38 protein-coding genes, 1 tRNA gene and 1 pseudogene (1 of these 40 running past the window's edge) are annotated in these 57,671 nt (G+C 72.5%); 19 read left to right on the top strand and 21 right to left on the bottom strand.

Features of this window, described 5'->3' with window-relative positions; genetic code table 11:
- The first annotated feature begins 558 nt into the window (after nt 1–558).
- Nucleotides 559–3,417 (top strand): glycoside hydrolase family 48 protein, encoded by a 2,859-nt coding sequence (locus F0L17_RS08505; RefSeq protein ID WP_155070589.1) that lies wholly within the window; start codon nt 559–561, stop codon nt 3,415–3,417.
- Between the two features lie 571 nt (nt 3,418–3,988).
- Nucleotides 3,989–4,609, top strand: a complete 621-nt coding sequence (locus F0L17_RS08500; RefSeq protein ID WP_155070588.1) for a M23 family metallopeptidase — start codon at nt 3,989–3,991, stop codon at nt 4,607–4,609.
- Between the two features lie 100 nt (nt 4,610–4,709).
- Here the strand turns inward: F0L17_RS08500 and F0L17_RS08495 are convergent.
- The 4 genes from F0L17_RS08495 to F0L17_RS08480 form a co-directional block, all read right to left on the bottom strand.
- Nucleotides 4,710–4,782, bottom strand: a tRNA-His gene (locus F0L17_RS08495).
- A 92-nt stretch (nt 4,783–4,874) separates the two neighbouring features.
- Nucleotides 4,875–5,480 (bottom strand): oligoribonuclease, encoded by a 606-nt coding sequence (gene orn, locus F0L17_RS08490; protein WP_155070587.1) that lies wholly within the window; start codon nt 5,478–5,480, stop codon nt 4,875–4,877.
- Nucleotides 5,481–5,489: 9 nt separating this feature from the next.
- Nucleotides 5,490–6,788 (bottom strand): helix-turn-helix domain-containing protein, encoded by a 1,299-nt coding sequence (locus tag F0L17_RS08485; protein WP_155070586.1) that lies wholly within the window; start codon nt 6,786–6,788, stop codon nt 5,490–5,492.
- Nucleotides 6,789–7,173: 385 nt separating this feature from the next.
- Nucleotides 7,174–7,458 carry a hypothetical protein gene (locus F0L17_RS08480; RefSeq protein ID WP_155073347.1) on the bottom strand — a complete coding sequence of 95 codons (285 nt, stop codon included), beginning with the start codon at nt 7,456–7,458 and terminating at the stop codon, nt 7,174–7,176.
- Nucleotides 7,459–8,034: 576 nt separating this feature from the next.
- On the opposite strand from F0L17_RS08480, the gene F0L17_RS08475 reads away from it, so the two are divergent.
- Nucleotides 8,035–8,556, top strand: coding sequence for a universal stress protein (locus tag F0L17_RS08475; protein ID WP_155070585.1), 522 nt, complete (start codon nt 8,035–8,037; stop codon nt 8,554–8,556).
- Nucleotides 8,557–8,874: 318 nt separating this feature from the next.
- On the opposite strand, the gene glmS is transcribed toward F0L17_RS08475, so the two are convergent.
- Entirely contained in the window at nt 8,875–10,701 is a 1,827-nt protein-coding gene (gene glmS / locus F0L17_RS08470) for a glutamine--fructose-6-phosphate transaminase (isomerizing) (RefSeq protein WP_155070584.1), read from the bottom strand.
- A 122-nt stretch (nt 10,702–10,823) separates the two neighbouring features.
- Complete coding sequence (locus F0L17_RS08465; RefSeq protein ID WP_162465966.1) at nt 10,824–11,099, bottom strand: hypothetical protein; 276 nt, start codon at nt 11,097–11,099, stop codon at nt 10,824–10,826.
- Nucleotides 11,100–11,296: 197 nt separating this feature from the next.
- Between F0L17_RS08465 and F0L17_RS08460 the strand changes: the two genes are divergently transcribed.
- Complete coding sequence (locus tag F0L17_RS08460) at nt 11,297–12,883, top strand: family 20 glycosylhydrolase (protein ID WP_162465965.1); 1,587 nt, start codon at nt 11,297–11,299, stop codon at nt 12,881–12,883.
- Nucleotides 12,884–12,992: 109 nt separating this feature from the next.
- Here the strand turns inward: F0L17_RS08460 and F0L17_RS08455 are convergent, their stop codons facing one another.
- A complete protein-coding gene (locus F0L17_RS08455; protein WP_155070582.1) occupies nt 12,993–13,904 on the bottom strand; it encodes a DUF4429 domain-containing protein in 912 nt (303 codons plus the stop codon).
- Between the two features lie 345 nt (nt 13,905–14,249).
- Nucleotides 14,250–14,678 carry an IS200/IS605 family transposase gene (tnpA, locus tag F0L17_RS08450; protein WP_155070581.1) on the bottom strand — a complete coding sequence of 143 codons (429 nt, stop codon included), beginning with the start codon at nt 14,676–14,678 and terminating at the stop codon, nt 14,250–14,252.
- 22 nt (nt 14,679–14,700) lie between these two features.
- Here tnpA and F0L17_RS08445 point away from each other — a divergent pair, with 22 nt between their 5' ends.
- Complete coding sequence (locus F0L17_RS08445; RefSeq protein ID WP_155070580.1) at nt 14,701–15,918, top strand: RNA-guided endonuclease InsQ/TnpB family protein; 1,218 nt, start codon at nt 14,701–14,703, stop codon at nt 15,916–15,918.
- 436 nt (nt 15,919–16,354) lie between these two features.
- Here the strand turns inward: F0L17_RS08445 and F0L17_RS28285 are convergent.
- A pseudogene (locus F0L17_RS28285) lies at nt 16,355–16,942 on the bottom strand (N-acetylmuramoyl-L-alanine amidase); the annotation flags it as partial.
- Nucleotides 16,943–17,196: 254 nt separating this feature from the next.
- Between F0L17_RS28285 and F0L17_RS08435 the strand changes: the two are divergent.
- Entirely contained in the window at nt 17,197–19,938 is a 2,742-nt protein-coding gene (locus F0L17_RS08435; protein WP_420802465.1) for a SpoIIE family protein phosphatase, read from the top strand.
- Nucleotides 19,939–19,999: 61 nt separating this feature from the next.
- On the opposite strand, the gene F0L17_RS08430 is transcribed toward F0L17_RS08435, so the two are convergent.
- The 4 genes from F0L17_RS08430 to F0L17_RS08415 are packed head-to-tail and all read right to left on the bottom strand — an operon-like array spanning nt 20,000 to nt 25,875.
- A complete protein-coding gene (locus F0L17_RS08430; RefSeq protein WP_155070578.1) occupies nt 20,000–21,160 on the bottom strand; it encodes an acyl-CoA dehydrogenase family protein in 1,161 nt (386 codons plus the stop codon).
- A 4-nt stretch (nt 21,161–21,164) separates the two neighbouring features.
- Nucleotides 21,165–22,187 carry a hydroxymethylglutaryl-CoA lyase gene (locus F0L17_RS08425; RefSeq protein WP_155070577.1) on the bottom strand — a complete coding sequence of 341 codons (1,023 nt, stop codon included), beginning with the start codon at nt 22,185–22,187 and terminating at the stop codon, nt 21,165–21,167.
- Complete coding sequence (locus tag F0L17_RS08420; protein WP_155070576.1) at nt 22,184–24,229, bottom strand: acetyl/propionyl/methylcrotonyl-CoA carboxylase subunit alpha; 2,046 nt, start codon at nt 24,227–24,229, stop codon at nt 22,184–22,186. Before F0L17_RS08420 ends, F0L17_RS08425 begins: the two co-directional genes overlap by 4 nt.
- Before the next feature lie 14 nt (nt 24,230–24,243).
- Nucleotides 24,244–25,875, bottom strand: a complete 1,632-nt coding sequence (locus F0L17_RS08415) for a carboxyl transferase domain-containing protein (RefSeq protein ID WP_155070575.1) — start codon at nt 25,873–25,875, stop codon at nt 24,244–24,246.
- Nucleotides 25,876–25,961: 86 nt separating this feature from the next.
- Between F0L17_RS08415 and F0L17_RS08410 the strand changes: the two genes are divergently transcribed.
- The 3 genes from F0L17_RS08410 to tesB all read left to right on the top strand — a co-directional run bounded on the left by F0L17_RS08410 (nt 25,962) and on the right by tesB (nt 28,943).
- Nucleotides 25,962–26,561, top strand: coding sequence for an SACE_7040 family transcriptional regulator (locus F0L17_RS08410; RefSeq protein WP_155070574.1), 600 nt, complete (start codon nt 25,962–25,964; stop codon nt 26,559–26,561).
- Between the two features lie 142 nt (nt 26,562–26,703).
- On the top strand, nt 26,704–27,861 hold the full coding sequence (locus F0L17_RS08405; protein ID WP_155070573.1) for an acyl-CoA dehydrogenase family protein: 1,158 nt from the start codon (nt 26,704–26,706) through the stop codon (nt 27,859–27,861).
- Between the two features lie 113 nt (nt 27,862–27,974).
- Entirely contained in the window at nt 27,975–28,943 is a 969-nt protein-coding gene (tesB, locus tag F0L17_RS08400) for an acyl-CoA thioesterase II (RefSeq protein ID WP_155070572.1), read from the top strand.
- A 97-nt stretch (nt 28,944–29,040) separates the two neighbouring features.
- Here the strand turns inward: tesB and erm are convergent, their stop codons facing one another.
- Nucleotides 29,041–29,862 (bottom strand): 23S ribosomal RNA methyltransferase Erm, encoded by an 822-nt coding sequence (gene erm / locus F0L17_RS08395; RefSeq protein WP_420802399.1) that lies wholly within the window; start codon nt 29,860–29,862, stop codon nt 29,041–29,043.
- 166 nt (nt 29,863–30,028) lie between these two features.
- Nucleotides 30,029–30,823 carry a phosphatase gene (locus F0L17_RS08390; protein ID WP_155070571.1) on the bottom strand — a complete coding sequence of 265 codons (795 nt, stop codon included), beginning with the start codon at nt 30,821–30,823 and terminating at the stop codon, nt 30,029–30,031.
- A 180-nt stretch (nt 30,824–31,003) separates the two neighbouring features.
- Between F0L17_RS08390 and speB the strand changes: the two genes are divergently transcribed.
- The 3 genes from speB to F0L17_RS08375 all read left to right on the top strand — a co-directional run bounded on the left by speB (nt 31,004) and on the right by F0L17_RS08375 (nt 36,932).
- Nucleotides 31,004–32,017 (top strand): agmatinase, encoded by a 1,014-nt coding sequence (speB, locus tag F0L17_RS08385; protein ID WP_155070570.1) that lies wholly within the window; start codon nt 31,004–31,006, stop codon nt 32,015–32,017.
- A 333-nt stretch (nt 32,018–32,350) separates the two neighbouring features.
- On the top strand, nt 32,351–32,614 hold the full coding sequence (locus F0L17_RS08380; protein WP_155070569.1) for a hypothetical protein: 264 nt from the start codon (nt 32,351–32,353) through the stop codon (nt 32,612–32,614).
- 448 nt (nt 32,615–33,062) lie between these two features.
- Nucleotides 33,063–36,932 (top strand): ABC transporter transmembrane domain-containing protein, encoded by a 3,870-nt coding sequence (locus F0L17_RS08375; RefSeq protein WP_162465963.1) that lies wholly within the window; start codon nt 33,063–33,065, stop codon nt 36,930–36,932.
- A gap of 52 nt (nt 36,933–36,984) precedes the next feature.
- Here F0L17_RS08375 and F0L17_RS08370 read toward each other — a convergent pair whose 3' ends face one another.
- Both F0L17_RS08370 and F0L17_RS08365 read right to left on the bottom strand, forming a co-directional pair.
- Nucleotides 36,985–37,524, bottom strand: a complete 540-nt coding sequence (locus F0L17_RS08370; protein WP_202917854.1) for an NUDIX domain-containing protein — start codon at nt 37,522–37,524, stop codon at nt 36,985–36,987.
- Between the two features lie 113 nt (nt 37,525–37,637).
- Entirely contained in the window at nt 37,638–43,436 is a 5,799-nt protein-coding gene (locus F0L17_RS08365) for a glycosyl hydrolase family 18 protein (protein ID WP_155070567.1), read from the bottom strand.
- A 223-nt stretch (nt 43,437–43,659) separates the two neighbouring features.
- Here F0L17_RS08365 and F0L17_RS08360 point away from each other — a divergent pair, with 223 nt between their 5' ends.
- Nucleotides 43,660–45,093, top strand: coding sequence for a S28 family serine protease (locus F0L17_RS08360; RefSeq protein WP_155070566.1), 1,434 nt, complete (start codon nt 43,660–43,662; stop codon nt 45,091–45,093).
- A gap of 124 nt (nt 45,094–45,217) precedes the next feature.
- On the opposite strand, the gene F0L17_RS08355 is transcribed toward F0L17_RS08360, so the two are convergent.
- Nucleotides 45,218–46,339 (bottom strand): LacI family DNA-binding transcriptional regulator, encoded by a 1,122-nt coding sequence (locus tag F0L17_RS08355; RefSeq protein ID WP_155070565.1) that lies wholly within the window; start codon nt 46,337–46,339, stop codon nt 45,218–45,220.
- A 108-nt stretch (nt 46,340–46,447) separates the two neighbouring features.
- Here F0L17_RS08355 and F0L17_RS08350 point away from each other — a divergent pair, with 108 nt between their 5' ends.
- Genes F0L17_RS08350 through F0L17_RS08340 form a run of 3 tightly spaced genes read left to right on the top strand, consistent with a single transcriptional unit; the run spans nt 46,448 to nt 49,622 of the window.
- Nucleotides 46,448–47,617 carry a Gfo/Idh/MocA family protein gene (locus F0L17_RS08350; protein WP_155070564.1) on the top strand — a complete coding sequence of 390 codons (1,170 nt, stop codon included), beginning with the start codon at nt 46,448–46,450 and terminating at the stop codon, nt 47,615–47,617.
- The gene (locus F0L17_RS08345; RefSeq protein ID WP_162465962.1) at nt 47,614–48,783 is read left to right on the top strand and encodes a DUF993 family protein; all 1,170 of its coding nucleotides are present in this window, start codon (nt 47,614–47,616) and stop codon (nt 48,781–48,783) included. Before F0L17_RS08350 ends, F0L17_RS08345 begins: the two co-directional genes overlap by 4 nt.
- Nucleotides 48,780–49,622, top strand: a complete 843-nt coding sequence (locus tag F0L17_RS08340) for a sugar phosphate isomerase/epimerase family protein (protein ID WP_155070563.1) — start codon at nt 48,780–48,782, stop codon at nt 49,620–49,622. Before F0L17_RS08345 ends, F0L17_RS08340 begins: the two co-directional genes overlap by 4 nt.
- 128 nt (nt 49,623–49,750) lie before the next feature.
- Here the strand turns inward: F0L17_RS08340 and F0L17_RS08335 are convergent, their stop codons facing one another.
- Entirely contained in the window at nt 49,751–49,966 is a 216-nt protein-coding gene (locus tag F0L17_RS08335) for a hypothetical protein (RefSeq protein WP_155070562.1), read from the bottom strand.
- A 407-nt stretch (nt 49,967–50,373) separates the two neighbouring features.
- Between F0L17_RS08335 and recD2 the strand changes: the two genes are divergently transcribed.
- Entirely contained in the window at nt 50,374–52,599 is a 2,226-nt protein-coding gene (gene recD2, locus F0L17_RS08330; RefSeq protein WP_155070561.1) for an SF1B family DNA helicase RecD2, read from the top strand.
- 142 nt (nt 52,600–52,741) lie between these two features.
- Nucleotides 52,742–54,046 (top strand): citrate synthase, encoded by a 1,305-nt coding sequence (locus tag F0L17_RS08325; protein WP_162465961.1) that lies wholly within the window; start codon nt 52,742–52,744, stop codon nt 54,044–54,046.
- A gap of 548 nt (nt 54,047–54,594) precedes the next feature.
- On the opposite strand, the gene F0L17_RS08320 is transcribed toward F0L17_RS08325, so the two are convergent.
- Nucleotides 54,595–56,907: a heavy metal translocating P-type ATPase gene (locus F0L17_RS08320; RefSeq protein WP_155070560.1), complete on the bottom strand. Its 2,313-nt coding sequence runs from the start codon at nt 56,905–56,907 to the stop codon at nt 54,595–54,597.
- Between the two features lie 79 nt (nt 56,908–56,986).
- Entirely contained in the window at nt 56,987–57,202 is a 216-nt protein-coding gene (locus F0L17_RS08315; RefSeq protein ID WP_155070559.1) for a heavy-metal-associated domain-containing protein, read from the bottom strand.
- A gap of 192 nt (nt 57,203–57,394) precedes the next feature.
- Here F0L17_RS08315 and F0L17_RS08310 point away from each other — a divergent pair, with 192 nt between their 5' ends.
- Nucleotides 57,395–57,671, top strand: the 5' portion of a protein-coding gene (locus F0L17_RS08310) for a cation:proton antiporter (protein ID WP_155070558.1). It continues 977 nt past the right edge of the window; the window shows 277 of its 1,254 coding nt (coding positions 1–277); it begins with the start codon at nt 57,395–57,397; its stop codon lies beyond the right edge, outside the window.

The raw sequence follows: 57,671 nt of genomic DNA, 5'->3' as shown, positions 1-57,671 counted from the left end.
GTCCGGGACGCGCCCCGGGGTCGCCGCCGGGGTGGGTCCCGGCGGCGGGGGGCGCGGAGGAGGGCAGGGAGGGGCCGGGGGAATCGGACCGGCCGGTGGGGCCGTGAGGTCGCGCGGCTGCGTGCGCCGCGGTGGTGGGGTGCGCCCGGAGGCGCTGCGGGGGGTGCATGAAGCGTCTCCTGGTCGTCGGTTACGCGCCGTCCCTGGCGCACGACTGTGGAAGCGCTCCCACTGGGTTGCTGGAGAACGTAGCGCCAACTTCCGGTCGTGGCCAGAGTGTGTTCAGGAATTGGCGAATCGAATTCCCTTCGACAGGGTCATCTCGTTCGAAGTCTTGACAGGTGTCATGTCCACCTTGACTCTTGGGAGCGCTCCCACTGGTTTCGGTTTCTCAGCCCGTGCACCCCTGGCACAGCTCGTCCCCCGCTCCCGAGCCGCGAGGAGGGAACCTCCGCGATGCGCGCGTTACCAGTACCGGAAGCACCACCCAAGCCCCCCAGGGGCAGATCGAAGAGGCTGCTGCTGGCAGCCACCGCCGCGATCTCCCTCCCTCTGGGAATGACCTCGGCGCTCAGCGGAACCGCCCAGGCCGCACCCCTCCAGTGCAGCGTCGACTACACCAAGAACGACTGGGGATCCGGGTTCACCGCCAGTGTCACCATCACCAACCGGGGCTCCGAGGCGATCGACGGCTGGACCCTGACGTACGACTACAGCGGCAACCAGAGGCTCCAGCAGGGCTGGAACGGCCGGTGGTCGCAGTCGGGGAAGACCGTGACGGTCGAGAACCCGACCTACGGCACCCGCATCGCCGCGGGCGGCGCCGTGACCGCGGGCGCGAACTTCTCCTACAGCGGCACCAACGCCGACCCCACCGCCTTCCACCTCAACGGCACCCGCTGCGGCGGCAACCTGGCCGCCCCCACCGCCACCCTGACCAGTCCCGGGGCGGGCGCGGTCTTCTCCGCGGGCGCCACCATCCCGCTGCGGGCCGACGCCAGGGCCGTGGAGTCCGGGGCCACCATCGAGAAGGTCGAGTTCTACAACGACACCGAGCTGTTGGGCACCGACACCACGGCGCCCTACGCCTTCGACTGGGAGGACGTCCCGGCCGGCAACCACTCGCTCTACGCCGTCGCCCACGACTCCAACGGGATGTCGAGAGAGTCCACCCCCGTCGGCGTCCAGGTGACCGCCGGTCCCGCGGTGGTCGTCACCCCGGCCCAGCTCGGCGTGCGCCAGGGCGAGACCGCCCGGTTCGCCGTGAAGCTCTCCGAGCAGCCGTCCTCGACCGTGACCGCCACGGTGGAGCGCACCGCGGGCAACAGCGGCCTGTCGGTACTGGAGGGCGCCGAACTCACCTTCACGCCCACCGACTGGGACACCCCCCAGACGGTGACCATCGCCGCCGACGACACCGGCTCCGGAGCGGCCACCTTCACCGTCCGCGCCCCCGGCCACGACGAGGCCGAGGTCACGGTCACCCAGTTGTCCGGCTCCGGTGACGGAGGCGAGTACGAGGACCGCTTCCTGGAGCTCTACAACAAGATCTTCGACCCGGCCAACGGGTACTTCTCGCCGGAGGGCATCCCCTACCACTCCGTCGAGACGCTGATGGTCGAGGCCCCCGACCACGGTCACGAGACGACCTCCGAGGCGTACAGCTACCTGATCTGGCTGCAGGCCATGTACGGCAAGGTCACCGAGGACTGGGGTCCGTTCAACGAGTCGTGGCAGATCATGGAGGACTACATGATCCCCACGAAGGACGACCAGCCGACCAACAGCTACTACGACCCCTCCAAGCCGGCCACCTACGCGGCCGAGCACCCGACCCCGGAGGGCTACCCGTCCGCGCTGGACGGCAACGTCCCCGTGGGCCGTGACCCGATCGCGGCCGAACTGCGCAGCGCCTACGGCACGGACGAGATCTACGGCATGCACTGGCTGCAGGACGTGGACAACGTCTACGGCTACGGCAACGAGCCCGGCAGCGTCTGCCAGGGCGGTCCGCAGGCCGACGGGCCGTCGTACATCAACACCTTCCAGCGCGGCTCGCAGGAGTCGGTCTGGGAGACGGTGCCGCAGCCCACCTGCGACGACTTCACCTTCGGCGGCGAGAACGGCTACCTCGACCTGTTCATCGACGACGCCGGCTACGCCGAGCAGTGGAAGTACACCAACGCCCCCGACGCCGACGCCCGCGCCATCCAGGCCGCCTACTGGGCCGAGACGTGGGCCGAGGAGCAGGGCAAGAAGTCCGAGATCTCCGCGACCCTGTCCAAGGCCGCGAAGATGGGCGACTACCTGCGCTACTCCTTCTTCGACAAGTACTTCAAGAAGATCGGCGGCTGCGTCGGTCCCACCTCCTGTGCCGCCGGCACCGGCAAGGACAGCGCGCACTACCTGCTCTCCTGGTACTACGCCTGGGGCGGCGCCACCGACACCAACGCCGGCTGGGCCTGGCGCATGGGCAGCAGCCACAACCACTTCGGCTACCAGAACCCGATGACGGCCCACGCCCTGACCACCGTCCCGGAGCTGCGGCCCAAGGGCTCCACCGCCGTGGCGGACTGGGAGAAGAGCCTGACGCGCCAGCTCGAGTTCTACCGCTGGCTGCAGTCCGACGAGGGCGCCATCGCCGGTGGCGCGACCAACAGTTGGGAGGGCGACTACGGCACCCCGCCGTCGGGCACCCCCACCTTCTACGGCATGTTCTACGACGAGAAGCCCGTCTACCACGACCCGCCGTCGAACCAGTGGTTCGGTATGCAGGCCTGGTCGATGGAGCGCGTCGCCGAGCTCTACCACGAGACCGGCAACGCCCTGGCCAAGGAGGTCCTGGACAAGTGGGTCCCCTGGGTCCTCTCCGAGGTCACCGTCAACCCGGACGGCAACTACCGGATCCCGTCGACGCTGCAGTGGTCGGGCAAGCCCGACACCTGGAACGCCGCCAACCCCGGTGACAACGCGGACCTGCACGTGACGGTCCGCGACTACAGCACCGACGTCGGCATCACCGCGGCGCTGGCCAAGACCCTGATGTACTACTCGGCCAAGTCCGGCCACGAGGAGTCCAAGGCCACCGCCAAGGCGCTGATGGACGCGATGTGGGACCACCACCAGGACGCCATGGGCATCGGGGTGGAGGAGACCCGGACCGACTACGAGCGGTTCGACGACCCGGTCCACATCCCGTCGGGCTGGACCGGCACCATGCCGAACGGCGACGAGATCGACTCCGACTCCACCTTCCTGTCGATCCGCTCCTTCTACGAGGACGACCCGCAGTTCAACAAGGTGGAGAGCTACCTGAACGGCGGCGAGGCGCCGACGTTCACCTACCACCGCTTCTGGGCCCAGGCGGACGCCGCTCTCGCCCTGGCCACCTACGCGGACCTCTTCGGCGACGAGTAGTCGCCCAAGGGGAGCGAGAAGCCGACCCCCCGGTCCGGTCAGGTCGACGGCGGCCGCACCGGGGGGTCTTCCACACCCACGCGGTGCCCACGCGGTGCCCACGCGCCGCGTGGCGCACGCACCGTCCGTGGGGCCGGGGGCAGGGCACCACCGGCCCACGGCCCCACCAACCGGTGACGAGCCGGAGCAGCGGTCTGTCCGCCCCCGCCTCTCCGCTGCCCGGCCGCACCGGACGGCCGCGGCCGTCCGTGCCGGTACCGAAAGCCCCTCTCGGTACCGCGCCGGGCGGCCGCGGTCACGTTCAAACCCCTGGCTCCCGGTGGCCCGCACCGGTGCCCCCGGTGGTGGCCGGGCACCGTGATTGTGGTTCAGACCATTCACCTGTACGGGGATTGTCGCGCAATCCGTCGGGTGCGGTGGCAACCGGGCGCGCCGCCACGCGGATTCGCCCTCCCGGTCCGGGCGGACGCTACGCCGTTCGGCGGTCCGTCAGGCGTCCGCAAAGATGCGAGAAGTCCCCGGCTGACGTGTCCTCACATTCATGGCACCGCCGAATGGGAGGTCAGACCGAATGGCTGGACGAACTGGGCACCGGCAGTGGACACCGGGCCGGCGTGGACTGGTGCTGCGGGGCGCGGCGCTGGCGGCGCTGGGAAGCGTGCCCTTCCTGGCAGGACGACAGGGGGAGGGGAGCGCGGGGCTCCGGGCGGGGCACGACGCCACCCCCGCGGCGTTCCCGGCCGGCGGGACGAGCGGGCGGGCTCCGACCCGTGCCGCCACCGGGCTCTGGTCCCGGCCGGTGGTGGGGGAGCACCGGGTCACGGCGCCCTACGGCATCCCCGGCAACTGGCAGGCGGGCCACCACACGGGGATCGACTTCGCGATGCCCGTCGGCACCCCCGTCTACTCGGTCGGCCCCGGCTCGGTGGTCTTCGCCGGGGAGGCGGGCTCCTACGGCAGGGCGGTGACGATCCACATGGACGACGGCCACTACACCCTCTTCGCCCACCTGTCGGTGATCTCGGTGCGCGAGGGGCAGCGGGTGCAGGGGGGCAGTCGGGTGGGCTCCTCCGGGGCCACCGGCCGGGTCACCGGCCCGCACCTGCACTTCGAGGTCCGCAGCAAGCGCGGCTACGGCTCGGACGTCGATCCCGTCGCCTACCTCGCCCGGCGCGGCGTGCGGCTGATCTGAGGGGCGCGCGGGACGCGTGGGGCGTGCGGGGCGCCCACGGCGCCGTGCGGGGAACGGCCGAGGGCCCGGTCCGGATCCGGACCGGGCCCTCGGGCACCAGGGTGAGTAACGGGACTCGAACCCGCGACATCCTGGACCACAACCAGGTGCTCTACCAGCTGAGCTATACCCACCATGACCGGCGCTTCCCGCACCGGCCGATAAGAGTGTACAGGGTCGGCGGCACTGCCCGCGCACCCTTATCGGCCGATGGCCGGCAGACCCCTCACTCGGGAGCCGGCAGCACGTGTCGGGAGGCGATCTTCCGGGCCGTCTCCGAGTCCGGGCCGGGCGGCGGCACGAAGACCGCCTCGCGGTAGTAGCGCAGCTCCGCGATGGACTCCCGGATGTCCGCCAGCGCCCGGTGGTTGCCGCTCTTCTCCGGACTGCCGAAGTACGCCTTGGGGTACCAGCGCCGCGCCAGTTCCTTGATCGAGGAGACGTCGACGATCCGGTAGTGGAGGTAGTCCTCCAGCACGGGCATGTCGCGCATCAGGAAGCCGCGGTCGGTGCCGACGGAATTGCCGCACAGCGGGGCCCGGTCGGGCTCGGGCACGTACTTCCTGACGTACTCCAGGACCCGCTGCTCGGCGTCCTCCAACGTGGTGCCCTCCGCGAGCTCGTCGAGCAGCCCGGAGGCGGTGTGCATGGTGCGGACGACGTCCGGCATGGAGGCCAGAGCCTCGGCGGGTGGGCGGATCACGACGTCCACCCCTTCACCGAGCACGTTCAGCTCAGAGTCGGTGACCAGGGCGGCCACCTCGATGAGCGCGTCGTCGGACAGCGAGAGCCCGGTCATCTCGCAGTCGATCCACACCATGCGATCGTTCATGCGACCAGCCTACGGGGCCCGGCCCGGAGTGCGGCTCCGCTGGGAGGGCAGACGGGGGGAGTAGGTGTCGGAATCCGGTTTGCCCGTCTCGCTGCGCAGGCTCCGGTCCGATCTCTCCCCGTGCCGCTCCCCGTGGTCGCCCCTCTCGTTCCGCTCGCCCCGTCTCTCCCCTCTCTCCCCGCGAACGGCGTGGCCGACGCCGGAACCGCCGTGCCCGTCCGCGACCGCGTGGTCGCCGCGTCCCTCCGCCGCGCGCTCCTCGGCCGCGCCGCCGCCGTCCGGTCTGCCGCCGCCGGTGCGGGCCCGGTAGGCCGCCCGGTAGGCGGCCGGAGAGGCGCCCAGTTGCCGCCGGAAGTGCCCGCGCAGGGCGACCGGCGAACGGAAACCACAGCGCCCGGCGACCTCGTCGACCGAGTAGTCGGAGGTCTCCAGCAGCCGCTGTGCCTGGAGCACCCGCTGGGTGATCAGCCACTGGAGCGGCGCGCTGCCCGTCAACGAACGGAACCGGCGGTCGAAGGTCCGACGGCTCATGTACGCGCGTGCGGCGAGCGTCTCCACGTCGAACTGTTCGTGGAGGTGCTCCAGGGCCCAGGCGACGACCTCGGCGAGCGGGTCGGTGCCGATCTCCTCGGGTAAAGACCTGTCCAGGTAGCGCTCCTGACCGCCGTTGCCGCGCCGGGGCGGTACGACGAGGCGGCGGGCCAGGGCTCCCGCCGCCTCGGCGCCGTGGTCGGTGCGCACCACGTGCAGGCACAGGTCGATGCCCGCCGCGGTCCCGGCCGAGGTGAGGATGTCGCCGTCGTCCACGAACAGCTCGCGTGGATCGACGTGGACGGCCGGATAGCGTTTGGCCAGTGTCGGCGCGTACATCCAGTGCGTCGTCGCGGGCCGGCCGTCCAGCAGTCCCGCGGCGGCGAGCACGAACGCGCCCGTACACAGGCCGATGATCCGCGCGCCCTCCTCGTGGGCCCGACGCAGGGCGTCGAGCGCCGCCGAGGGCGGCGGCTGGGTGATGGAACGCCAGGCGGGCACCACGATCGTGCCCGCCCGTGAGAGCGCCTCGAGGCCATACGGAGCGGTCAACTCCAGGCCTCCGGTGGTGCGCAGTGGTCCCTCTTCGCCCGCGCACACCAGAAGGCGGTAGCGGGGAACGCCGGCGTCCTGCCGGTCGATGCCGAAGACGGACAGCGGGATGGAGCTCTCGAAGATCGGGCCGCCGCCGAAGAGCAGTACGGCAACGATCTCGCGGCGGCGGCGCGCGGCCAGCTTGCGCGTCGTCCCAGGGCCGTGTGTTGGCTCCTGGCTCATGAAACTAAGCCCCCCTCAGTCGTCGCGTCCTTCCGGTGCTGCACATTTCCCCCGCCGTGGTTGCCAAGATCGAATCTACTGTGTCCCGTGAGGCTGACGTGACAAGTTCACCACTCGCCGCTATGTCGACATGACAACTTGGCGTGAAGCGTTCGATCCCGAAGCGTTCCACTTGGCGGAGCCCCTGGGAAGAACGCCGTGTTTCGTTGCCATCTGTCCGAGTGGTGCGCTCGTTCGCCTCGTCTCCTTCCGTCCAGGTGGGCGGTGCGCGGGTCAGCCTCTGGCAAGTTGTGTACCACGGCTGGAAGTTGGCCGAAAAGCGCAGGGGCTCAGAAAGAGGGGCCCGGTGTTCCGGAGTAGTGCGCTCCGGTGGAACGGGGTGCCTTCAGGGATGACGCCGCCCACCCCTGTGCGCCCCCGTGCCGGTCCGACCGTGCCGGCCCCGGTGCGGGCCGGTGCTCCCGTGGGGGTCCGGGCGGGCGGCGCCGCGCTCACAGTGCCGGAGCAGGGCTCGGCAGACGGCGGTGACCAGGGCGATTCCCCCGCCCGTGCCCAGGGCGCGGGCGGGGGAGGAACCGCAGGACAGCAGGACGAGGGGGACCAGGGCGCAGCCGAAGGCGGCCCAGCGGACCAGTTCGCCCGCCCGCCCGACCGCACCCGCCGCGTCCATCGCTCCCGCTCCCGCTCCCGCCGCCCTCCGGCGCGTCCGGCGTCCCCGGCTCCCCCGCCGGGAGGCGCCCACGGCTCCCGGGGCGTCGCCGAGCGGTGGGCGCCTGCGCCGCGAACCCCTTCCGGACGCCCTCCGCGCGGCCCGGGGCGCGGGGTCCGGCGACATCCCGGAGGCGGACTCCGCCGCGGCCTTTCCGGCCGGTTCCGCCGTGGATCGCGCGGCGGGATCCGACGGGGTGTCCGGGAAGTGGCGCACGGAGGGCTCCGGGGCGATCGGGGAAGGGGGCACGCCCTGTCCAACGCCGAGGCCACGCGGGGGTCACCGGAAGGAGCCCCGGTTTCCCGGAGCGCGCTCCGCGGCCGGTGCGACGCGACCGCCGGACGCCGCGCCGCGGCGGCGAGGGAGCACCCGGGACGGACCGGGCATTGCGTATCGCCACTCGCTCCGGCATGCTGCACCGGCAGTGACGGCAGACCGCGACATCTGGGCAAGGGGGGAGTGCCGACGTACCCTGGGGGGTATGGGCTGAGGAACGATGCCTCCCGGACGTATTCCAAGGCACACGTGAAGTTACCGATGGCTGGACACGAGATCCCCGACCCCGCGGACCGCAAACGGCTCGCCGATCCGACGGCGACGCCCCGAGCGGCGGACGACACGCGCCACTCCTGCGATCCGGCGTTCCGGCACGGGGTCGTGGTGGGATTCGACGGCTCGACCTCCAGCGAACGGGCCCTGGCCTACGCCATCGGCATGGCGAGGCGCGCCGGCTCCGGCCTGATCATCGTGCACGTCGCCAACCGGCTGCCGACGACCGTCTGGGCCGGCTGTGAACCGCCGGTCTTCGTGGACGTGCCCGACCACCGCACCGAGGTCCTCGGTCTGGAACTGGCCTGCGCCGACCACCTCGCCGAGGTGCCCTGGGTCCTCGTCGAACGCGGCGGTGACATCTGCCACGAGCTGGAGGAGGTCGGCTGCGAGTACGAGGCCGACGCCATCGTCGTCGGCTCCACGCACGGCATCGTCGGACGCATCTTCGGTTCGGTCGCGGGGCGCCTCGCCCGGCGGGCCCGGCGGCCGGTCGTCGTCATCCCCTAGCGTCCCCGGCGCGGCGCCCGTTCGTGCCGCCGGCCGGGCGCCCCGTCGTCCCGGTTCGGGGCACCGCGCGAGGCGTCGGACGCGGAATCCTCCGCGTCCGAAGGTGGATCGCGCGCCCGCGCCGGGCATATACGGGACGGACGTGCTGCCGCGCGGGAGGTGACGGTCCCGCGGGGCGGCCCGGTGCCGGCGTGATGGGCGACGCCGGCGGCATGGAGGCGGTCCCCTCGTGCGCCTGGTGGCACGGACGAGGGGACCGCCGGCGCGTTCCCCGGAGCCGACGGCGGGCCGCCGTCCGTCGGTCTCCGGTCGCCGGGGTCACTCCACCGTGACCGACTTCGCCAGGTTCCGCGGCTTGTCGATGTCCCGACCCAGCGCCAGGGCCGTGTGGTAGGCGAGGAGTTGCAGGGGGATGCCCATCAGGATGGGGTCCAGTTCGACCTCGTTGCGCGGCACCACGATCGTGTGGTCGGCCTTCTCCTGTTCGGCGTGCGCGACGGCCAGGATGCGGCCGCCGCGGGCCCGGACCTCCTCCAGCGTGGCGCGGTTCTTCTCCAGCAACTCGTCCTCGGGCAGGACCGCCACGGTCGGCACGGCGGGCTCGATCAGGGCGAGGGGGCCGTGCTTGAGCTCGGAGGCCGGGTACGCCTCGGCGTGGATGTAGGAGACCTCCTTGAGCTTCAGGGACGCCTCGCGCGCCACCGGGTAACCGCGCACCCGGCCGACGAACATCATCGACCTCGCGTCCGCGTACTCGGCGGCCAGCTTGGCGATCGCCTCCTCCTGCGCCAGGATCTCGGAGATCTGCTCCGGCAGCTTCCGCAGACCGGAGACGATCCGCCGGCCGTCCGCCACCGACAGGTCCCGGATGCGGCCCAGGTGGAGGGCGAGGAGGGCGAAGGCGACGGCGGTGTTGGTGAAGCACTTGGTGGACACCACGCACACCTCGGGCCCGGCGTGGACGTACACGCCCCCGTCGGTCTCGCGGGCGATGGCCGAGCCGACGACGTTCACCACGCCCAGCACCCGGGCGCCCTTGCGCCGCAGTTCCTGGACGGCGGCGAGGGTGTCGTAGGTCTCCCCGGACTGGCTGACGGCGATGTAGAGGGTGTCGGGGTCCACCACCGGATTGCGGTACCGGAACTCGCTGGCGGGCTCGGCGTCGGCCGGGACGCGGGCCAGTTCCTCGATCATCTGGGCGCCGATCATCCCCGCGTGGTAGGCCGAACCGCAGCCGAGGATCTTGACCCGGCGCACCCCGCGCGCCTCGCGGGCGTCCATGTTGAGGCCGCCGAGGCGGACGGTGGCGAAGCGGTCGTCGATCCGGCCGCGCAGCACCCGGTCCACGGCGTCGGCCTGCTCGCAGATCTCCTTGTGCATGTAGGTGTCGTGGCCGCCCATGTCGTAGGACCCGGCCTCCCACTCCACCGTCGTCGGGGTGGCGGAGGTGCGGCTGCCCTCGGTGGTGTAGGTGCGGTAGTCGTCGGCCGTGAGGGTGGCCATCTCGCCGTCGTCGAGGGTGACCACCTGGCGGGTGTGCGAGACCAGCGCGGAGACGTCGGAGGAGACGAACATCTCGTGGTCGCCGATGCCGAGCACGACCGGCGAGCCGTTGCGGGCCACCACGACGCGGTCGGTGAAGTCGGCGTGCAGGACGGCGATGCCGTAGGTGCCCTCGACGTGGCGCAGCGCCTCGCGGACCCGCTCCTCCAGGGTCGGGGCCTGCGAGCGGCCCACGAGGTGGGCCAGCACCTCGGTGTCGGTCTCGGAGGCGAACTCCACGCCCTCGGCGGTCAGCCGCTCGCGCAGCTCGGCGGCGTTGTCGATGATGCCGTTGTGGACGACGGCCACCCGGCCGGAGGCGTCCGAGTGCGGGTGGGCGTTCTCGTCGCTCGGGGCGCCGTGGGTGGCCCACCGGGTGTGGGCGATGCCGACGGTGCCCGTGAAGCGCTCGGGGACGCGGGCCTCCAGGTCGCGGACGCGGCCCTTGGCCTTGACCGTCCGCAGCCCCGCGGCCCGGCCGGTGCCGCTGCCGTGGATGGCGATGCCGGCGGAGTCGTAGCCCCGGTACTCCAGGCGCTGCAGGCCCTCCAGGAGGAGGGGGGCGACGTCGCGCCTGCCGATGTATCCCACGATTCCGCACATGTCTGGGTCCTCCGTTTCCCGGTCTCCCGGGGGTTTCGGGATTCTGTATCTCCGCTGTCCGGGCGGCGCCCGGACAGCCCGGTTCCCTGCCGGCGGGTCCGCACGGACGCCCGGCGTCCGCCTCAGCCGTAGACGATGCGGCGCACCTGCCGCAGGGAGAGGTGGGGCGGGGCCACCGCGCGGTGCGGCAGCTCCTCGGTGATCCGCTCGAAGATCTCCGCGTTCACCAGTCCGCGGCCCCGGAGTTCGCGGTGGCGGCGGCGTACGAACTCCTCGACCGTCTCGTCGAAGTACGCCAGGACGTCCAGGACCACCCGCGCCGCCTCGCCGCGTCCGAGCGGCGTGGTGCGGACGAGGTGGTCCACGAGGTCGTCATGGGTCGAGGGGTGTTCGAGCACCCGTAGATACTGAGGCGCCCCCGCCGCCTTTCGCAAGAAATCTGCCCGGTATCGGGCAGGAGCGCCCGCCAAGAGGGTGAAGTACCCCGGGAGGTGGTCCATACATTGACCCCCGGCGGCGGGCGCGGTACCCATGTCACCGAACGGTTGCTCCGCGTACACCCGCCCGTCCGCGCCACGGCCCGAAGGGAACACCCGTGAGACGACTGCGCCTGCGGCTCCTCCTGCTCTGCGCCGCCCTCCTCGTCACCGCACCCCAGGGGTCGGCCGTGGCGGTCGACCCGGCCGAGTCGGCCGCCGACGAACCCAGACCGCTGGACCAGGTGATCCCCGCCCCCGCCTCCGTGGAACCGGGCCGAGCGCCGTACGCGATCGGCGAGCGGACCGTGATCCGGGTGCCGGGGCGGTCGGCCGAGGCGCGCGAGGTGGGCGCGTACCTGGCCGGGCTGCTGCGGCCGTCCACCGGATACCGGTTGCCGGTGACCACCAGGCCCGGCCCCGACGGCATCCACCTGCGGCTGGGCGGCCCCGCGGAGTTGGGGGAGGAGGGCTACCGGCTGGACGTCTCGCCGCGCGCGGTGGTGATCCGGGCCCGCTCGGCGTCGGGCCTCTTCCACGGCGTCCAGACGCTGCGTCAACTGCTGCCCGCCGAGGTCGAGGCCCGCGAGCGGCGGGACGGTCCGTGGCTGGTGGCCGGCGGCACCGTCACCGACACCCCGCGCTACGCCTACCGCGGCGCGATGCTCGACGTGGCCCGGCACTTCTTCACCGTCGAGCAGGTCAAGCGCTACATCGACCAGCTCGCCCTCTACAAGATCAACACCCTGCACCTCCACCTGACCGACGACCAGGGCTGGCGCATCGCCATCGACTCCTGGCCGCGCCTGGCCACCCACGGCGGCAGCACCGAGGTCGGCGGCGGGCCCGGCGGCCACTACACCAAGGACGAGTACCGCGAGATCGTGCGGTACGCCGCCGACCGGCACATGACGGTCGTGCCCGAGATCGACATGCCCGGTCACACCAACGCCGCCCTGTCCTCCTACGCCGAACTCAACTGCGACGGCGTCGCGCCGCCGCTGTACACCGGGACCAAGGTGGGCTTCAGCTCGCTGTGCGTGCCCCTGGAGATCACCTACGACTTCGTCGACGACGTGATCCGGGAGATCGCCGAACTGACCCCCGGCCCGTACCTCCACATCGGCGGCGACGAGGCGCACCGAACCAGCGACGAGGACTACGCCGTCTTCATGGAGCGCGCCCAGCGGATCGTGGCGAAGTACGGCAAGACCGTCATCGGCTGGCACCAACTGGTCGGGGCCGAACCCGCCGAGGGCGCGATCGCGCAGTACTGGGGGACCACCGGCCAGGAGGCGAACGTCGCCGAGGCGGCCCGGAACGGCACCCGACTGATCCTCTCCCCGGCCAACCGCTCCTACCTCGACATGAAGTACGACGAGGACACCCCGCTGGGACTGAGCTGGGCGGGCCACGTCGAGGTCGAGCAGTCCTACGACTGGAACCCGGGCACCTACTTCGAGGGCGTGCCGCAGGACGCGGTCCTCGGGGTCGAGGCGCCGCTGTGGACGGAGACGATCGAGACCACCGACCACATCGAGTTCATGGCCTTCCCCCGGTTGCCGGGCATCGCCGAACTGGGCTGGTCCCCGGCGTCCGCCCTGGACTGGGAGGGCTACCGCACCCGGCTCGCCCAGCAGGGGCCGCGCTGGGAACTGCTGGGCATCGACCACTGGCGCTCCCCCCAGGTGCCCTGGGAGGACTGACGGGCCGACCGGCCGGAGGGGGCGTTACGACAGAGGCGCGGACAGGGGGGCGGACCGGTCCGTCCGCTCCCCCGACGCCCTCTCCCGCCGGCCCCTCTGCGAACCGTTCTCAGAACCGGCGCAGCACGGCCTGCTTGGCGGCGGTGAACTCCTCCTCGGTGAGGATGCCCTCCCGGTGCAGCTCGCCCAGCTCGCGCAGACGCCGCAGCAGGGCGTCGTGGTCCTCCTCCTGCCCGCCGTCGGCCGGCGCGGCGGGCAGCGCGAGCGGCTCACCGCCGTCCCCGGACGCCCCCTCCCCGGCGCGCGAGACGGCCGAGGGGTGCGGCAGACGGGCGGTGACGGCGGCGGCCAGCAGCACCGAGCTGACGTCCTTGGCCTGCCGCACCCCCCACAGCACCAGGCAGTTGGGGTCGTGGTCGGGCTTGAGGACGGCGTGCGCCCCCTTGGGCCGCAGCCGCAGGTAGCCGTTCTCCAGGCCCACCGCGGGACTCCACTCCACCCCCTCCAACTCGTGCAGCGCGAACGTGCGCGGACCGGTGGAGGACTTGCTGCCCTCGGCCACCCAGTTCCAGTCGAGCCGGACCTGCTCCCCGTCGAAGGAGGCCGTGCCGTCGGTGCCCTGCACCGTCAACGGAACCGACGGGCCGGGCAGCAGATAGCGGTCACAGGGCTCCTCGACGGGCACCTGCTCCACCACCAGGGCGTTGCGGACCTCGTCGGCGAAGTACGCGGCCACCCCCGAGCGGTCCGACTCCACCTCCAGACGGTACGGGTCGGCCGCGTCGGGCAACCGCCCGCCCGCGGCCTGGAGGAGCGGATCGGCCCCGTGCCGCAGCCGCAGCCGCAGCCACCCGCTCTTGCGCCCCGGCTCGTACGAGACCCCGGCCACCGCCGCCAGCGGCACCGCCAACTCGCCCAGGAGCCTCCGCAGCTTGTGCACGCTCTTGTGGTGGCCGGGCACGATGCGCACGGTGCCACCGTCGAACGTCCAGTTCCCCGCCTGCTGGAGTATCTCGGTCATGGGGCGATTCTCTCAGCCCGCGCCTCGCCCATGTCCCGCTTCCGCCGGGGCTTCGGCGGGGCTCCGGCGGCTCCGGCCCCCGGCGTCCGGGAGCGCCCCCTCCCACACCGGGGCCGGTCGCCTCGTCATCCGGCCGTCACCCGGCCGCCACCCCGACCCGCGCACCGGCCGTGGGTGCTTCCGGACGGTGCGCGGGCCGGCGGGACCGGGACCGGCGGGGTCTACCGCTGACCTTGCGGGAGTGCCCCGTCCTTCGGGGCGGGGTGAATCGCATCTCCGGCCTGCTCTGACCTCGGCGGTGGGCACGGATCCGCACTGTTGGCCCGCGCCCACGGCGTCCCGCGCTCAGTCCGGGCGCTTCTGCTGCGCGATGTGGTCCTTGACCGCCTGGAGCGGCGCACCACCGCACGAGCCCGCGAAGTACGACGGCGACCAAAACCGGCCGTGCACGATCGCCCGGTTCACCCGGCCCGTGAACTCCGCCCGCAGGCGCCTGGACGAGACGCCCTTGAGGGAGTTCACCAGGTTGGCCAGGGCGACCTTGGGCGGGTAGTGCACCAAGAGGTGCACGTGGTCGGCCTCGCCGTTGAACTCCTTCAGCCCTGCTTCGAAGTCCTCGCACACCTTGCGCATGACCTCTTCGCAGCGCGTCGGCATCTCGTCGTTCATCACTCCGCGCCGGTATCTGGTGACGAACACCAAGTGGGCATGCAGGGTGTGGACGACCGTTCGACCCCTGCGAACATCAGGGTCTGGTTCCCACCGTGGTGACATAGACCAACGGCAAGATGACCTCATGCGGCTTCGGTACAGCTTCCGCTTGTACCCGAGCGCCGGTCAGCGCACGGCGTTGGCGAGGGCGTTCGGGTGTGCGCGGGTCGTCTTCAACGACGCGTTGCGCGTCCGCGAGGAGGCCCGCGCGGCGGGGCTGCCGTTCGTCCCCTCGGGCGAGCTGTCGAAGCAGCTCACCGCGTCGAAGAAGACGTTCGAACGAGCGTGGCTCGGCGAGGTGTCGTCGGTGATCCTCCAGCAGTCCCTCCGGGACCTGGACACCGCGTACAAGAACTTCTTCGACGGCCTCAAGGGCAAGCGTCCGAAGACGGGGCCGCCCCGGTTCAAGTCCCGCAAGGACAACCGGCAGTCCATCCGGTTCACCGCGAACGCGTCGTGGCGGATCACGACGGGCGGGAAGCTGCGCCTGCCGAAGGTCGGCGACGTGCCCGTGCGCTGGTCGCGTGCCCTGCCGTCCACCCCGTCCACCGTGACGGTCATCAAGGACGCCGCAGACCGATACCTCGCCTCGTTCGTGGTGGAGACCGAGCCGACCGAGGCACCGCCCGAGGTGGACGCCGAGGTCGGCATGGACCTCGGGCTCGGGCACTTCGCCGTCCTGTCCGACGGCACGAAGGTCGACAGCCCGCGCTTCCCGCGCCGGGCCGAGAAGCGGCTGAAGAAGGCACAGCGGGAGCTGTCCCGCAAGCAGAGAGGCTCCGCGAACCGGGGCAAGGCCAGGGTGAAGGTCGCCCGCGCTCACGCGCGGGTCGCCGACGCACGCCGCGAGTTCCACCACCAGCTCTCCACCAAGCTGATCCGCGACAACCAAGCGATCGCAGTGGAAGACCTGGCGGTGAAGGGACTCGCCCGCACGCGCCTGGCCAAGTCCGTGCACGACGCCGGCTGGTCGGCGTTCGTGAACATGCTGGAGTACAAGGCCGCACGGTACGGGCGCACCTTTGTGAGGATCGGCCGGTTCGAGCCGACCTCTCAGGTGTGCTCGCAGTGCGGCGTCCAGGACGGCCCCAAGCCCCTCGGCGTCCGTGTGTGGACGTGCGGGGAGTGCGGGGCCGTCCTCGACCGGGACGTGAACGCGGCGGTCAACGTCGCAAAGGCGGCCGGACTGGCCGTGACAGCCTGTGGAGCGCAGGTAAGACCGGTACCCGTACCGGCACAGCGCGGTGAAGCAGGAACCCGCCGAGACCCGCGGCTGCGGGTGGCAGGAACCCCGGTCCTTTAGGACCGGGAGGATGTCAATTCCAGTACAGGCCCCGCAGACGGGACACGGTGATGGTGGCCGGCCTGTCGTCGGCGGAGTCGGCCGGGTAGTAGGCGGCCTCGAAGCGCAGCTTCTCGTCCCGCGCGATGCTGCCGGAGTGGTGGAAGTCGGCGAACGTGTCCCCCGAGGTGCCGATCCGCTCGATGATGCCGGACACCCAGCGGGTGCCGTCCGGCCTCAGGTGGTAGAAGCGGCCCTGGAGTGTGGACCCCTCCGGGATCGCGGCGGTGAGGTGCGCCATCGCCTGGTAGCGCGTCGCGCCGGTCAGGATGTCCACGCCCTTGATGCTCAGGGTCGTCCACTTCCTGGGGGGCAGCTCGATGTCGGTGGTCTGGTACTCGCCGATCACGTTCGGCACGTCGTCCTCCTCGTCCCGACCCCATCCGGGGGCGTGGTTCAGGCGCTCGCGGATGCGGGAGCGCATGCCGTTCATGGAGAAGCCGCGGGGATCGACCTTGCCAGGCTGCCACTCCAGATGGCCGATCACGGACTCGGCCTTCCAGCCGTGGTGCCGGCACAGGGCCGCGGCGGCACGCTCGATGGCGTCGAGCTGGGCGGCGGGCCAGGGGTCACGGCCGTCGCCGAGGTTCTCGCACTCGAAGCCGTAGAAGTGGCGGTTGCCGTCGGTGTTGGTCTCGTTGTCCGGGGGGAGGGAGGAGCGCTCGGCGATCACCGCGCGCAGTACGTCGTCGTCGCCGAGTCCGGCGTGGTTGGCCCGTCCGTGACCGACCAGGTGGACCCGGCCGTCCTTGGTGATGACGCCGTGGCACAGCGGGCCGGGCAGGCTGCTGTATCCCGTGCGGCAGATCTCCACCGTCCGCGCCGACCCGGAGGTGACCGTGTGGTGGATCATCACACCGTGCACCGGTCCCCAGGCGCCCTTGTGGTTGCGGTTGTGCGTGCGCCAGTCACCGACCTCGACGACTCTGAGTCCCTCCTTCTTGAGGGCGGCGACGAGGGTGCTCGCGCCGATGGGAGTGGCCATGCGTGTTCTCCCGGCTACCGTGGGTGAGTGTCGTTGTCTGTTTCTTACCCACCTCCACACGGGTGATCTGGGTGCGGCGGATGTTTTTCGGAGCGTTTCGGCGGCGCGGCGTCCGGACGTCCGTCGGGGCCGGGGTCGAAGGCGCGGCCGGCTGCCGCGGCCAGGGGGGCGAGCGTTCGCCTCCGGGCGGCAAACGATGTTAAGAAGGGCGTGTGATCGGACTTTCCGGCCGATCTTGGGACTTGCCGCCCCGGTTGTTCGGCGCCCGGCGCTCGCACGGGAGCGGGGGAACGGGAGACGGGGGCCCAGGACGTCGTCGAGCCGGGCGGCCGTCGTCGGAACGGCCCCCCGGCTCGCTGCTGGGTGTCCGGAGCCTGGCCGGTCAGGTGTTCCTCCTCCAGGCCGTCCTGGTCCTGCTGCTCGTCGTGGCCGCGGTGGCAGCCCTGCTGGTCCAGGCGGGCAGCAGCGGCACCCAGGAGGCGCGCAACCGCTCGGTCGCCGTCGCCGAGGCGTTCGCCGCCTCGCCGGGGCTCCCCGAGGCGCTGCGAAGCCAGGACCCGACCGAGGTGCTCCAGCCGCTCGCCGAGCGGGCCAGACAACGCACGGGGGTGGACTTCGTCGTCGTCACGGACACCGACGGCATCCGCTACACCCATCCCGAACCCGACCGGATCGGCAGGCGCTTCGTCGGCACGATCGAACCGGCGTTGGAGGGGAAGGTCGTCACCGAGGAGATCGTCGGCACCATCGGCCCCCTCGTGCAGGCCGTGGTCCCCGTCACCGACTCCGACGGAACGGTGATCGGCCTGGTCTCGGCGGGCATCACCGTCGACAAGGTCAGCAGCGGGGTGCAGGACCAGCTCCCGCTGCTGTTCGGCGCCTCCGCGGCCGCGCTGCTGCTCTCCATGGCCGGCACGGCCGTGATCGGCAGGCGGCTGCTGCGCCAGACCCACGGCCTGGGGCCGGCCGAGCTGGCCCGCATGTACGAGCACCACGACGCCGTGCTGCACGCCGTCCGGGAGGGTGTGCTCATCGTCGGTACCGGCGGCCGGCTGGTGCTCGCCAACGACGAGGCGCGCAGGCTGCTCGACCTGCCGCCCGACGCCGAGGGCCGCCACGTCCCGGAGCTGGGACTGGACCAGCGCACCACCAGGCTGCTGACCTCCGGGCGTCCGGCGGTGGACGAGGCCCACATGGTCGGGGACCGCATGGTGGTCGTCAACCAGCAGCCCACGGACCGCTACGGGGGTCCCCCGGGCAGCGTGGCGACCTTCCGGGACTCCACCGAGCTGCGGGTCCTTTCAAAGAGCGCGGAGGCGGCGCGCCGCAGGCTGAAGCTGCTCTACGACGCGGGCACCGGGATCGGCACCACACTGGACATGGTGCGCACCGCCGAGGAACTGGCGAAGGCCGCGGTGCCCCGGTTCGCCGACTTCGTCACCGTCGACCTGGCCGACGCCGTGCTGCGCGGCGACGAGCCGGCCGACGGCGCGGTGGGCCTGCGCCGGGTGGCCGCGGCCGGCATCCGGGACGTTCCGGCCTTCCACCCGACCGGCGAGCTGATCGACTTCAGGCCCGCCACGCCGCAGGCCCGGGGCTACCGGTCCGGGCACGCCGTCCTGGAGTCGGAGCTGACCACCGCCGAGGGGTGGCGGGCGCAGGATCCCGAGCGCGCTCGGGACATTCTCGCCGAGGGGGTCCACTCGCTGGTCACGGTGCCGCTCCAGGCCCGCGGCATCGTCCTGGGCACGGCCACCTTCTGGCGCTCGGAGAAGCCCGAGCCCTTCGACGACGACGATCTGTCCCTGGCCGAGGAACTGGTGGCGCGGGCCGCGGCCGCCGTCGACAACGCCCGCCGCTACACGCGCGAGCACGCCATGGCCGCCACCCTCCAGCGCAGCCTGCTGCCCCGGGCCCTGCCCGGACAGGGGGCCCTGGAGGTCGCCCACCGCTACCTGCCCGCCCAGTCGGGGGTGGGCGGGGACTGGTTCGACGTGATCCCCCTCTCCGGGGCCCGGGTCGCGCTGGTGGTCGGCGACGTGGTCGGTCACGGGCTGCACGCGGCCGCCACCATGGGGCGGCTGCGCACCGCCGTCCACAACTTCTCCGCCCTGGACCTGCCGCCCGACGAGATCATCGGGCACCTCGACGAGTTGGTGAGCCGGAGCGACCGGGGCTTCGACGGCGAGGAGGGGGAGCCCGACGACGCCACCGGGATGATGGGCGCCACCTGTCTGTACGCGATCTACGACCCGGTCGCCCGCACGTGCGTCATCGCCCGCGCCGGGCACCCGCCCCTCGCCCTCGTCCACCCCGACGGCAGCGTGGAGTTCCCCGACACCCCCGTCGGCGCGCCCCTGGGGCTGGGCGGGCCGCCCTACGAGACGGCCGAGATCGACCTGGCCGAGGGCAGCCGTCTCGTCCTCTACACCGACGGACTCATCGAGGACCGCGGACGCGACATCGACGTCGGGCTGGCCCTGCTGAGGGAGGCGCTGGCCCACGCCGGGACGGCCTCCCCCGAGGAGATGTGCGACGTGGTGACCGGCGCGCTGTTGATCGAGCGTCCGCGGGACGACGTCGCCCTGCTCGTCGCCCGCACCCGGGCGCTGGCGGTCGACCGCACCGCGGTCTGGGACGTGCCCTCCGAACCGGCCGCGGTCGCGGAGGTCCGTGCCGGCGTCGCCCGGCGGCTGGCCGACTGGGAGCTGGAGGAACTGGGTTTCACCACCGAGCTGATCCTCAGCGAGCTGGTCACCAACGCCATCCGGCACGCCACCGGACCGGTCGGGGTGCGGTTGCTGAGGCTGGAGCGGAGTCTGATCTGCGAGGTCTCCGACACCAGCAACACCTCACCCCACCTGCGGCGCGCGGCGGCGACGGACGAGGGCGGCCGCGGCCTGTTCCTCGTGGCGCAGCTCTCCGAGCGCTGGGGCACCCGGTACACCGGGAGCGGGAAGATCATCTGGGCCGAGCAGCCGCTGCCGCCGCGGTGACCGGCCCCGGCCCCGGCCCAGGACGGGGCCGGGGCCGCCGAGCGGTCCGCGACACGCCGTCTCAGGAGGCCATGCCCAGCTCCCGGGCGATCAGCATGCGCTGCACCTCGCTGGTGCCCTCGCCGATCTCCAGGATCTTGGAGTCGCGCCACATACGGGCCACCGGGTACTCGTTCATGAAGCCGTAGCCGCCGTGGATCTGGGTGGCTTCGCGGGCGTTGTCGACCGCGGTCTCGGAGGAGTACAGCTTGGCGATGGCCGCCTCCTTCTTGAACGGCTCGCCCGCCAACAGACGGGCCGCCGCGTCACGCCAGGCCAGACGGGCGGTGTGGGCGCGCATCTCCATGTCGGCGATCTTGAACTGGATGGCCTGGTTGGAGCCGATCGGACGGCCGAAGGCGTGGCGCTCCCCGGCGTACCGCACCGACTCGTCCACACAGCCCTGGGCCAGGCCGGTGGCCAGGGCCGAGATGGCGATGCGGCCCTCGTCGAGGATGCGCAGGAACTGCGCGTAGCCGCGGCCCTCCTCGCCCAGCAGGTTGGCGGCCGGGACCCGCACGTCGGAGAAGGACAGCTCGCGGGTGTCGGAGGCGTTCCAACCGACCTTGGAGTAGGGAGCGGCCACGGTGAAGCCCGGGGTGCCGGAGGGGACGATGATCGAGGAGATCTCCGGGCGGCCGTCGGGCTTGCGTCCGGTGACGGCGGTGACCGTGACCAGGCCGGTGATGTCGGTGCCGGAGTTGGTGATGAAGCACTTGGTGCCGTTGATCACCCACTCGTCGCCGTCGCGGACGGCGGTGGTGCGGGTGCCGCCCGCGTCCGAACCGCACTCCGGCTCGGTCAGGCCGAACGCGCCGAGCATCTCGCCCGAGCACAGCTTCGGCAGCCACGCGCGCTTCTGCTCCTCGGTGCCGAAGCGATAAATGGGCATGGCGCCCAGCGAGACCGCGGCCTCCAGCGTGATGGCGACGGAGGAGTCCACCCGGGCCAGTTCCTCCAGGGCCAGGCCCAGGGCGAGGTAGTCGCCTCCCATGCCCCCGTACTCCTCGGGGAACGGCAGGCCGAACAGGCCCATGCGACCCATCTCGCGGACGATCTCGTAGGGGAACTCGTGGTTCTCGTAGAACTCCCCGATCTTCGGCGCGACGACGTCGTGCGCGAACCCCTCGACGGTGCGGCGCAGTTCCTCGTGCTCGGGGGAGAGGCGGTGGTCAAGGGACATGGCTTCACTGCTCCTTGTGGGAGTCGAGGGAGTCGGGGCCGGTGGTGTTCCGGGGGGAGTCGGCGCTCCGGGACGCCAGGGCGCGGACCGTGCGGGAGGGGCTGGGGCGGCCCAGCCGTTCGGCCATCCACACGCTGGTGGCGGTGAGACGGTCGAGGTCGATCCCGGTGTCGATGCCGAGCCCGTGCAACATCCACACCAGATCCTCGGTGGCGAGGTTGCCGGTGGCGCTCCTGGCGTACGGGCAGCCGCCGAGACCGCCCGCGGAGGCGTCCACGGTGGTGACGCCGTGCCGCAGGGCGGCGAGGGTGTTGGCCAGGGCCTGACCGTAGGTGTCGTGGAAGTGGACGGCGAGGCGCTCGGTGGACACCCCGGCCTCGTTCAGAGCGGTCAGCAGGGCGGTGACGTGGCCGGGGGTGGCCACGCCGATGGTGTCGCCCAGGCTGAGTTCGTCACAGCCGAGGTCGAGCAGGCGACGGCAGACGCCGACCACCCTCTCGACGGGGACCGGGCCCTCCCACGGGTCGCCGAAGCACATCGACAGGTAACCGCGGACCCCGGCACCCGCCTCCTTCGCCCGGGCGACCACCGGTGCGAACATCGCCAGGGCCTCGTCGACGGTGCGGTTGAGGTTGGCCTTGGCGAAGGACTCGGTGGCGCTGCCGAAGACGGCGATCTCGCGGGCGCCGAGGGCCAGGGCCCGCTCCAGACCGCGTTCGTTGGGCACGAGCACCGGCAGCCGTACGGCCGCGTCCCCCTCGTGGCCGGCCAGGCCGGCCAGGCCGGCCACGGCCGGGAACAGCCGCTCGGCGTCGGCGAGTTGGGGCACCCACCTGGGATGGACGAAGCTGGTGACCTCGACCGTCCGCAGTCCGGCGTCGACGAGCCGGCGGACGAACTCCGCCTTTACCTCCACGGGGACGATCGCCTGCTCGTTCTGCAGGCCGTCGCGCGGCCCCACCTCGTGGACGCGGACCCGGGCGGGAAGTCCCTCGGCGGGAAGGACCATGGGCAGTTCGTCGATCATCGTGCGGCCTCCCCGTCCGACTCCCCGGACCGTCCGGGTTCGACGACGGCCAGCACCTGGTCCATGGCGACGGTGCTGCCGGGCGCGACGTCCAGCTCGGTGACGACCCCGTCGTACGGCGCGGCGATGACGTGCTCCATCTTCATCGCCTCCACCACCAGCAGGCTCTGGCCCGCGGTGACCTCGTCGCCGACGGACGCCTTGACGACGGTGACCGTGCCGGGCATCGGCGCGGTCAGCGCGTCGGCGCCGTGCGCCCCGGCGCCGCCCCGCAGGGCCGCCTCGACCGGGTCGTGGTCGGCCAGGTACCAGCCGGCCCCGCTCCGACCGAGCCACCGGCCGCCGTCGACGCCGGCGTGGGAGAAGACGTGGGTGACGCCGTCCCACTCCAGCCGCACCCGGTCGGTGGCGCCGCCGCGCAGCGCGGCCCGCACCGGCGGATCGTCCCCGACGCGCACCTCGGCGTCCGGAGATCGACCGCGCACCCGTACGGCCACCGGCTCGTGGCCCGGTGTCCGCAGGTGGTGGACCGTCCAGGCGGCCTCGCCACCGAGCCGCCAGCCGGTCGGCGCCGAGAACGGGTCCGTCCAGCCGGTGGAGGAAGGCCCCGGCTCCAGTTCGGCGTGGCGCAGCAGGGCCGCCGCCGCGTACACCTCGGCGGGCACGGTCGACGGCAGCAGCGAGGCCGCCTCGCGGTCCACCAGTCCGGTGTCCAGCGCGCCGGAGAGCACCGCCGGGTGCTCCAGCAGGGCGCGCAGGAAGGCGGTGTTGGTCTCCACGCCCAGGATCGTCGTCTCCGCCAGCGCCGCGCGCAGCCGGCGCAGCGCGGAGGCCCGGTCGGGGCCGTGGGCGATCACCTTGGCGAGCATCGGATCGTAGTCGGTGCCCACCTCGGTGCCCCGCGCCAGGCCGGAGTCCACGCGGACGCCCTCGCCCGACGGCTCGGACAGCAGGTGGACGGTGCCGGCCGACGGCAGGAAGTCCACTCTCCCACCCGTGGCGCGCGCGGTCTCCGCGCAGATCCGGGCCTCCACCGCGTGGCCGTCCAGGGTGATGTCGTCCTGACCGAAGGGCAGTGGCTCGCCGGCCGCCACCCGGAGCTGCCACTCCACCAGGTCCACCCCGGTGATCAGTTCCGTCACCGGGTGTTCGACCTGGAGGCGGGTGTTCATCTCCATGAAGCAGTAGGCGGCCGGGTCGCCGCCGGGGACGATGAACTCCACCGTGCCGGCGCCCCGGTAGCCGCAGGAGCGGGCGGCGCGCACCGCCGCCTCGCCCATCGCGGCGCGGGTTGCCGGATCCAGCAGAGGGCTGGGCGCCTCCTCGACGATCTTCTGGTGGCGGCGCTGGAGGCTGCACTCGCGTTCGCCCAGGTGCACCACGGTGCCGTGGCCGTCGGCGAGGACCTGGATCTCGATGTGGCGCGGACCGTCGATCCACCGCTCCACCAGCAGGGTGTCGTCCCCGAAGGCGCCGCGGGCCTCACGCCGCGCGGCGGCGATCTCGTCGGGGAGCAGGGCCTCGTCGCGGACCAGCCGCATGCCCTTGCCGCCGCCGCCCGCCGAGGGCTTGAGCAGTACCGGCATGCCGACCTCCAGCGCGGCGGCGGCCAACTCGGCGTCGGTCAGGGAGCTGCCGTCGCTGCCGGGGACCACCGGCACCCCGGCCGCCTTCACCGTCTCCTTGGCACGGATCTTGTCGCCCATCAGCTCGATGGCCTCGGCGGGCGGGCCGACGAAGTCCATCCCGGCGTCGACCACCGCGCGGGCGAAGGCGGCGTTCTCGGCGAGGAAGCCGTAGCCGGGGTGCACCGCCTGCGCGCCCGTCCGCCGGGCGGCCTCCAACAGCCGCTCGATCGACAGATAGCTCTCGGAGGCCACCGCCGGGCCGATCCGCACCGCGGTGTCCGCCTCCCGCACGTGCCGGGCGTCGGCGTCCGCGTCGCTGAAGACGGCGACCGAGCGCACGCCCAGCCGCCGCAGCGTGCGGATGACGCGGACGGCGATCTCGCCGCGGTTGGCGACCAGCACCGTGTCGAACATGGAACGCATCCCCCTCACATCCGGAAGACGCCGTAGCCGGGCGCCGCGGGGTCCTTCTCGGGCAGTGGCGCGTTGGCGCACGCGGTGAGCGCGAGGCCGAGCACCGTACGCGTCTCCAACGGGTCGATCACGCCGTCGTCCCACAGCCGCGCGGTGGCGTAGTAGGCGTTGCCCTGGGTCTCGTACTGCTCGCGGATCGGCGCCTTGAAGGCGTCCTCCTCCTCGGCGCTCCACTCCTCGCCGCGCGCCTCCAACTGGTCGCGCTTGACGGTGGCCAGCACCGAGGCGGCCTGCTCCCCGCCCATCACCGAGATCTTGGCGTTGGGCCACATCCACAGGAAGCGCGGCGAGTACGCCCGGCCGCACATCGAGTAGTTGCCCGCGCCGTAGGAACCGCCGACGACCACGGTCAGCTTGGGCACCCGGGCGCAGGCCACGGCCGTCACCATCTTGGCGCCGTGCTTGGCGATGCCGCCCGCCTCGTAGCTGCGGCCCACCATGAAGCCCGAGATGTTCTGCAGGAACAGCAGAGGTATGCCGCGCTGGTCGCACAGCTCGACGAAGTGGGCGCCCTTCTGGGCGGACTCGGCGAACAGGATGCCGTTGTTGGCGACGATCCCCACCGGATGGCCGTGGACGCGCGCGAAGCCCGTCACCAGCGTGGTGCCGTACTCGGCCTTGAACTCGGCGAACCGCGAGCCGTCCACGATCCGGGCGATGACCTCGCGCACGTCGTACGGGGTGCGCGAATCCACCGGGACCGCGCCGTACAGCCCGGCCGGATCGACCCTCGGCTCCTCCACCGGCTCCACCGACCACGGCAGCGGGCCGCGCTCGGGGAGGGTGGACACGATCTGCCGGACGATGCGCAGGGCGTGGGCGTCGTCCTCGGCGAGGTGGTCCGTCACCCCCGAGGTGCGGGAGTGGACCTCACCGCCGCCCAGTTCCTCGGCGGTGACGACCTCGCCGGTGGCCGCCTTCACCAGCGGCGGCCCGCCCAGGAAGATCGTGCCCTGGTTCCGCACGATCACGGCTTCGTCGCTCATCGCGGGCACGTACGCACCGCCCGCCGTGCACGAGCCGAGCACCGCCGCGATCTGTGGGATGCCGGCGCCGGACATCCGCGCCTGGTTGTAGAAGATCCGTCCGAAGTGTTCGCGGTCGGGGAAGACCTCGTCCTGCATCGGCAGGAAGGCGCCGCCGGAGTCCACCAGGTACACGCACGGCAGCCGGTTCTCCAGGGCCACCTCCTGGGCGCGCAGGTGCTTCTTGACCGTCATCGGGTAGTACGTGCCGCCCTTGACGGTGGCGTCGTTGGCGACGACCACCACCTCGCGCCCCGACACCCGCCCGATCCCGGCGATCACGCCCGCGGCCGGAGCCTGCCCGTCGTACATGCCGTCCGCCGCGAGCGGGGCCAGCTCCAGGAAGGGCGAGCCGGGATCCAGCAGGGTGTCCACGCGGTCGCGCGGCAGCAGCTTGCCGCGCGCGACGTGTCGCGCCCGTGCCCGCTCGCCGCCGCCCAGCCGCGCCGCGGCGAGCTTCTCGCGCAGTCGCGCGGCCAGCTCCCGGTGCGCGGCCTCGTTCGTCCGCCAGGCCTCGGACGTCGGGTCGGCGGTGCCGGCCAGTGGAGGAGCCTGCTGCATGCCCTTCGAGCCCCCTTGCTCGGTTAGTGAGCGTTAACCTCGCCATCAGGTTAACGCCCGCTAACCCGGCTGTCTACAATTCCCCCATGAGGACCAGGACCGACGCCCCCACCCGCCGCGAGCAGATCCTCGCCGAGGCCGCCCGCCTGTTCGCCGAGCGCGGCTTCCACGGCGTCGGGGTGGACGAGATAGGCGCCGCGGTCGGCATCAGCGGTCCCGGTCTCTACCGTCACTTCGCGGGCAAGGACGCGATGCTCGCCGAGCTGCTGGTGGGCATCAGCGAGCGGCTCTACACGGGTGGACGCAGGTGCCTGAAGGAGTCCGCCGACGCCGGGCTCGCGCCGGGCGCGACGCTGGCCGCGCTCATCGACCGCCACATCGACTTCGCCCTCGACGACCGCGCCCTGATCACCCTCCACGACCGCGAGCTGGACCGGCTGCGCGACAGCGACCGCAAGCTGGTGCGGCAGCTCCAGCGGCAGTACGTGGAGCTGTGGGTGGAGGTGGTCCGCGAGGTCCATCCGACGCTGCCGGAGAAGGAGGCCCGCGCCTCGGTGCACGCGGTGTTCGGGCTCCTCAACTCCACCCCGCATCTGAGCCGCCCCTCCTCCCTGCCGGACCGCGCGGCGACGGCCGCGCTCCTCCACCGGCTGGCCCGCGGCGCCTTCGCCGCCGCCGCGGCGTGACCGCCCCCGTGCGGCCCGCCCGCGCCGTATGACCCCGCCCACAGGCACGGCCGCCGGTCGAAGACCCCTGGACAGCGCGTTCGCCCCTTGGGTAGCTTGCCTCTGAGCAAGCGCTTAGTTTCCGGCCCGCAGGAGGCGTGAGATGCGTCGCACGGTGTTCAACGAGGACCACGAGGCGTTCCGGGAGACCATCCGCGACTTCATCGCCGCCGAGGTCGTCCCCCACTACGACGCGTGGGAGAAGCAGGGGTACGTCCCCCGCGACTTCTACCGGAAGCTCGGAGAGCTGGGCGTCTTCGGGATCGAGGTGCCCGAGGAGTACGGCGGCGCCGGCGAGACCAGCTTCAAGTACAACGCCGTCATCACCGAGGAGACCGCCCGCGCGGGCGTCAGCTTCGGCGGCTCCGGCGTCCACACCGCGCTCTGCCTGCCCTACCTGCTGAAGTACGCCACCGAGGAGCAGAAGCGCCGCTGGCTGCCGCCCTTCGTCACCGGCGAGATGATGACCGCCATCGCCATGACCGAGCCCGGCACCGGCTCGGACCTGGCCGGGATGAAGACCACCGCGAAGCTGTCGGAGGACGGCACCCACTACATCCTCAACGGCGCCAAGACCTTCATCACCGGCGGCGTGCAGGCCGACCGCGTCCTGGTCTGTTGCCGCACCGCGCCGCCGTCCCCACAGGACCGTCGCTCGGGCATCTCCATCCTGGTGGTGGACACCGGGAGCGAGGGCTACGCCGTCGGCCGCTCCCTCGACAAGCTGGGCCTGAAGTCCTCCGACACCGCCGAGCTGTCCTTCACCGACGTCCGGGTCCCGGTCGAGGACCTCCTCGGCGAGGAGGGCGAGGCGTTCTCCTACCTCACCCACAACCTCCCGCAGGAGCGCCTGGGCATCGCGCTGGGCGCCTACGCCCAGGCCGCGGCCGCCGTCCGCTTCGCCCACGAGTACGTCAGGGAGCGCACGGTCTTCGGCAAGCCGGTGGCCTCCTTCCAGAACACCAAGTTCGTGCTCGCCGACTGCAAGTCCGACGTGGACGCCATGCAGGCGGTCGTGGACCGGGCGTTGGAGGCCCTGGACGCCGGGGAGCTGACCCCCGCCGACGCCGCCTCCGCCAAGCTGTTCACCACCGAGCTGGCGGCGAAGGTCATCGACAAGTGCCTCCAGCTCCACGGCGGTTACGGCTACATGCGGGAGTACCCGATCTCCCGCCTGTACGCCGACACCCGCGTCACCCGCATCTACGGCGGCACCAGCGAGGTCATGCGTTCCATCGTCGCCAAGTCCATGGGGCTGTGAGCCTCACGGGGCCCGCGGGAGCGCCGCGGACCCCGGGGGAACGACGGGACGGCGGGAACGGCGTGGACACGCCGGGGCGCGGCGGCGACCGGGCGGAAGAACGGGCACATCACATGGACATCGAGGGCACCGAGGGCACCGAGGGCACGGGGAGCGCGGACGGGGCGGGGCACGGCGGCGGGAGCGGCGGTGCGGCCGAGCCGGACCCCCTGACCGACCTGCTGCGCCTGCTGGACCTGGAGCGGATCGACCGCGACATCTTCCGCGGCCGGAGCCGGTTCGCCGTCGTCCCCCGCGTCTTCGGCGGCCAGGTCGCCGCGCAGGCGCTCGTCGCCGCCTCCCGCACCGTCGACGAGGACCGGCTCGCGCACTCGCTGCACGCCTACTTCCTGCGCCCCGGCGACCCGGACGCCCCGATCGTCTACACCGTCGACCGGATCCGCGACGGGCGGTCCTTCACCACCCGCCGGGTCGTCGCCGTCCAGCACGGGCGGCCGATCTTCCACCTGTCGGCGTCCTTCCAGACGTACGAGGAGGGCATGGAGCACCAGGAACCCATGCCCGACGTCCCCGACCCGGAGACGCTGCCGTCCTCCGCCGAACTGCTGCCGCGCCACGCCCACCTGTTCGGCGATCCGACGGTGGCCGACCGCCTCGCCGAGGCACGGGCGGCGGTCGACCTGCGGTACGTCACCGATCCGCCGTACCTGACGGCCGGTCGGCCGCGGGAGCCGCGCTCGCGGATCTGGTTCCGCACGCGCGGCAAGCCGGACGGCGAGTACGACCGGCCGATGTTCCACCTGTGCCTGGCGACCTACGTCTCCGACATGAGCCTGCTGGAGCCCGTCCTCCTCGCCCACGGCCGCGGCGGCTGGACGGTCGGGGACGTGGTGGGCGCGAGCCTGGACCACGCGATGTGGTTCCACCGCCCCTTCCGGGTGGACGAGTGGCTGCTGTACGACCAGTCCAGCCCCACCTCCCAGGCCGGCCGCGGGCTGGGCAGCGGCCGGATCTTCACCGCCGACGGACGGTTGGCGATCACGGTGATGCAGGAGGGCGTGGTGCGGGCGCCGCGCGGCTGAGCGCCGCGCGGCTGAGCGCCGCGCGGCTGAGCGCCGCGCGGCTGAGCGCCGCGCGGCACTCCGCGCCAGGTCGTTTCCGCCGCCCCCGGCCCGCCGCTCAGCCCCGGCCCGGGCCCAAGCCGCGGAACAGCACCAGCCACTGATCGGGCGTCACCAGCCCCACCGGCACGTCCTCGCCCACCCCGGCCGCCCCGCAGACGGCCCGCACCCGGCCCGTCCGGTGCCGCCGCGCCAGCGTGGCCGCCAGCGATCCGCCGAGCCCGGTGAACCCGTACTCGACGAACTCCCGGTAGGCGGCCGCCTCCCCGGCGGACAGCAGGGGAACGGCGCGGCGTTCGATCCGCAGCACGGCCGAGTCGGTGCGCGGCGGCGGCACGAAGCTCCCGCGCCCGACCCGGAACCCCAGCCGCCGGTCGTGCTCGGGCCGGGTGCGGATCGTCGACAGCGGCCAGCGGCCGTAGTCCCCGGTGTGCTTGCGCGCGTACTCCCGCTGGGTGAGCAGCGTCGCCGAGGTCAGCGCGGGGGCGTCCAGGCACCACCGCACGACGGCGGAGGTGCGGGAGTAGGGGATGTTGCCCACCACGGCGAACGGCTCGCGGGGCGGGGCGGCCCGCAGGAAGTCCCCGCGGACCGGCCGGACGCCGGGGTGTTCGGCGAAACGGCGCGCCAGTCGGGCGGCCAGGCGCGGGTCGATCTCGTAGGCCACCACCTCGCGGCAGGTCCGGGCGAGCACGGCGGTGAGCGGCCCCTGGCCGGCGCCGGGTTCGACCACCAGGTCGCCGGGCCCGACCCCGGAGAAGCGCACGAGGCGGCGGATGACGTCGGTGTCGTACAGGAAGTTCCGGGAGAGCGCGATGCGGCGGCGTGCCACGGTGAGTCCTCTGCTGCGAGGACGGGCCCGGGCACGGCTCGACGGCACGGTGGCGCGGCGGCGTGCGCGCCCCTGGTGATCGCCGCGAAGGTGGCGGAACACATGCCGCCGACGCCAGGGAAGCGTCCGCCGCCGGGCAACCGGGTTTTCGCGGGCCGCGCGGACCGGGCCCCGAAAGAACCCCGGGCCCCGCGCCCGCCGCCTCCCGGCGTCGCTAGGCGGGCGTCAGACCCGCCGCGTCCAGCAGGTAGGCCGTCAGCGGCTCGTAGTAGCGCGGGTTGACCACGTGGTCGTCCAGGGGGACGGTGACCGTGAGGGTGCCCTCGGCCTCGCCGATGAAGAGCGCCGGGTCGTTGCAGTCGGCGAAGCCGACGGTGGGGATGCCGCGCTGCGCCGCGCAGCCCGCCCAGCCGTGGTCGGCGAAGACCAGGTCGGGCAGCGGCTCGCCCTCCCGCTCCAGGGCGTCGAGGATCGCGGCCATCGGCGCGGGGGAGTGGGTGTGCCACAGCGTCGCGCCGCGCTCGTGCATGGCGATGTCGGCCAACTGCACCACCACGCCCTGGTCGGCGATCAGCCCCAGCGGCACCCGGACGATCTCGCACCCGGCCAGGCGCAACGCGCTCGCCACCCGACCGTGCAGGTCGATCAGGGCGCCGGGGTGGCCGGTGGCGAACAGCACCCGGTGTCCCGCCTCGGCCGACTTGCGCAGCTCGACGGCGGCCCGGTCCAGGGCGGCCACGGTCAGCTCGGGGTCGATGGTGTCCTGGCCCTGGCGGTGCCCCGGGTCGTCCATGACTCCGCAGCGCTCGGCCATCACCGCCAGCACGTCCTGCTCGTCGGACCACCGTTCGCCCAGTTCCAGCCCCAGCCAGAAGTGCCGGTCGCCGTTGGCGAGCCGGCGGTAGTGGTCCAGGTTGTTCTCGCGCGGGGTGGCGACGTCCCCCGCGATGCGGGTGCGGACGAGGTGCTCGATCAGCTCGGCGCGGGTGGGGACGGGGGTTATCGGCATGGGGGCATTGTCCCCCGTGGTCGCCCGTCGGGCGATCGTCTTCGCGCGCGCCGCGACCGGCGGCGCACGCGAGGACCTCCCGGAACGGTCCGGCGTCTGTACGGGGCGTCCAAAAGGCCGCGCCCGACTGGCGGATCCGTCCATGTCTCCCCGGGTGGTGCCGTGCCTACGCTCGGCCGCATGAGCACGGACGACACCAGCACGCACAGCGCCATGCCCCGAGGCCCCGTCGACTCCTCCCGGACCCCGCGCTTCGCGGGCCCGGCGACCTTCGCCCGCCTGCCGCGCCTGGACGAGGTGCAGGGCCGCGCGGACGTCGCGGTCGTCGGCGTGCCCTTCGACTCCGGCGTCTCCTACCGTCCCGGCGCCCGCTTCGGCGGCAACGCCATCCGCGAGGCGTCCCGGCTGCTGCGCCCGTACAACCCGGCCCAGGACGCCTCCCCCTTCGCGCTCGCCCAGGTGGCCGACGCGGGCGACATCGCGGCGAACCCGTTCGACATCCACGAGGCGGTCGAGACGGTCGAGGCCGCGGCCGGGGAGCTGCTGGAGAGCGGCGCCCGGCTGATGACCCTCGGCGGCGACCACACCATCGCCCTGCCCCTGCTGCGCGCGGTGGCCCGGAAGCACGGCCCCGTCGCCCTGCTCCACTTCGACGCCCACCTGGACACCTGGGACACCTACTTCGGCGCCGAGTACACCCACGGCACGCCCTTCCGGCGCGCGGTGGAGGAGGGCATCCTCGACACCTCCGCGCTCTCCCACGTCGGCACGCGCGGTCCGCTGTACGGCAAGAAGGACCTGGACGACGACGCGAAGATGGGCTTCGGCATCGTCACCTCCGCCGACGTGATGCGGCGCGGCGTGGACGAGGTGGCCGACCAGCTCAGGCAGCGCATCGGCGACCGTCCGCTGTACGTCTCCATCGACATCGACTGCCTCGACCCGGCCCACGCCCCGGGCACCGGCACGCCCGAGGCGGGCGGCATGACCTCGCGCGAGCTGCTGGAGATCCTGCGGGGGCTGGCCTCCTGCAACCTGGTCTCGGCCGACGTGGTGGAGGTGGCCCCGGCGTACGACCACGCCGAGATCACCGCGGTCGCCGCCTCCCACACCGCCTACGAGCTGACGACGCTCATGTCCCGGCGGATCGCGGCGGAGCGGCAGGAGCGGACGGGGACGGAGTCCGCCGACTGACGCCCGAAGGGCGTTGCGGAAGCAACCTCCAGATGACGGGAAGCACCTCGGAACGAAACCTTCCGGGGTGCTTCCCGGCCGGCGCCCAAGCAGGTTTCGGTCACCTTTGGCACGGGGCGTATCCGGACGTATGCACAACGTTTCGGTGCCGGTCGCCGTGGCCGAGTGAGATGTCGCTGGTGACCGGTGGGTGTGTCCCGCGTCCTGGGACGTTACTGAAAGCATCTTATTTAATACGCAACGTTACCAAAAATGATCGCTGAAGGTGCATTCGGCGGCAGTTCTCGACAGACTCACGTTCGCTATCCGTTACGCCCCACGGAAGGACGCGTCATGCGGAACGCGGTGGAGTACGCCCTCACGGGGAGTCTGCTGGCCATGGGCGCCCTCGGCCTGTCGGCCGGTGTGGCGCTCGCCGCGCCGGCGCCCCACGCGCCGCCGGCGCTGGTGCTCCCCGCCGCGCCGGAGCGCGCCGCACAACCGGTGGCCACGTCGGAGTGCGGCCCGGGAGCGCCGGGAGCGCCGGGAGCGGTGGGAGCGGTGGACGGTCGGGACGGGAACGCCGCCGGCGCGGGTGCGGAGGTGCCCGTCTCCTGAGACACGCGGGGCGCCGGGCCCGGTCCCGGCGGAGCCCCGACGAGCGGCCGGTCACCGCGCACGCCTCGGCCGGGCGGCGCGAGTGTCACCGGCACGGCCCCGCGGTACCTCCTCGCCGCGGGGCGGGTCGAACGAGCGGACGGACGAAGGAGCCGGTCCTGTGGGGGGTGCTGGCACGCACCGTCCGTCGCCGCCGCGGCCCACCCGAGGGCGCGGTCCGGAGAGAATGCCTGGCTCTCCGGGCCGCGTCCCTTCCTTTCCCCGCTCCCTCCCTCGCCTCTCCCCCTGCTCCTTCCCCCTGACGTGCCCCCGTGCCGTCTCCCGTCCGGTGCCGGCCCCTCCACCGGGATGAAATACGGTCGCCCACGCGTTGGATCACTGGTGCAGTGGACACCCAGTGCGACACACGGTCGCGCACGGCGACGGACGGTCAGCGGGAGGTAGGCACGTGGCGGGCAGCACGGAGGCGGGGGAGGCCGGGAAGGCCGGGGACGCGCGGCAGCCGGGGTGGGTGCGGAGGCTGACGGCGTACTGTCTGCGGTACCGCCGCAACGTGTGGCTCTCCCTGGGGGCCTCCCTGGGCGGAATGGCCCTGATGGCCCTGGTGCCGCTGATCAGCAAGGTCGTCATCGACGGCATCGTCGAAGGCGACACCGACGGCCTCGGCCCGTGGATCGCCCTGCTGGTCGCCGCCGCTGTCGTGGTCTACGGCCTGACGTACGTGCGCCGCTTCTACGGCGGCAGGCTGGCGCTGGACGTCCAGCACGACCTGCGCACCGAGATGTACGACTCCGTCGTCCGCCTCGACGGGCGACGGCAGGACGAGCTGTCCACCGGACAGGTCGTCGGACGGGCCACCAGCGACCTCCAGCTCATCCAGGGCCTGCTGTTCATGACGCCGATGATGATCGGCAACATCCTCCTCTTCGCCGTCTCGCTGGTCGTGATGGTCGCCCTCTCCCCGCTGTTGACCCTGGTGGCGCTGGCCGTCGGGCCCGCCCTGTGGTTCATCGCCCAGCGCAGCCGCGACCGGCTCTTCCCCGCCACCTGGTACGCCCAGACCCAGGCCGGCGCCGTGGCCGGGGTGGTGGACGGGTCCGTCACCGGCGTACGGGTGGTCAAGGGCTTCGGCCAGGAGGAACAGGAGACCGGGAAGCTGCGCTCGGTCAGCCGCGAGCTGTTCGCCGCGCGGCTGCGGACGGTGAAGCTCAACGCCCGCTACACCCCCGCCCTCCAGGCCGTCCCCGCGCTCGGCCAGGTGGCGATGCTCGCCCTCGGCGGCTGGATGGCCACCCGCGGTCAGATCACGCTGGGCACCTTCGTCGCCTTCTCCACCTACCTCGCCCAGCTCGTCGGCCCGGTGCGGATGCTGACCATGATGCTGACGGTCGGGCAGCAGGCCCGAGCCGGCGTCGAGCGCGTCATGGAACTGATCGACACCGAGCCGGCGATCAGCGAGCGCTCCGGCGCCCACGAGCTGCCCGCCGACGCGCCCGCCACCGTCGAGTTCGACCGGGTGGGCTTCTCCTACGGCACCGGCCCCGACGCCCGTCCGGTGCTGGAGGACTTCTCGCTGCGCGTCGAACCGGGCGAGACGGTCGCCGTCGTCGGGACCTCCGGCAGCGGCAAGTCCACCGTCTCGCTGCTGCTGCCCCGCTTCTACGACGTGACGTCCGGCGCGGTGCGCGTGGGCGGCCACGACGTGCGGGACCTGACCTTCGACTCGCTGCGCGCGGCCATCGGCCTGGTGCCCGAGCACAGCTTCCTGTTCTCCGACACCGTCCGCGCCAACCTCGCCTACGGCCGGCCGGACGCCGACGACGAGCAGATCCGGGCGGCCGCCCGCGCCGCCCAGGCCGACGGCTTCATATCCGCCCTGCCCGACGGCTACGACACCGAGGTCGGCGAGCAGGGCCTGACGCTGTCCGGTGGTCAGCGGCAGCGCATCGCCCTGGCCAGGGCGATCCTGAGCGACCCCAGACTGCTCGTCCTGGACGACGCCACCTCCGCCGTCGACGCCCGCGTCGAGCACGAGATCCACGAGGCGCTGCGCGGGGTGATGGCCGGCCGCACCACCCTGCTGATCGCACACCGCCGCTCCACCCTCTCCCTGGCCGACCGCATCGCCGTCCTGGACGGCGGGCGCCTGGTGGACGTCGGCACCGACGCCGAACTCCAGGAGCGCTGCGAGCTGTACCGGCGGTTGCTCAGCGACCCCGACGAGCTGGGTGGCGTCGAGCGCGACCCGGCCGGGCTGGTCTCCCCCGACGGCGACGGCGACGGCGACGGCGACGGCGGGGGCGGCCGCGGCGACGGCGGGGGCGGCCGCGGCGACGGTGGGGACGGTGACGGCCGCGTCGACGGCGTCACCCCCGAGCTGTGGATCCGGGAGGGCGAGCCGGAGGACACCACCGGCACCGGACCCGGCTCGCCCCCGCCCACCACCGGCGGCCCCGGTTTCGCCGGGGCGCTGGCCGGCACGCCGGCCACCCCCGAGATGCTCGCCAAGGTCGCCGCCCTGCCGCCCGCCGACGACACCCCCGAGATCGACGAGGAGCGCGCCGCCGAGGCCGAGACGGCCTACGGGGTGCGGCATCTGCTGCGCGGCTTCCGCGGCCCGCTGCTGCTGAGCCTGTTGCTGGTCGTGGTGGACGCCACCGCCGGGCTGCTGCTGCCGGTCCTCGTCCGACACGGCATCGACGAGGGCGTCCAGCGCGCCGCGCTCGGCGCCGTGTGGACGGCCTCCGCGATCGCCCTGCTGGTCGTGGTCGTCCAGTGGGCCGCGCAGACCGGCGAGACCCGCGCCATCGGCCGCACCGGCGAACGGATCCTCTACACCCTGCGCGTCAAGATCTTCGCCCAGCTCCAGCGCCTCGGACTCGACTACTACGAGCGCGAGCTGACCGGGAGGATCATGACCCGGATGACCACCGACGTCGACGCCCTGACGACCTTCCTCCAGACCGGCCTGGTCCAGGCGGTCGTGGCGATGTTGACGTTCTTCGGCATCATGGTCGTCCTCGTCGTCATCGACGCGGGGCTCGCCCTGGTGGTCCTGGCCACCCTGCCGCCGCTGGTGATCGGCACGATCTTCTTCCGCCGCCAGAGCCTGAAGGCGTACGAGCTGGCCCGCGAACGGGTCAGCGGTGTCAACGCCGCCCTCCAGGAGGGGGTCGCGGGGCTGCGGATCGTGCAGGCGTTCCGCAGCGAGCGCGCCGACAGCCGGCGCTTCGTCGAGCTCAGCGACGGCTACCGGCAGGCCCGCGTGAGGGGCCAGTGGCTGATCTCGGTCTACTTCCCCTTCATCCAGTTCCTGGCCTCCCTGGCCACCGCCGCCGTCCTGGTCATCGGGGCGAGGCGGGTGGACGAGGGCACCCTGACGGCGGGTGCCCTGGTGGCGTACCTGCTCTACATCGAGCTGTTCTTCGCCCCGGTACAGCAGCTCTCCCAGGTCTTCGACGGCTACCAGCAGGCGGTGGTCTCCCTCGGCCGCGTCCAGGAGCTGCTGCGCGAGAAGACCACCACGCCGGCCCCGCGGGAGCCCCGCGCGGTGGGCGAACTGCGCGGCGAGGTCGCGTTCGAGAAGGTGAGCTTCCGCTACGCCGGCGCGGAGGACGGCGAGGAGGCGCTCTCCGACGTGGACCTCCACATTCCCGCCGGACAGACGGTCGCCTTCGTCGGCGAGACGGGCGCGGGCAAGTCCACACTGGTCAAGCTGGTCGCCCGGTTCTACGACCCCACCTCGGGGACGGTCCGGGTGGACGGCGTCGACCTGCGCGAGCTGGACCTGTCCGGCTACCGGCACCGGCTCGGCGTCGTCCCGCAGGAGTCGTACCTGTTCGAGGGCACCGTGCGCGACGCCATCGCCTACGGTCGCCCCGACGCCTCGGACGCCGAGGTGGAGGCCGCCGCTCGGGCGGTCGGGGCGCACGACATGATCGCCACGCTCTCCGGCGGTTACCTGCATCCGGTCTCCGAGCGGGGCCGCAACCTCTCGGCCGGCCAACGGCAGTTGATCGCCCTGGCCCGCGCCGAGCTGGTGCGGCCCGACATCCTGTTGCTGGACGAGGCCACCGCCGCGCTCGACCTGGCCACCGAGGCGCTGGTCAACCAGGCCACGGACCGGCTGGCCGGGCGCCGCACCACCCTGGTCGTCGCCCACCGCCTCACCACGGCCGCCCGCGCCGACCGGGTGGTGGTCCTGGACCACGGCCGGGTGGTGGAGGACGGCACCCACGCCGAGCTCCTGGAGCGCGGTGGACGGTACGCCGCGCTGTGGCGCACCTATGTGGGGGAGCCCGCGCCGGCCACGGCGTGACGGCCCGCGCCGGGGGCGCGTCCTTCGACGGGCGCGCCTCCGACGCCCTCCCTCAGGGGCGGCAGAGCGCGGCCAGGTACTCGTCCACCGTCTGCACCCGTCCGCCCTCCAGCGGCTCGTCGCCGCGGCGCCAGTGGATCGCGGCGATCTCCTCGGTGGGCTCGAACGGCAGCCGCTCGTCCACCTCGGCGGTGTACAGCGCCCCGTACATCACCCGGCGCTCCGGGCCCAGCGAGGTCCGGGCGAACCCGGCGAACCGCAGCCGCTCCGGCGCCACCCGCAGGCCGCTCTCCTCCCACAGCTCCCGCGCGGCCGCCTCGCGGGGCGTCTCGCCCGGCTCGATGCCGCCGCCCGGCAGCTCCCAGCAGTCGCGGTCGCGCACCCGCACCATCAGCAACCGTCCGGCGTGCCACAGGGCGACCAGCGCGTAGCCCACGCGCGCGTCGTCGAAACGGGTGTCCTCCGCCTCCCGGTGGAAACCCAGCAGTGCCATGTCCAGCGCCCCCGTGACCAGCGGGACCGGGCCGCCGGCATCGGCGGCTGCGGGGCCGTCGGTGGGGTCGGCCGTGAGGTCGGCTGTGGGATCGGTCATGGCCGTGAGCGTACGCCGGGACCCGAGGGGGGAGAAGGCCGACGGCCCGCCAAAGGGACCGGCGGGCCGTCGGTGGGGTGTGCGTCAGAGGGCGGTCATCGGGGTCGTCCGGCTCATCGGGACGGCCCGGTCGGCGGAGGCGGGACCGGGCCGAGCCTGGTCCACGGGTTGTTCGGGTCGGTGGCGTCGGGCGTGTTGCCCCGGGTCCAGTACTTGGCCTTCCAGTAGTAACCGCCGTGGGTGACGACGGTGCGGGTGATGCCGTCGGGATCACCCGCGACGGCGTGGGTACCGGCGGTGTTGCCGCTGTTCAGTGGCTCGGCGACGAACTCGGACGACGAGCCGGTGGTGTCGTTGTGGGTGATCAGCGTGTAGGAGGTGCCGTGCTGCGGGGCGGTGGCGGGATCGCCATCGGCGTCGAGCAGTCGCCACCGCTGGCCGCCGGCGCTGCCGCAGTCGCGGACGGTCAGCGACTCCAGTTTCTTCTGCGCCCCCAGGCACTGCTCCTCACCGCTGCTGTCGTTGGTGATGCGGAACACCCCGTCGTCGCCGTCCGGCTCGATGCTCCACAGCTGGTGGACGTTGCCCAGCGAGGCGTACAGATGCGCCCGGTCCCACCCGGCCGGATGGTCCAGGAGGTTGCCGCTGTTGACGTCCTCGATCTTCCACTGGTCACCGGTCTGCCACAGGGTGAACGGCGCCCAGGCCGGGTTGTAGGTGCGCGAGGCGTCCCACGCCTCGGCCTTGCAGCCGGCACCGCCGCCGGAGGCGTCGGGCTCGACGGTGGTGGTCCCCCTGCGGTGGTCCTGGACCAGTCCGTACTCCTGTCCGCCGATGGCGAGCTTGAAGTTGGCGGGCCCGGTGATCGGCAGGTAGTACTTCAGCGCGATGTCGCGCGAGGCGCCCGGTGCCAGGTCCTCGCAGTAGCCCAGTTCGATCGTCACCCGGTGGAAGTCCCCGTCGAGGCCGCCGACGTTGGGCCCGTCATGGCCGGGTTCGACGGCGTCCTCCATCTCCTGCCACGCCTCGTCCTTCAGCAGGGGAGGAGTGGAGGTGGGGATGTCGAAGGAGAGTTCGGTGCCCTCCGGCAGGGTGGTGTCGGTGTTGTTGGTGATGCGCAGCTTGGGCTGCTGGGGCCACATCTGCGCGGTGTCGGTCGGGTAGTCGGTGAGTTCGGCCGTCACGTCGACCACCTCGTCGGGCAGGACGGTGTCCCCCGCGCGGGTGGCGCCGTAGGGGCCGGCGTCACGCAGGGCGTCGTCCAGCGCCTTGGTCAGGGTGTAGCCGGGGACGCACTGCCACCGCTCGGGGCAGTTGTAGTCGCCGGCCAGCTCCCAGACCATCGCGCCGCCCGCTCCGGTGGCGGCGATGTAGTCGGCCTTGGCGGCGATGTCCTGCTCGTCCTGGGTGGAGAGGAAGACCTTCTTGTCCCCGTTCCACAGCCAGGACGCCTTGAGGGTGTCGTCCCAGTGCCGGGTGTAGCCGTCGACCTGGTTGGCCGGGTCCGAGGAGCTCAGCTCGAACTGCTCGCGGTAGGAGGGCGGAATGCCCTTCTCCAGGTTCTTGGCGTGCCACATCGGGTTCGATCCGGCCGCGACCTCCTTGCCCCGGTCGGTGTCGTGCCACAGGTTGTCGATGCCGGTGGCGCCGGCGCCGCAGGCCGTGGTGCTGCCGTTCGGGCCGGTGCCGTCGGGGCACTGGCTCTGGTCGGTCAGCTCCGACGTCCCCCACAGCCCGTTCTCGCCGCCGGTGACGTTCTTCCAGCCGCGTGTGTAGTACGGGATGCCGAGGTTGATGCGCCCGGACTGCAGCGCGCCGCGCAGGTAGTGGTAGGACCAGTCGGTGTTGAAGTAGCCCATCTTCTGGTATTCGGGGTTCGTCTCCTCGTCGTAGATCCCGGCCGCCGCCAGCTCGGCGTCCTTCCCGTCGTCGTACAGCGGGGACTGCGGGCCGACGTAGGAGTTCCACGTGCCGTGGAAGTCGTACGTCATGGTGTTGGCGAAGTCCAGGTACTGCAGGGCGCGGAAGTCCTCCTGACCGCGCAGCAGGTACCCGGACGCCGACACGGCGGCGGTGAGCTGGTAGTAGCGGCCGTCGTCGGCCGAGGCCCGGTCCAGCTTCTCGCGCAGCGTCTTCATCAGCGCCGTGTAACCGGCGTTGAGGCCCTTGCGGCGCGGGTTGGCGATGGGCCAGTCCGCCGGGTTGCCGGCGTCCGTCAGGGCGGTGGGGTACTCGTAGTCGATGTCCACGCCGTCGAAGCCGTAGGTCCTGATGAAGTCCACGGCGGAGTCGGCGAAGGTGTCGATGGCCGGCTGGTTGACGCTGCCGTCGGCGTTGGTGGCCAGGGTGTAGAAGCCGCCGTCGGCGACGCGGTTGCCGTCCGCGTCGAAGTGCCCGCCGGTCTCGGCCCAGCCGCCGACCGAGATCAGCGTCTTCACCCGCGGATGCTGCTTCTTGTACTTGTTCAGCAGGTTGAAGTTGCCCTTGTACGGCAGGTCGGGGTCCATCTCGGCCCCGGGCACGCCCGGCCAGGTCATCCCGGTGGCCGGGTTGGCCGGATCGGAGGTGTCACCGACCGAGACCCGGTTGTCCTCGATGTGCGCGAAGGCGTAGTTGATGTGGGTGACCTGCCCCCAGGGGATGCTCCCCGGCAGGTACATCGGCTGCCCGTTCCGTCCGGTGCGCCAGCCGGTGAAGTAGCCGACCAGCCGCCGCGGATGCCGCTCGCCCATCCGCTCCCGGCCCTTGTCGTCGTAGAGCAGGCAGTACGGGGTGTTGACCCCCTCGGTGGGCGTCATGCCGTCGGGGCGGCACCTGGGCTGGTCGGCGGCGTCGGTGGACCACGGTCCGGGCCCCTCGGGCTCGGGGTCCTCCGGCGGTGTCGGCCCGGCCATCAGGGCCTGCGGCTGGACCACCAGCGGGGGCGGCTGCTCCTGGAGCCGGAGCCAGTCCAGCTCCCGCAGGGAGGGCCACATGTCGGTGAGGGGCACGGGTCCCTTGACGACGGTGGTCTTGGACAGGTCGGACCGGTCCACGTTCAGCATCACCGCCCGGTCGCCCGAGACGAGGACGGTCAGGCTTCCGTAGAGGGTGATCGCGCTGTCGACGTGTTGGTCGAAGCCGGTGCCCGCCAGGACGGGCATCGCGGTGGCGATGGTGGCCGGCTCCTTGATCCAGCTGTCGTTGTTCTGCTCCAGGGTCATGTTCAGCAGCCCCACCAGGTCACCGCGGAACATCAGCACACCGCCGCCGGTGTGGTCGTTGGCGGCGGCGTCGATGCCGTCCTCGAACGGGGTGCCCCGCAGGACGTGGAAGAAGTCCCCGATCGGTCCCGGGCCCTTGACCACCTCGTTCTGCTCGCTGCCGATGGGCCTTTGGACCCGGACGTACTGGTCCCCGCGGATCAGGATGAGCTGGAAGGCCGTCCGGATGCCGCAGCAGTACGACGAGAAGGCGGTGTCGACGCCGTTCTCGAACGGGGTGCCCCGCAGACTGTCCAGCTCCTCGGCCAGGGAGCCCTGGCCGAGGAGCTGCCCCTCGGCCTTGTCGAAGTCGGCGGAGGAGCCGTCCTGGTTCACGGTGGGGTCGAGGCGGGCGTGCCTGCCCCCCTTGAACAGGTAGTGGTCCTCGTACACATGGCCCTTGTCGTCGTCGCCGTACCGGCCGGTCCACACCGAGGCGTCGACCAGGGTCTTGACGGGGGAGACGGCGGTGTCGTCCGGGGAGCGCGAGGCGGAGCCGGAGCACCGGAAGGTCCAGTCGGTGTCGTTGAGCAGGTTGGCCGCCTTGCTCAGGCAGGCCCCCATGGCTCGCTGGCCGTGGGCGTTGGGGTGGATGGCCTCCTGCTGGTCGCCCTGCGACTCCCAGGGCACGTCCTTCGTCCCGTCCAGGAGGTAGGGGACCCAGCGGATCCACTCGGCGTCGGCGGCGGGCAGCCGGTTGTCCGGGCTGTTGGCGCCGGTCGCCTGCCGGGCGGTCTTCGCGCACAGCTCGTGGCCGGCGAAGGCGCTCTGGAGGTCGAGGAAGACCGCGCTGCTCGCCTTGGCGGCCCGGCCGATCATCGCGCTGATCCGGGGCACCACGGAGCTGTGCGCCCAGTCCGCGTCGACGTCCCGGAAGGGGCAGCCGCCGCTGCGGTAGCGGCTGTAGTCGATCAGGTCCTGCGGGTACTCGAAGTCCGCGCCGCGCGGCAGCGGGTTGGGGTAGGACTGCAGCACGATGCGGTAACTGGTGTCGGACTGGCCGGCGTCGCGCAGCGTCTCGCGGATCTTCCAGACGGTGTCGGTGACCTTCTTCTCCACGTCGTCGAGGGCGGCCGAGAACGCCGCTTCCTCGGTGTCCTTGCACGGTGTGGCGCCGGGGATCATGTACGACTTCGCGCAGGCGGCGATCAGGTCGGAGAAGTTCAGGTCGTTGCCGCCGATGGAGAGCGCCACCAGGGAGACGCGATGGTCCTCGGCGATCTCCGCGAGCTGTTCCACCTGGGGTTTTTGGCCCTTGAACTCCTCCTCGACGACATGCCGGGTCTCCGACCCCGAGCAGGCGATGTTGAACCGGTACTCCTCGGAGACGCCGAGTTCGGCCGACATGATCGGCGCGGTGTCCGAGCGGTCGCACCGGTTGCCGCCCTCCGCGTAGGAGGTGTCGCCGTAGACCCGGGTCAGGTCGTGCTCGCAGTCGTCGGCCGCGGAGCAGTTCACGGCGGCCCGGTCGGTGCCCCACACATGGCCGCTCGCCGAGGTGTTGGCGTTGCCCGCCCAGCGGCCTCCCTCACCGGAGATGAAGCTGTCGCCCATGGAGACGACGGCGGACGGCCGCGAGTCGTAGTCCTCGCACGCCGCGCCGTCCTCGGCGGCCACGCTGTTCCCGGCGGCCGGTGACGAGGGGGCCTGCGGCACGGGGGTCCGCTGCACGTCCCGCAGCACGAGGTTCGACGGGAAGTGGACCGTCACGAACTCCCAGATCCCGCAGATCAGCGCGTTCCGGTCGGCGAAGAGCACCGGGTAGTGGTCCGAGCCGCCCTTCGTGTCCAGCCGCACGGTGTGGTCGGCGAGCTGCTCGTCGGCCACCATGAAGTCCAGCGCGTAGCCCGACTTCTGGGTGGGGGCGGGCTCCCCGTTGCTCTTCTTCGCGTAGTAGACGTGGCCGCCCGCCGCGTCGGTGAACGTGTTCGGCACGCTGTTGAAGTCGCCCAGGACACGCCAGTGCTCGCCCGCGGGTACATTGTCGGCCACGGCCTTCACCAGGTCCCTGGCGTGCTTGTTCTGTGCGTCACCCTGCCGCCTGGACTCCGCGTGGATGCCGAAGAACCAGGTGTCGCCGAACTTCAGCCCGAGCGCCGGGCGCGAACGCAGGTAGTGGTCGGTGGCGTCGGGGGAGTCGGCCGCGCGGACGACCGCCGCGTCGTCCGGGCGGACGGCGCTCCAGATCGCCAGGGACTTGCCGGAGTTGCCGTTCGGGTCCACCGGCTCCCCCACGTCCTGGAGGTTGTACACCTTCAGGTAGTACAGGTAGCCGGCCTCCGGGTTCGCCCGGGGATGTCCCCACCTCAGCTCGTGCAGGCTGTACTTGAGGCTGGGCAGGCCGGTCGGGGTGGTGTCCAGGTCGCCGAGGTTGTCGTGGACCAGGTTTTCCTGGGTGAGCTCCGTCCCGCTGGGCAGGGTCTGCGCCTCCTGGAGCGCCACCAGATCGGCCTTGCCGATCAGGTTCTGCACCGGGGAGGACCACTTGAGGCCGCCGCCCTGCATGTTGAAGGCGATGGCCCGCTCGGGCACGGTCGCCACGGCGGCGGCGGGCCGCGCGGGCAGCAGGACGACCTGGAGCAGGCCGGCCAGCAGGGTCAGGGCCAGTAAGGGGACGAGGGGCATCGGCCGGGGTCTGGTCCGGCGCCGGTTGGTGAAGGGTCTGCCCATGGAAGGCACTCATCTCGTGTCGGGGCCGCGCGAGCGGCGGATACCGGCACCGGGACGGACGTCGCGGTGCCGTGAGATTTTTGCAAAGTCCCCTGACCAATGGGTGAACTCCTCGGTCGACGGCCGGAAGGGAGCGCCGGGTGGGCGAGAAGCGGTCTGGTGGGGCGGGTGTCGGGCCGGGTAGGTTCGCGGCGTTCCAGGAGCAGCCCGGAGGAGGGCACGCATGCGCAAGGCGCTCGGAGCGCTGTTGACGCTGGTGGTGCTGGTCGGCACGGTGGGGGCCGCCGGCGCGTCGCCGAGAGCCACCTCGGTCGGGGGCGGGGCGGCGAAGACCGGCGGAGCCGACGTGGGGGAGCGCATCGCCGCGATACCGGGGATGCGACTGATCGAGGAGAAGCCGGTCGAGGGGTACCGCTTCTTCGTGCTGGACTACCGCCAGCCCGTCGATCACCGCAAGCCCCGGGAGGGGACCTTCCGGCAGCGTCTGACGGTGTTGCACAAGGGCGAGGACCGGCCCACCGTCTTCCACACCTCCGGCTACGGGCTGAACACCGCCCCCGCGCGCAGCGAGCCGACGAGGATGATCGACGGCAATCAGGTCTCCCTGGAACACCGCTTCTTCGCCCCGTCGCGGCCCGAGCCCGCCGACTGGTCGAAGCTCGACATCCGGCAGGCCGCCGACGACCAGCACCGCGTCTTCCGCGCGCTGCACCGGATCTACGGTGCGGAGTGGATCTCCACCGGTGCCAGCAAGGGCGGGATGACGGCCACCTACTACCGGCGCTTCCACCCGAACGACATGGACGGCACGGTCGCCTACGTCGCGCCCAACGACGTGAACGACAGGGAGGACTCGGCCTACGACGAGTTCTTCGCCACCGTCTCCACCGCCGAGTGCCGCGAGCGGCTGAACGCCGCGCAGCGCGAGGTGTTCGTGCGCCGCGCCGAGATCGTCGACCGCTACGAGGCCTGGGCGGCGGCGGAGGGCCGCACCTTCGAGGTCGTCGGCAGCGCCGACCGGGCCTTCGAGAACGTCGGCCTGGACCTGGTGTGGGCCTGGTGGCAGTACGGCTCGGGCTCCGACTGCGACGAGGTGCCCCCGGTGGACGCGAGCACCGACGAGCTCTACGACTTCGTCGACCGGGTGTCGGGCTTCTCCTTCTACACCGACCAGGGTCTGGAGTACTACACGCCGTACTTCCACCAGGCCGGCACCGAGCTGGGCTCGCCGTCGTTCGCCACCCCGCACCTGGAGGGTCTGCTGCGCCACCCGGGCATCTACGAGCCGCGCACCTACGTCCCGCGCGACATCCCGATGAGCTTCGACAGCAAGGCGATGCGCGACGTCGACAGGTGGGTGCGCGGGGACTGCGAGCGGATGCTGTTCGTCTACGGCGAGAACGACCCGTGGGGGGCGGAGCCCTTCCGCCCGGGACGGGGCAGCGAGGACTGCCACGTCCTCACCGCGCCCGGCGCCGACCACGGCGCGAACATCGCCGCGCTGGAGGCCGACGACCGGGCCGTGGCCACCGACGCCCTGCTGCGGTGGGCCGGTGAAGACGGCGAGGCGGCGGAGCGGAAGGCGGCGCCGCTCGCGCCGTACGACGCGCGGCTCGACCGTGCCGAGCCGGCCGAGCGGTGGACGCTGCGCCCGTGAGGGCGCCCACCGCCCCGATCGACGGTGGGCGCGGCCGGAAGCCGGTCGCGCCCACCGGTGCGTCGCGGGGGCGACATCCCGCCGGCGGGGCGCGGGCGCCGGGGTGTCGAAGGTGGCGGAGGCCTCAGTTCGCGCCGCCGGCGCGCGGGGGCGCGGTGGAGGCGCGGGCCATCAGCTCGGTGCGGACGGTCGCCACGCAGCCGGGGGGCGCCGACTCCCGGCCCAGGGCCAGTCGTCCGGCGCGGGCGCCCGCCTCGTGGAGCGGGATGCGGACGGTGGTCAGGGCGGGGGCGGCGTCCGCGCTGAACGGCAGGTCGTCGAAGCCCGCCACCGAGACGTCCTCGGGGATGCGCAGACCCCGGTCGCGCAGGGCCGCGCAGACGCCCAGGGCGACGGTGTCGTTGGCGGCCAGCACGGCCGTCAGCCCGGGCTCGCGGCGCAGCAGTTCCAGGGCCCCGTCGTAGCCCGAGGAGCGGTCGTAGGCGCCGTGCACGGTGAGGCGCTCGACGTCGGCGAGCAGCTCCGGGGCGTGGTCGGCCAGTGCCGACCGGTGGCCCTCCAGCCGGTGTCGGGTGGTGGTGCGCTCGGCCGGTCCGGCGACGTAGCCGACACGGCGGTGGCCGAGGGAGAGGAGGTGCCCGGTCAGCCGACGGGCGCCGCCGCGGTTGTCGAAGGCCACGGTCAGCGGTGCGTCGGCGGTGGAGTCGGGGGCGCCCGGAGCCGCGGTCCCCGGCCCGTCGGCCCCCTCCCCGTCCGCCTCCGGCAGCGGGGGTCTGCCGCACAGCACCACCCGGGTGCCCGCGGCGGCCAGTCGGCGCAGCCGGGTGGCCAGCGCGGCGGTGTGTTCGGGGTCCTCCACGGCGCTGCCGGTGAGGACGACGGCGGCGGCGCGCTGGCGCTGGAGGAGGGTGAGGTAGGTCAGCTCGCGTTGCGGGGAGCCGCCGGTGTTGCAGACGACGGCCAGTTTCCCGCCCGCCTTCTCCGGTCCCATCTCCGACTGGACGGCGCTTGCCATGATGCCGAAGAACGGGTCGGCGATGTCGTTGACGAGGACGCCGACGAGGTCGGAGGTCGCGGCGGCCAGCGCGCTGGCGGGCCCGTTGACGACGTACTCCAGTTCCTCGACCGCGCGCAGTACCCGGCTCCGGGTCGCCCCGGCCACCGGGTAGTTGCCGCTGAGCACGCGCGAGACGGTGGCCGCCGAGACCCCCGCCCGGGCCGCCACATCCGCCAGCGTCACTGCCATTCCTGTCCTCCGGTGCGGGGTGTCGTCCAACAGGTCTTGTCCAGGGTGCTGTGGGCAGGCTAGCTTGCCCTGAGATAGAAAGCGCTTTCTAAAGGGAGAGGAACGCTCATGACACGCAGGGTCGTACGGATCGCCATGAACGGCGTCACCGGCCGGATGGGGTACCGCCAGCATCTGGTCCGCTCCATCCTGGCCATCCGCGAGCAAGGCGGACTGGACCTCGGCGACGGCGACGTGCTGTGGCCCGAGCCGATCCTCGTCGGCCGCCGCGAGCACGCACTGAAAGCGCTGGCCGAGCGCCACGGCCTCGACCCCGCCGCGGTGAGCTGCGACCTCGACGCCGTCCTGGCCGACGAGAGCGTCGAGATCTACTTCGACGCCCAGGTCACCTCCGCCCGCGAGGCCGCCATCCGCAAGGCGATCGCGGCCGGCAAGCACATCTACACCGAGAAGCCCACCGCCACCGGTCTGGAAGGGGCCCTGGAGCTGGCCCGACTCGCCCGTGACGCGGGCGTCAAGCACGGCGTCGTCCAGGACAAGCTGTTCCTGCCGGGCCTGCTCAAGCTCAAGCGGCTGATCGACGGCGGCTTCTTCGGTCGGATCCTGTCGGTCCGGGGCGAGTTCGGCTACTGGGTCTTCGAGGGCGACTGGCAGTCCGCCCAGCGCCCCTCGTGGAACTACCGCGCCGAGGACGGCGGCGGCATCGTCGTCGACATGTTCCCGCACTGGGAGTACGTGCTGCACGAGCTGTTCGGCCCGGTGCGCACCGTCCAGGCCGTCACCGCCACCCACATCCCGCAGCGCTGGGACGAGCAGGGCAAGCCCTACGACGCGACCGCCGACGACGCCGCGTACGGCATCTTCCAGCTCGACGGGGGGATCGTCGCCCAGATCAACTCCTCCTGGGCCGTCCGGGTCAACCGCGACGAACTGGTGGAGTTCCAGGTCGACGGCACCGAGGGCTCGGCCGTCGCGGGGCTGCGGACCTGCCGCGTCCAGCACCGCTCGACCACCCCGAAGCCGGTGTGGAACCCCGATCTGCCGGTCACCGAGTCCTTCCGCGACCAGTGGCAGGAGGTGCCGGACAACCTCGGGGAGGGCGGCGAGTTCGACAACGGGTTCAAGGCCCAGTGGGAGCTGTTCCTGCGCCACGTCGTCTCGGACGAGCCCTACACCTGGGACCTGCTGGCCGGCGCCCGCGGTGTCCAGCTCGCCGAACTGGGCCTGGCCTCGGCCGCCGAGGGCCGCCGCCTCGACGTCCCGGAGCTGGGCCTGTGATCCGCCTCCCCGACGCCTTTGGTGCGCTGCGCGAGTACACCCCCCGCACCGAGTCCGCCCTGCCCGCCGCCGGAGGCCCCCCGCTGGTCTCCCGCACGGTGTTCTCCGCCGCCCACGTCGTCGCCGACCCCTTCGCCGACGTCTCCCCGGGCGATCCGGCCGCCGTGGACTGGGACGCCACGCTCGCCTTCCGCCGGCACCTGTGGTCCCACGGGCTCGGCGTCGCCGAGGCCATGGACACCGCCCAGCGCGGCATGGGCCTGGACTGGCCCGCCGCCGCCGAACTGATCCGTCGCTCGGCCGCCGAGGCCGCCGCCTGCGGGGGCCGCATCGCCTGCGGGGTGGGCACCGACCAGCTCACCGGCCCCGCCGGCTCCCCGGACGAGGTCCGCGCGGCCTACGAGGAACAACTCGCCGTGGTGGAGGAGGCCGGCGCCCAGGCCATCGTGATGGCCTCCCGCGCCCTGGCCGCCCTCGCCCGGGGCCCCGAGGACTACCTGGAGCTCTACGGCCGGCTGCTGCGCCAGGCGTCCGAGCCGGTGATCCTGCACTGGCTGGGCCCGATGTTCGACCCGGCGCTGACCGGCTACTGGGGCAGCACGGACCTGGACGCCGCCACCGAGACCTTCCTCGCCGTCATCGCCGAGCACCCCGACAAGGTCGACGGCGTCAAGATCTCGCTGCTGGACGCGGGCCGCGAGGTCGAGCTGCGCCGCAGGCTCCCGAACGGCGTGCGCTGCTACACCGGTGACGACTTCAACTACCCCGAGCTGATCGCGGGCGACGACCCCGCGGCGGGAGGGCGCTTCAGCCACGCCCTGCTGGGCATCTTCGATCCGCTGGGCCCCCTGGCGGCCGAGGCGGTACGGGTGCTGGACACCGGTGACCCGGCCGGCTTCCGCAAGCTGCTGGACCCCACCGTGGAACTGTCCAGGCACCTGTTCCGGGCCCCCACCCGCTACTACAAGACCGGGGTGGTGTTCCTGGCCTGGCTGGCCGGCCACCAGGAGCACTTCGCCATGGTCGGCGGCCTCCAGTCCGCGCGCTCGCTGCCCCACCTGGCACGGGCGTACGAACTGGCCGACTCGCTCGGGCTCTTCCCCGACCCGGCGCTGGCCGAGGCGCGGATGCGGCACCTCTTGGCGGTGTACGGGGTGACGGCATGAGCACCACCACGGGCGACCTGGCGCGCTTCTCCATCAACCAGGAGACCGTCAGACAACTCCCCCTGCCCGAGCTGGTCGCGGCCTGCGGCGACCTGGGCGTCACGGGTGTCGGTCTGTGGCGGGCCCCCGTCCAGGAGTACGGGGTGGAGGCCACGGCCCGCCTGGTGCGGGACGCGGGCCTGACCGTCACCAGCCTGTGCCGCGGCGGTTTCCTCACCGCCTCCGACCCGGACGGCAGGGCGACGGCGCTGGACGACAACCGGGCGGCGATCGACGAGGCGGCCGGCATCGGCACCGACACCCTGGTGCTGGTCTGCGGCGGCCTGCCGCCCGGCGACCGGGACCTGGGCGGCGCCCGGGAGCGGATCGCCGACGCGCTGGGCGAGCTGTCGCCGTACGCGGCCGAGCGCGGGGTGCGGCTGGCGATCGAGCCGCTGCACCCGATGTTCGCCTCGGACCGCTGTGTGGTCTCCACCCTCGGGCAGGCCCTCGACCTGGCCGAGCGCTTCCCGGCCGAACGGGTCGGCGTCGTCGTGGACACCTACCACGTCTGGTGGGACGACCGGGCTCCCGAACAGATCGCGCGGGCCGGCGAGGGCGGACGCATCGCCGCCTTCCAGCTCGCCGACTGGTGCACCCCGCTCCCGGCGGGCGTGCTGCTGGGCCGCGGGCAGCTCGGGGACGGCTCGGTCGACTTCCGCCACTGGCGGGAGCTGGTGACCCGGGCCGGATACGGGGGATGGACGGAGGTGGAGATCTTCAACGAGGCCCTGTGGGCCCGCGACGGCCGCGAGGCCCTGGCCGAGACCGTGGAGCGTTACCGCGCCCACGTGCTGTGACCCGGCCGCGGCCCCACGGGCCGCCGTGCCGCGCGCCGCGGCACCCCGAGGACGGGCACGGTCCACCACGTCGCGCCGTGGACCGTGCCGAACCGCCGTCGCCTCCCGCCCGGGAGGCGACGGCGGCGTCACCGCGCGCCGCCGCGGTCCTGTTCGCCGCCCTCCTCGCCGGTGCGGCCGCCCTCGGCCTGCGAGGGGGTGTCCGGGGTCGCGTCGCCCGTGCCCGCGCCCTTCTTCTCGGAGGCGGCCTCGGCGGCGTGCCGCTCGCTCAACCCGCGCGTCTGGTCGACGCCCTCGTCGTCCCCCCGCTCGCCCTCGGCCTGTGATGGCGTCCAGCCGCTCATGAGCCGCTCCTCACCGTCTCGTCGCTGTCTCGGTCGTTCTCTCGGTGGCTGTCTCGGTGGTTGTCCCGTCACTCCTCCCGTCGCGGGTCCCGGGCTCCCGGGACCGCGGCCGGGGTGCTTGCCGGGTACCCGGAGCCGCGCCGAATCCACCCCCGTGCGCGCCTCAGGACGCACCCGTCCGGAACCGGCGAGAAAATCACGGACGGGCGTGCAACCGTTCCGGTGTGTCGTGGGTCATAGGTGGTGTCGGTCGCACCGGGGAGGGACGACGGGGGAGAGACCGACGGGGGGACACGAGGGGCCCGGCCGCACGGCCGGGCCCCTCGTAAGGTCCGGCGGCCACCCGGCGCCGGGGACTTCGTCCCCGGAGTGCCCGGTTGTCGGCGGTCGGGGTTACGGTCTGTGACATGTCGTTCCGACCCGCCGTGCTCGAGGGCGTCCTCGAGCGCATCACCTACGCCAACGAGGAAAACGGCTACACCGTCGCCCGCGTCGACCCCGGACGCGGCGGCGGCGAGCTGCTCACCGTCGTCGGCTCGCTGCTGGGCGCGCAGGTCGGGGAGTCGCTGCGGATGGAGGGCCGCTGGGGCTCCCACCCGCAGTACGGCAGACAGTTCCACGTGGACAACTACACGACGGTGCTGCCCGCCACCGTCCAGGGCATCCGGCGCTACCTGGGCTCCGGGCTGATCAAGGGCATCGGGCCGCGGATCGCCGAACGGATCGTGGACCACTTCGGGCTCCGGACGCTGGACGTCATCGAGTCCGAGCCGGAGCGGCTGATCGAGGTGCCCGGCCTCGGCCCGAAGCGGACGAAGCTGATCGGGGCCGCCTGGGAGGAGCAGAAGGCCATCAAGGAGGTGATGGTCTTCCTCCAGGGGGTGGGGGTCTCCACCTCGATCGCGGTGCGCATCTACAAGAAGTACGGCGACGCCTCGATCTCGGTGGTGCGGAACCAGCCCTACCGACTGGCCGCCGACGTGTGGGGCATCGGTTTCCTCACCGCCGACCGGATCGCCCAGGCCGTCGGCATCCCCCACGACAGTCCGGACCGGGTCAAGGCCGGCCTCCAGTACGCGCTGTCGCAGTCGGCCGACCAGGGGCACTGCTACCTGCCCGAGGAGCGGCTGATCGCCGACACCGTGAAGCTGCTGCAGGTGGACACCGGCCTGGTCATCGAGTGCCTGGGGGAGCTGGCGGGCGAGGAGGAGGGAGTGGTGCGCGAGCCCGTCCCCGACCCGCAGCGCCCGGGGGAGACGGTCACGGCGGTCTACCTGGTGCCCTTCCACCGGGCCGAGCTGTCGCTGGCGGCCCAGCTGCTGCGGCTGCTGCGCACCGAGGAGGACCGCATCCCCGCCTTCCGGAACGTCGACTGGGAGGTGGCCCTGTCCTGGCTGGCGCGGCGCACCGGCGCCGAGCTGGCCTCCGAACAGCGGGACGCGGTGCGGCTGGCGCTCACCGAGAAGGTCGCGGTGCTCACCGGCGGCCCCGGCTGCGGCAAGTCCTTCACCGTGCGGTCGGTGGTGGAGCTGGCCCGCGCCAAGGGGGCGAAGGTGGTGCTGGCCGCGCCGACGGGCCGGGCGGCCAAGCGGCTGTCGGAGCTGACCGGCGCCGAGGCCTCCACCGTGCACCGGCTGCTGGAGCTCAAGCCCGGCGGAGACGCCGCGTACGACCGCGAGCGCCCGCTGGAGGCCGACCTGGTCGTCGTGGACGAGGCGTCGATGCTCGATCTGCTGCTGGCCAACAAGCTGATCAAGGCCGTGCCGCCGGGGGCCCACCTGCTGCTGGTGGGGGACGTGGACCAGCTCCCCTCGGTGGGCGCGGGGGAGGTGCTGCGCGATCTGCTCGCCGAGGGCGGCCCGATCCCGTCCGTGCGGCTGACGCGGATCTTCCGGCAGGCCCAGCAGTCCGGGGTGGTGACCAACGCCCACCGCATCAACGCGGGACAGCCCCCGATCACCCGGGGCCTGTCGGACTTCTTCCTCTTCGTCGAGGACGACACCGAGGAGGCCGGGAGGCTCACCGTGGACGTGGCGACCCGGCGCATCCCCGCGAAGTTCGGCCTCGACCCGCGCCGTGACGTGCAGGTGCTCGCCCCGATGCACCGCGGCCCGGCCGGCGCGGGCACCCTGAACGGCCTGCTCCAGCAGGCCATCACCCCCGCCCGTCCGGACGTTCCGGAGAAGCGCTTCGGCGGGAGGGTTTTCCGGGTGGGTGACAAGGTGACTCAGATCCGCAACAACTACGAGAAGGGCGCCAACGGGGTCTTCAACGGCACGGTGGGCGTGGTGACCGCCCTGGACGTGGACGAACAGCGACTGACCGTGCGCACCGACGAGGACGAGGAGGTGGGGTACGACTTCGACGAACTGGACGAGCTCGCGCACGCCTACGCGGTGACGATCCACCGTTCCCAGGGCAGCGAGTACCCGGCGGTGGTCGTGCCGGTCACCACCGGGGCGTGGATGATGCTGCAGCGCAACCTGCTCTACACGGCCGTGACGAGGGCCAAACGCCTGGTGGTGTTGGTGGGCTCGCGCAGGGCGCTGGGGCAGGCCGTGCGGACGGTCTCCGCGGGGCGGCGCTGTACGGCTCTGGATCATCGATTGCGCGGCACGCCACACCCCGCGTAACTTTCCTGAGGCACTCCGTGCCACCCGAGGGCCCACTGGCCGACCCCGAGTGCACCGCACGGCACCGCGTGGGAGACAGTGGAGAGAAGTCAGGGCACCTCAAGCACCTCGAAGAAGAGGCACTACGTCGGTGAGGGATGACGTGAGCGAACACCGTGAAAGTGATGGCGCAGTAGTACTGCGGTACGGGGACGGCGAGTACAGCTTCCCGCTGGTGAACAGCACTGTCGGCGACAGTGGGTTCGACATCTCCAAGCTGCGCGCCCAGACCGGTCTGGTGACCCTGGACTCCGGTTACGGCAACACCGCCGCATACAAATCGGCGATCACCTTCCTCGACGGAGAGAAGGGCATCCTCCGCTATCGCGGTTACCCGATCGAGCAGCTCGCCGAGCACGGCACGTTCCTCGAGACGGCCTACCTGCTGATCAACGGAGAACTTCCCACCGTCGACCAGCTGGCCGAGTTCAGGAACGAGATCACCCAGCACACGCTGCTTCACGAGGACGTGAAGCGGTTCTACGACGGCTTCCCCCGGGACGCCCACCCCATGGCGATGCTCTCCTCGGTGGTGAGCGCGCTGTCCACCTTCTACCAGGACAGCCACAACCCCTTCGACGAGAAGCAGCGGCACCTGTCCACCATCCGGCTGCTCGCCAAGCTGCCCACCATCGCGGCCTACGCCTACAAGAAGTCGGTGGGCCACCCGGTGGTCTACCCGCGCAACGACCTGGGCTACGTCGAGAACTTCCTGCGCATGACGTTCTCGGTGCCGGCCGAGGAGTACGACCTGGACCCGGTCGTGGTCAGCGCCCTGGACAAGCTGCTCATCCTGCACGCCGACCACGAGCAGAACTGCTCGACGTCCACGGTGCGCCTGGTGGGCTCCTCGCAGGCGAACATGTTCGCCTCGATCTCGGCCGGCATCAGCGCCCTGTGGGGCCCGCTGCACGGCGGCGCCAACCAGTCGGTGCTGGAGATGCTGGAGCGCATCCGGGCCGAGGGCGGTGACGTCGACTCCTTCATCCGGCGGGTGAAGAACAAGGAGGACGGCGTCCGTCTGATGGGCTTCGGCCACCGCGTCTACAAGAGCTTCGACCCTCGGGCGAAGATCATCAAGGCGGCGGCGCACGATGTCCTCTCGGCGCTCGGCAAGTCCGACGAGCTGCTGGACATCGCGCTGAGGCTGGAGGAGCACGCGCTGGCCGACGACTACTTCGTCGAGCGCAACCTCTACCCGAACGTCGACTTCTACACCGGTCTGATCTACCGGGCCATGGGCTTCCCGACCACCATGTTCACCGTGCTGTTCGCCTTGGGGCGGCTGCCGGGCTGGATCGCCCAGTGGCACGAGATGATCAAGGAGCCGGGCTCCCGCATCGGTCGTCCGCGCCAGGTCTACACCGGCGTCGTCGAGCGCGACTACGTCCCGGTGGAGCAGCGCTGACCGGGCCGCCGTGACCGGGCGGCGCCGGCGCACCACGGCCGCGTCGCGCCGCGCCCGCCCCGGGCCCCCGGGCCCCGTTCCGCACCCCAGGGGCGGAGCGGGGCCTCTTTCCGTTTCCCGGTGCGCCCAGGCGCACCGGGCGCGCGGAGGGGCGCGGTGTGGCGCGGCCGTGGTGCGGTCGCGCCACGGAGGAGGCGGTGACGCAGGTCACACGAATTGGGGGGTAACCATCGGCCGGGGTCGCGTGTCTAACGGGGTGGCGGTCGGTACTCCGGCGGAGCCACCGCCGCCCGTCGTTTTCGTCTGTGGGGGACGAGAACGGCGGTCCGCGGAGCGACGTGCCTCGGGGGAGCTTGAGCGGCCCTCCCGCCCGCACGTCGCCCGGCAGGCACCCGGCCAGGATCCCGTGGGGGGAGTCCATGACCGGGAGAAGGGAAGCGCCCCGTCGACGGGCCCGTGGGGGGACTCGTCGCTCGGGGCGCTTCTGCTTGCCTCTCCGCCGCACTCTCCGCCGCTTCCCCGTGCCCGGACGCCCCCGGAGGACCGCCCTAGCGGAAGGTGCGCAGCCGCAGGCTGTTGGTGACGACGAAGACGGAGGAGAAGGCCATGGCGGCCCCGGCGATCATCGGGTTGAGCAGTCCGGCGGCGGCCAGCGGCAGGGCCGCGACGTTGTAGCCGAAGGCCCAGAAGAGGTTGCCCTTGATCGTGCCCAGGGTGCGTCGGGCCAGTCGGATGGCGTCGGCGGCCACCCGCAGGTCGCCGCGGACCAGGGTGAGGTCGCCGGCCTCGATGGCGGCGTCGGTCCCCGTTCCCATGGCCAGGCCGAGATCGGCCTGGGCCAGGGCGGCGGCGTCGTTGACCCCGTCACCGACCATGGCCACGCTGCGGCCCTCGGTCTGGAGCCGCCGAACGGCGTCGACCTTGTCCTGCGGCATGACCTCCGCGATCACCTCCTCGATGCCGACCTCCCGGGCGACGGACTCGGCCACGGCCCGGTTGTCGCCGGTGAGCAGGATGGGGGTCAGTCCCAGGGCACGGAGCCGGGCGACGGCCTCGGCGCTGGTCTCCTTCACCGCGTCGGCCACCGCCAGGACGCCCCGTGCCCGTCCGTCCCGGACGACGACGACGGCGGTGTGCCCCTCGGCCTCGGCCGCGGCGCGGGCCTCGGCCAGCTCCGGGGGGAGTTCCGCGGCGAACCCGGCCGACGGTCCCCCTCGGCCGACGGCGACCTCGCCGCCCTCGACGGTGCCCCGTACGCCCAGGCCGGGGAGGTTGACGAAGTCCTCGGGCGTGGGCAGGGGGCCGACCCTCTCGATCGCCGCGGCGGCGATCGCCCGGGCGACGGGGTGCTCGGAGGCGTGCTCCAGGGCGCCGGCCAGGCGCAGCACCTCGGTCTCGTCCTCGCCTCGGGCGACGTGGACGGCCCGGAGGGTCATCCTGCCGGTGGTGACGGTTCCGGTCTTGTCCAGCACGACGGTGTCCACGGCGCGGGTGGACTCCAGCACCTCCGGTCCCTTGATGAGGATGCCGAGCTGGGCGCCGCGTCCGGTGCCGACCATCAGGGCGGTGGGGGTGGCCAGGCCCAGGGCGCAGGGGCAGGCGATGATCAGGACGGCGACCGCTGCGGTGAACGCGGCGGCCGGCCCCTCGCCGGTGCCCAGCCAGTACCCCAGGGTGGCCAGCGCGATCAGCAGCACCACCGGGACGAACACCGCCGAGACCCGGTCGGCCAGCCGCTGTACCTCGGCCTTGCCGTTCTGGGCGTCCTCCACCATGCGCGCCATGCGGGCCAGCTGGGTGTCGGAGCCCACCCGGGTGGCCTCCACCACCAGGCGCCCGGAGGTGTTGACGGTGGCGCCGGTGACCGTGTCGCCCACCCCGACGTCCACCGGTACCGACTCGCCGGTGAGCATCGAGGCGTCCACGGCCGAGGCCCCCTCCACCACGCGGCCGTCGGTGGCGATCTTCTCGCCGGGGCGGACCAGGAACCGCGTCCCGACCCTCAGCTCCGCGACGGGGATCGACTCCTCGCGGCCTCCGCGCAGCACGGTCACGTCCCGCGCGCCCAGTTCCAACAGGGCGCGCAGTGCCGCGCCCGCGCTCCGCTTGGAGCGAGCCTCCAGCCAGCGACCCAGCAGGATGAAGGTCGTCACCCCGGCCGCCACCTCCAGGTAGAGGGCCGAGGAGGCGTCGGCGCGTGAGACCGTCAGGTCGAAGCCGTGCCGCATCCCGGGCATCCCGGCGTCGCCGAGGAACAGGGCCCACAGCGACCAGCCGAAGGCGGCGAGGGTGCCCAACGAGACCAGGGTGTCCATGGTGGCCGCGCCGTGCCGCGCGCCCTTCAGGGCCGCGCGGTGGAAGGGCAGGGCGCCCCAGACCACCACGGGCGCGGCCAGGGTCAGGCAGAGCCACTGCCAGTACTCGAACTGCAGGGCCGGGACCATCGACAGCAGGACGACCGGCACCGACAGGGTCAGCGAGACCAGGAAGCGCTGCCGCAGCGCGGTCAGGGCCCCGTCGGCCCCGCCGTCCCCGGTGTCGTCCCCGCTCGCTTCGTCGGCCCGCCGCGCGCCGTCCCCGCCGCGTTGCGGGGCGGGGGGCTCGGGCAGCCGAGCGGTGTAGCCGGTCTTCTCGACGGTGGCGATCAGGTCGTCGACGGTGACGCCGTCGGCGTGGGTGACGCGCGCCCTCTCGGTGGCGAAGTTGACCGTGGCGGTCACGCCGTCCATCCGGTTGAGCTTCCTCTCCACGCGGGCGGCGCAGGAGGCGCAGGTCATCCCGCCGATGGCGAGCTCGACCTCGTCGGCGCCGGCCGGGGCTTCGGCGGCCGTGGTGGTCGTGGTGGTCGTGGTGGTGGTCATGCTGTCTCCCGGAAGGAGGTCGGACCGCACCGGCGGGACGTGCGGCGGTGCGGTCCGACGGGGACGGGGTGGGGCGGGCTCAGGCCCGGCCGACGAGCTCGTAGCCCGCCTCGTCGACGGCGGCGCGTACGGCCTCGTCGTCCAGGGCGCGATCGGAGGTGACGGTGACCAGTCCGTCGGGCGCGCTGGCCTTCACCTCGGTGACGCCGTCGATCCCGGAGACCTCCTCGGTGACCGCGCCCTCGCAGTGGCCGCAGGTCATGCCGGTGACCTTGTAGGTGGTGACGGTGCTCATGTCTTCTCCACTACCTCGGATGGGTACACGGGAGCGCCCGGGGATGGGACGCGCTCCCGACGATGACAACACTATACCCCTAGGGGGTATGAGCCAAGCGAGTCCCGCCGGCACCTCCGGACCCGGGAGGCGGTATGGTGCCCGCCGGTCCACGACCGACAGCGGAAGTCGACAACCACGGGGGAGCGCCGGATGGTACTCGTCATCGTCTTCGGGGTCGCACTGCTCACGGCGGTGCTGCTGTCCGGGCTGGCGGCCCGGTCGGTCCTCTCCACGTCGTTGCTGTTCCTGGTGGGCGGCGCCCTGGTCAGCGACGGCTTCCTGGGGCTGATCCACATCACCCCGGACAGCGACATCGTCGCGGTCACCGCCGACCTGGCCCTGTTCGCCGTGCTGTTCACCGACGGCATGCACGTCTCCTTCCCGGCGCTGCGGCGGGCCTGGCGCAATCCGGCCCGGGCGCTGGGCC

It is taken from the genome of Streptomyces taklimakanensis (assembly GCF_009709575.1).
GTDB lineage: Bacteria > Actinomycetota > Actinomycetes > Streptomycetales > Streptomycetaceae > Streptomyces > Streptomyces taklimakanensis.
Note: the sequence above shows the minus strand (reverse complement) of the source record. Positions and strands in the feature narration are given on the sequence as shown.

What these genes read in the sequence shown, in the direction of transcription:
- F0L17_RS08505 (WP_155070589.1), top strand. Translation starts at nt 559, where the DNA reads ATGACCTCGGCGCTCAGCGGAACCGCCCAGGCCGCACCCCTCCAGTGC.
- F0L17_RS08500 (WP_155070588.1), top strand. Translation starts at nt 3,989, where the DNA reads ATGGCTGGACGAACTGGGCACCGGCAGTGGACACCGGGCCGGCGTGGA.
- orn (WP_155070587.1), bottom strand. Translation starts at nt 5,480, where the DNA reads ATGAACGATCGCATGGTGTGGATCGACTGCGAGATGACCGGGCTCTCG.
- F0L17_RS08485 (WP_155070586.1), bottom strand. Translation starts at nt 6,788, where the DNA reads ATGAGCCAGGAGCCAACACACGGCCCTGGGACGACGCGCAAGCTGGCC.
- F0L17_RS08480 (WP_155073347.1), bottom strand. Translation starts at nt 7,458, where the DNA reads ATGGACGCGGCGGGTGCGGTCGGGCGGGCGGGCGAACTGGTCCGCTGG.
- F0L17_RS08475 (WP_155070585.1), top strand. Translation starts at nt 8,035, where the DNA reads ATGGCTGGACACGAGATCCCCGACCCCGCGGACCGCAAACGGCTCGCC.
- glmS (WP_155070584.1), bottom strand. Translation starts at nt 10,701, where the DNA reads ATGTGCGGAATCGTGGGATACATCGGCAGGCGCGACGTCGCCCCCCTC.
- F0L17_RS08455 (WP_155070582.1), bottom strand. Translation starts at nt 13,904, where the DNA reads ATGACCGAGATACTCCAGCAGGCGGGGAACTGGACGTTCGACGGTGGC.
- tnpA (WP_155070581.1), bottom strand. Translation starts at nt 14,678, where the DNA reads ATGTCACCACGGTGGGAACCAGACCCTGATGTTCGCAGGGGTCGAACG.
- F0L17_RS08445 (WP_155070580.1), top strand. Translation starts at nt 14,701, where the DNA reads ATGCGGCTTCGGTACAGCTTCCGCTTGTACCCGAGCGCCGGTCAGCGC.
- F0L17_RS08430 (WP_155070578.1), bottom strand. Translation starts at nt 21,160, where the DNA reads ATGTCCCTTGACCACCGCCTCTCCCCCGAGCACGAGGAACTGCGCCGC.
- F0L17_RS08425 (WP_155070577.1), bottom strand. Translation starts at nt 22,187, where the DNA reads ATGATCGACGAACTGCCCATGGTCCTTCCCGCCGAGGGACTTCCCGCC.
- F0L17_RS08420 (WP_155070576.1), bottom strand. Translation starts at nt 24,229, where the DNA reads ATGTTCGACACGGTGCTGGTCGCCAACCGCGGCGAGATCGCCGTCCGC.
- F0L17_RS08415 (WP_155070575.1), bottom strand. Translation starts at nt 25,875, where the DNA reads ATGCAGCAGGCTCCTCCACTGGCCGGCACCGCCGACCCGACGTCCGAG.
- F0L17_RS08410 (WP_155070574.1), top strand. Translation starts at nt 25,962, where the DNA reads ATGAGGACCAGGACCGACGCCCCCACCCGCCGCGAGCAGATCCTCGCC.
- F0L17_RS08405 (WP_155070573.1), top strand. Translation starts at nt 26,704, where the DNA reads ATGCGTCGCACGGTGTTCAACGAGGACCACGAGGCGTTCCGGGAGACC.
- tesB (WP_155070572.1), top strand. Translation starts at nt 27,975, where the DNA reads ATGGACATCGAGGGCACCGAGGGCACCGAGGGCACGGGGAGCGCGGAC.
- F0L17_RS08390 (WP_155070571.1), bottom strand. Translation starts at nt 30,823, where the DNA reads ATGCCGATAACCCCCGTCCCCACCCGCGCCGAGCTGATCGAGCACCTC.
- speB (WP_155070570.1), top strand. Translation starts at nt 31,004, where the DNA reads ATGAGCACGGACGACACCAGCACGCACAGCGCCATGCCCCGAGGCCCC.
- F0L17_RS08380 (WP_155070569.1), top strand. Translation starts at nt 32,351, where the DNA reads ATGCGGAACGCGGTGGAGTACGCCCTCACGGGGAGTCTGCTGGCCATG.
- F0L17_RS08370 (WP_202917854.1), bottom strand. Translation starts at nt 37,524, where the DNA reads ATGACCGATCCCACAGCCGACCTCACGGCCGACCCCACCGACGGCCCC.
- F0L17_RS08365 (WP_155070567.1), bottom strand. Translation starts at nt 43,436, where the DNA reads ATGGGCAGACCCTTCACCAACCGGCGCCGGACCAGACCCCGGCCGATG.
- F0L17_RS08360 (WP_155070566.1), top strand. Translation starts at nt 43,660, where the DNA reads ATGCGCAAGGCGCTCGGAGCGCTGTTGACGCTGGTGGTGCTGGTCGGC.
- F0L17_RS08355 (WP_155070565.1), bottom strand. Translation starts at nt 46,339, where the DNA reads ATGGCAGTGACGCTGGCGGATGTGGCGGCCCGGGCGGGGGTCTCGGCG.
- F0L17_RS08350 (WP_155070564.1), top strand. Translation starts at nt 46,448, where the DNA reads ATGACACGCAGGGTCGTACGGATCGCCATGAACGGCGTCACCGGCCGG.
- F0L17_RS08340 (WP_155070563.1), top strand. Translation starts at nt 48,780, where the DNA reads ATGAGCACCACCACGGGCGACCTGGCGCGCTTCTCCATCAACCAGGAG.
- F0L17_RS08335 (WP_155070562.1), bottom strand. Translation starts at nt 49,966, where the DNA reads ATGAGCGGCTGGACGCCATCACAGGCCGAGGGCGAGCGGGGGGACGAC.
- recD2 (WP_155070561.1), top strand. Translation starts at nt 50,374, where the DNA reads ATGTCGTTCCGACCCGCCGTGCTCGAGGGCGTCCTCGAGCGCATCACC.
- F0L17_RS08320 (WP_155070560.1), bottom strand. Translation starts at nt 56,907, where the DNA reads ATGACCACCACCACGACCACCACGACCACCACGGCCGCCGAAGCCCCG.
- F0L17_RS08315 (WP_155070559.1), bottom strand. Translation starts at nt 57,202, where the DNA reads ATGAGCACCGTCACCACCTACAAGGTCACCGGCATGACCTGCGGCCAC.